Source organism: Acidaminococcus sp. AM33-14BH (genome assembly GCF_003603525.1).
GTDB lineage: Bacteria > Bacillota > Negativicutes > Acidaminococcales > Acidaminococcaceae > Acidaminococcus > Acidaminococcus intestini.
On the sequence record NZ_QTNG01000001.1, the window covers coordinates 1 to 56,884 of the forward strand.

Here is a 56,884-nt window from a genome sequence, read left to right on the forward strand (position 1 = left end):
GTTCCTAAAAGGCGATTTAGTTGTGGGGCACCCCAACATTTGACAAAGAACCATTAAATCCGGTTAATGGCCGCAACTCGCTGAGTCATAGCCTTGTGAGTATAAATCCGGTTCGTGATATCCTTGGAAGAGTAACCAAGGATAAGCTATCTTATTTTAAGGTCCACTTCGGCGTTACTGAGAAGTGTCATATTGGTATAGAGCATGCTCATATTATTTTGATAACTCAGGGGGATACTTGGAAATTTGGTCCCGAACAGAACCAAATGATGGCTATCACCATGGCAGTTTCATCTATATGTAGGAGCTGCCGAAGTATACCGATGATCTTGTGAACTGGGTGCGGCGCAGTAGGGATAATCTTTCCGATAAGGAAAAGAAAGCATTGCTGAAGGCCATCCGAAAAGTAAAGGGACAGGCCGATGGATTAAGACCCGACACAACCGTCTACAATCACTTTGGAACGTCTTTATATGAGCTCCTCGAAAAAGTAGACGGGGGAAACAAAAAAACCATTGAGAGAGCCATCCAGACGGCCGTAGAGGAAAAAAGCCGGTACGTTGCTGAAAATTGCCCGGACGGAAGCGGTGAGGGCCCGTTACGATGCATTCATAGCCCGCTACGGAGAAGATGAAGACGTGGTGGCCTACCAGTGGAAGCTAGGAAGCCGGCATCCGGCGGAAGACATTTGTGATATGTACGCTGAGGCGGACCTGTACGGCCTAGGGAAGGGCGTTTTCCCAAAGGACGCCGCTCCGGTGAATCCGGCTCATCCCCATTGCCTGTGCCACTATGCACCGGTATATGAGTCAGAGCTGGAAGGGAAGAAACGGTCCAACAACGTGGAAGCTAGCGGCAATGCCTGGCTGAAGAATCAGTCTCTCAGCGTCCAGGGAAAAATCCTAGGCGTCAAAGTGCGGGAGGAATGGAAGGCCGGCAGGGCTGGATGGAGAAGGCAAGAAACTTTGAAACCGAGGGGCTAAAAGAATCAAGATTGACCAAAGAATGATAAAAATGACCCCAAAGGTAAACGTCGCATGGCGCACGCAGATCTTTACTATCGTGAAATTATCAACAACGGGAAGGAAGCATGTAGCGGAAAAAATTCAAAGAACACGGAATTGACCATTCGTTTTATTGGGGCAGTTTATGATCATGTTTTTGTAAATAAACATGTTCTCAGTGATGGATATCGGACTTTTGGTAAAAGTTGCGATATGGCGGTCTCTTTCCAATGGTTATTGACGAATCAATCCACAAAGGCCGATTTAGTGCTTTTACGGCATGAGCATATTGAAAGCGCAATAGAAAAAAGGTACAATTAAAAAATCACAAAAGCGCATAGTATGGCTGAACGGAAGTATAGTTACAATCAGGCTTTGAAAAAGGCGGGGAAGATGATTACTTTAATTCTTGATGGGGGTTTAGGTGATGAACTGATTTATCGTTATTCTCCTGATCCTGTAAAAAGTGGCTTGGTTGCGTTCAATCGCAATAATGGAGAATGGCGATATATAAAAAAATTGAGGATTTGCCGGATGCTTATACAGAAATGCTTGCAAATGCAGCGAATAAGGTTATGAACGCCACACAAATTCTTCAGAATTTTGTGGTTGTGTTTTTTTTATGTTAGCGTGACGGAGCCCTTTGCCGTGAGCAGAGGGCTTTTCTTATGCCCGAAAAGGAGAGAAAAACATGAAAAAGGATGAACCCATTCCTGACAACAAGAGCACCGGAAGCGATGCTCCTCGAAAAGGCCAGTGCGCCTGGCATTCGGCTGCATAGGCACCGTCCTTAGGCGGGTTCGGTACTTGCCATACAAAGGCATCAGCTCTCCGCAGTGAGGACAGAGGAAATCGGTATGGCGTTTCTGGCTGGTGACTACCCATTCTGTGGAATCGGCTAAAGGATCTTCGGATGCCAGACAAGGTAATCGGGGTCTTGGCAAAACAGGTCTGCTTGAATAATCTATTGGATAGAGGATTGCTCAATTCTCCTTTATTTTGGCTTGGTTACCTTATATTTTGGGGAATTTGATGTTTTTTTCAATATCTATTTGTCTACGACCTCGCAGGTTTAAACGAAGATCCATTTGATGAAGAACACCATAGGAAAATCGAGACCTGTAAATGAAACTTGTCCTCTTCCATTGACCCAGCTCGGGTAACAATAATATAATGGTAAGTCATGGAGGTTACTATGGACCCAATTATCGAAACAAGAGCGCTCACTCATACGTATGTGGATGGGCAAAATGAAGAAATGATAGCTCTGGATGGCATCAGTTTATCTATCATGCCTGGTGAGTTTGTAGCCATCATTGGCACCAATGGGAGCGGTAAGTCAACGTTGGCTCGTCATTTCAATGCCCTTTTGACGCCGACGAAGGGAACCTGTTTGGTAGGCGGCCTTGATACGTCTGTTGAGGAAAACCTTTGGCAGGTACGTCAGACCGTAGGAATGGTTTTCCAGAATCCTGATAACCAGATTGTTGCAGCTGTCGTCGAAGAAGATGTGGCCTTTGGCCTTGAAAACATTGGCGTGCCGGGACCAGAAATCCGGCCTCGAGTGGAAAAGGCTCTTACTGATGTGGGCATGCTTTCTTACGCTAAGCACGCACCGCATCGCTTGTCGGGCGGACAAAAACAGCGCATCGCGATTGCCGGCGTTGTCGCTCTTGAACCCAAATGCATTGTCTTTGACGAGCCAACAGCCATGCTCGATCCGAAAGGACGCAAGGATATTGTCGATACGGTGCTTCGTCTTAATAAGGACAAAGGCATTACCATTGTCTATATTACGCACAAGATGGAAGAAGCCATTTTGGCGGACCGCGTCATTGCCATGAAGGACGGACATATTGAGCTTATGGGGTCACCGAAGGAAGTCTTTACCCAGGTAGACCGGATCCGTGCCTTGGGCCTTGAATGTCCCCTTGCGGCGGAAGTGGCATCGGCTCTTAAAAAAGGCGGCCGCGACTTGCCGAAAATCCTGACCCATAAGGAGCTGTGTGAAGCATTATGTCCATCGAAGTAGATCATATTTCCTATACCTATATGGCCCATACGGCTCTTGAGAACAAGGCCCTCGATGATGTGTCCTTTACGGTGGATAAGGGCGAATTCGTGGCTCTTATTGGTCATACGGGAAGCGGCAAGTCAACCTTGGCAGAGCATTTGAACGGCCTTCTTCACCCCGATACGGGCGAGGTCCGCGTCGATGGGGTGGACCTTGCAGGAAAGGATGCCGCGGCAAAAGCAGCCCGCGGCAAGGTCGGCATGGTTTTCCAGTATCCGGAACATCAGCTCTTTGCCGAAACCATCTATGAAGATATTGCCTTTGGGCCCCGCAACCAGAAAAAAAGTGAAGATGAGGTGGAAGCGTCTGTGCGGCGCGCCATGGCCTTTGTTGACCTAGATTTTGATACGTTTTCTCAGCGTTCTCCCTTTCAGCTTTCAGGCGGACAGATGCGCCGCGTCGCGATTGCTGGCGTCGTTGCCATGGAACCGGATTACCTGATCATGGATGAGCCCAGTGCCGGTCTTGATCCTGTGAGCCGGGACAACATTTTCTCCCAGCTGATGAAAATCTTCGAAAAGCGCCAAATGGGTGTCATTCTCATTACCCATTCCATGGAGGAAGCGGCCCAGTACGCCAGCCGCATCCTTGTCATGAGCGGCGGCAAACTTCATTTGGACGGGCCCAGCCGCGATATCTTTACAACGGAAGGAAAGACCCTCCAGAGACTTTCCATGGATGTGCCGGAAAGCGTCAAGCTTGCCCAGGAGCTCCGTGAGAATGGCCTTCCCCTTGAGGGAACCCCGCTTACGAAAAAAGAGCTCATCAGGGCCATTCAAAAAGCAAAGGGGTGGAAGGTATGCTGACAGAAATTACGTTGGGACAGTACTATCCCGGGTCGTCGCCCATCCATCACCTTGACCCGAGGACCAAGATCCTGGGCGTCCTGTTTTATATGGTCATGGTCTTTTTGGCATCCGATCCGCTAGGATATGGGCTCTTAATTGCCTTTTTGGTCCTTGCCGCGGGTCTTGCTAAACTGCCGCCCGGTCTTCTGCTGAAATCCATCAAACCCCTCTGGGTCATCATTCTTTTAACCCTCTTGATCCACTTTTTTACCGATCCTGGTGAAGTGCTCTGGCACTGGAAGTTCTTGAGTCTCACTAAGGAAGGCATCATCATGGGCGTCAAGATGTCTCTTCGTCTGGTCCTACTCCTTCTTGTCTCGAGCCTCATGACCTTTACGACATCGCCTATTGTCCTTACGGACGGTATTGAAAGCCTGCTGCGGCCTTTCCGCCGCATTGGCGTGCCCGCCCATGAACTTGCCATGATGATGACTATTGCCCTGCGCTTCATTCCGACCCTTCTAGAGGAAACGGACCGCATCATGAAAGCGCAGATGTCCCGCGGCGCTGATTTTTCATCAGGCAATCTCGTTCAGCGAGCAAAGAATCTGCTGCCGATCCTGATTCCTCTTTTCATTTCCTCTTTCCGACGGGCCGATGAGCTCGCCCTTGCCATGGAAGCGCGCTGCTACCATGGTGGGGAGGGACGGACCCGGATGCATGAACTTGTTTACGGGAAACGGGATGGCGCTGCCCTTGCCGTCATGCTGATTCTCTTTATCGTTCTTGTGTACCTGCGCTGGGGGATGAGCGCATGAAAAAGACCATCATGGCTGTGGTTGCCTACGATGGCACCAATTACCAAGGGTTCCAGCGCCAAAAGGACTATGGTGTCGGTGTCCAGCAAGTCCTTGAAAAGGCGCTTTCCACGGCCCTTCATGAGGACATTTCCATCAAGGCCGCAGGCCGTACGGACGCGGGGGTCCATGCCTTGGGCCAGGTCATTTCCTTTGAAACGTCGTCACCCATTCCTCCGGAGAATTATCGGCGTGCCCTGCAGCATCTCCTGCCGCCTGATATCGCCATTCGTGAAGCCTTTATAAAGCCTGACGGCTTCCATGCCCGTTTTGACGCTCTTGATAAGACGTATCGCTATACCGTCCTTTATGCGCCTCTGCCGGATCCCTGCGCGCGGCGCTATGCTTGGGAAGTGCGGTCGTCCCTGACGCTTGCTGCCATGAATGAGGCGGCTGCCCTTCTAGTGGGGACCCATGATTTTTCTTCCTTTAAGAACCAAGGCAGCGAAAAGACGTCGCCTGTAAGGACCCTTTATGAGGCCTATTGGACGCAGGAAAAGGAACGCTTCACCTTTACGATTCGGGGTGATGGCTTCCTCTACCGAATGGTGCGGAACATCGTCGGATGCCTTGTGAAAGTGGGGACGGGGGAGTGGACCGTCGCTGACTTTGCGGCTGTCATGGCGGCCAAGGACCGGAAAAAAGCCGGCGTGGCGGCGCCTGCCTGTGGATTGTCCCTGGTTCACGTATCCTACCCGGAAGAGACTGCAGAGAGATAAGAACTTTCTTTGCAGTCTTTTTTGCTATATCTTAAAGTTATGGATTCATTATCTTTTATTGTATTTTTAAACGTGGGATGCCCTTGGTATACTAGGTGGTGGGTTCTTATAGAAGGGTAAGGAGATCTATCGATATACCATCGATTGTATTTTCTGTTAGGCTTTAGTAAAATAGGAATTCAAAAAAGAAACTTGGAGGAGGCTGTTTATTTTGATTTTTGGGAAGCATCAAGTGGCCCTAGGTGTCCTGGGGATGCTTATTATGGGGCGTGCCCTGCCAGTATGGGCAGCTGAAACTGCTGATGGGAACGTGCAGGAAATTGTCATTACGGCAAACCGGATGGAAAATAAGAAGGTTGATACACCGGCCAATGTGAGCCTTGTTTCCAGTGAAGACCTGACGAACTGGAACAGCCGTTCCGTTGCCGACGCCCTTGAAAACGTACCGGGCGTACGGGTTGTACGAAACGGTCTTGGCACCAATGGAGCGAATGTATATCTTAATGGGGAAGAACGGGTCCTTTTCCTCGTGGATGGCCGCCGCGTCAATACCAGTATGGGGAATACGTCGACGCGGGAGACCTTTGATGCCAATACGCTGCCGCCTGTGGATCTGATCGATCATATTGAAATCGTCAAGGGCGGTGCTTCCACCGTATATGGGGCTGACGCCGTGGGCGGTGTCATCAATATCATCACCAAATCCCCGGAAAAGGTTTCGGGCAAGGTCCATGTGGGCTACGGCTCCTGGGGCAACCAGCAGTGGGGCTTTGATGTAGGCGGTAAGGAAGGAAAGACCGGTCTTGTTGTGGCAGGAAATAGGGAAAAAGTCTCCTACCTCAAATATAAGGACACGAACGGCGATACCAAGAAATGGCCCGGTCAGTCCAACTACACGCAGGACAGCATGTCCCTCAAACTGACCCAGGACTTCACTGACCAGGATGGCCTCACTTTTACCTATGATTATTCCGATCTCGATGGGTTCAGCCCCTATTCTGTTGTAGATTATTACAGTTCCTCTTTTGTGACGAAAAAGACCAATAACGTAAGCCTTATGTATGACTGGAACCGCAATGAAAAAAACAGCGGTTTCCTGCGGGCTTACCGGAACTACAACCACTATTATAACTACGGTCATATGTACGAAATGGACTGGGCCGTAGAAGGACAGCAGAACGTGGCCCTTTCCGATACGAACCGTCTCCTTGCTGGGGCCGAGTTCCGTCATGCCAGCGTCAACAATACGGACTTTTATGACGAGAAAAAAAGCTATGAAAATCGTTCCCTTTATCTCCAAGATCAATGGGAATTGGCACCGACGTGGCAGCTCAATACGGGCCTTCGCTATGACAACTATCACAATCTGGCAAGCCGCACAACAGGAAGCGCTGCTATCAATAAGAAGTTTGATGAAGATAGCCATGCCTATTTCGCGTGGAATCAGGTCTTCAAGGTCCCGAATATGGATGACCTCTATTACTGGTCTTCTTGGGGCAATGGCGCTGGTTATTTTGCCAATCCTAACCTTAGGCCGGAAACGGGCAATGTCTATACCTTGGGCTGGGACTTCAAATCCTCTCCGTCAACGGATTGGCATGTGAGCGCCTTCTACAGCAATCTCCATGATGCGATTCGCTGGGTCACAGATGACTATATGGCCTATCATACACTCAATGTAAGACGCGAAAAGAAACAAGGCTTTGAAGTTTCGGCAACGCATAAACTGAATGACCATTGGGACCTCAATGCATCCTATACGTATGTGAAGGTCCGTAAGGATGAAAGCGGCGACGGCTATGTCCGCGACCTTAACTATGCGCCCAACTATTATCAGTTCGGTGCCCGCTACCATGATGATGCGTGGAACGTGAACCTTGTGGGCCGTGCAGCAAATGGCCTATCTGGACAGCGCTATGGGGAAAATCGCTATCTTACGCTGGACCTCAATGCCCGCTATACCTTTGATAAGCACTGGACGGGCTTTGCCACGATCTATAACCTCAATAATGCTGCCTATGCGGAAATGGGCGGTGCCCTAAACGGTCAGGACCGCTATCCTATGCCGGGCCGCCGCGTCATCGTTGGGGCAGAATATAAGTTCTAAAATAGGCCAAATCCTCCTTACAGGAAGGGCCAACCATGATATAATAAGGGAACCGCTTACGGGCGGTTCCTTTATTGCTTACCATGAAAGGAGGCGTCTCATGAAAAGAAAGCCTGCGCTTTTATTGTGCGTCCTCTTCCTTTTTCTCTTGCTGCTGACGAGCTGCGGCAAAAGCACTACAGAAGGCGCTTATTCGGCGGTGGATGCCCGGGGAAAGACCGTTTCCCTTTCCCACGAGCCGCGACGCATCCTGACAGACTCCCTGCACCTTGACGAGACGCTCCTTACGGTTGTTCCTAAAAGCCATCTTGCAGGGGCCTATTATCTTGACGGCGAGCCCGGTCTTTCCTTTATTGCCAAGGAAACAGAAACGCTCACAAAGGTGCGGGAGTATACGCCGGAACGCATTGCTGCCTTACAGCCTGATGTCTTTGTCGTGTCAGACTGGTCAGACCCTCTGCTTGTAAAAAAAGTAGAAGAAATGGGGATTCCTGTTTTTTTCTGCCACGGACCTGTTACGGTCGCCCAGATTGAGGATAATGTGCGCCTCCTTGCCCTTTTGACGCGGCAGGAAATCGTGGGCCGTAAGGTCATTGCCAGAATGGAGCGCGAACTGGACGAGATTGAAGAGGTTACTGCAAGCCAAAAAGGCCGCAAACCGGTGGGCATCCTCCTTTCTCTCATGAGCCAGTACGGTGGGGCAGGGTCCCTTTACGATGAATTGGCCGCTCGCGGCGGCTGGGTTAACGGTCTTAGTAAGGGAGGATTGAAAAACGGGATGCCTTTATCGAAGGAAGCTATCCTTGCAGCGCGGCCTGACTTTTTTCTCGTCTCTGACCCCTATCCGTCTGAATATGAGGACTATGAGCATTTTTTGCAAGGCTTTTTCGCTGATCCCTTTTACGCATCCTTGAGGGACTCTGTACGGATGGAACGACTGGCCGATCGTTACGTCTATGATGCATCGCCTATGGCGGTTTACGGCATCAAGAAAATGAGCAATCACGCCTATGGCAAGATTCTTTTTCCTGACGAACCGGAAGAACTCCTGAAAGGATATGAACCATGATCGACCTTATCGATGTGACGGCAGGCTACAGGAATCGGCCTATAATCAAGAACTTTTCCCTTCGGTTGGAACGGGGCAATTTTGTCGTCCTCATTGGCCCCAATGGGGCGGGAAAAAGTACGCTGCTGCGGGTTATGGCAGGCCTTTTGCCGATCAACCGCGGAATGCGCCATCTTGACGGAAAGGATTATGAACGTTATTCACGGCGTCTTTTTTCCCAGCGCGTGACCTATCTTCCCCAAGACCGGAACCTGTCCCTTCCTTATACGGCCGTGGAAATCGTCCTTTTTGGTGCCTATGCCCGTCATGGGCTTTGGGAAACGCTGGGTGAATCGGAACAGCGTAGGGCTCGTGAGGCCCTCAAACAGGTCGGGGCAGCTGCCCTTTTTGATCGGCCGGTGACAGAACTATCCGGTGGAGAGCGGCAGCGCGTCCTTCTGGCCCGCTCTCTTTTTGCGGGTGGGGAGACTTACCTGCTTGACGAGCCAACGGCAGAACTTGATCCTGTTGAAGAAGAACGGGTCATGCATACCTTTCAGGGACTTTCCCGGAAAGGGGCCTGCGTCGTCATGGCCCTTCATGATCTGTCCCTTGCCGCACGTTATGGAAATCAATTGGTCCTGCTTGGAAAAACGGGAGCCATCGCAGCCGGGCGTCCTGCCGAGGTCCTTGCTGCGGGCGTACTTTCAAGGGCCTATGGCGTTCCCCTTCAGGTAGAACGCAGCGAAGGGTTCATTATTACAGAAGATAAAGGAAATCATCCTACTAAGGAAGAAGGAATTTGGGAATGATTGGTATCAAACAAGGCGTTGAATGGTTTTTGCGGGGCGGTCCTGTCATGTGGCCCCTGCTCCTATGTTCTATGGCCTCATTGGCACTCATATTAGATCGCTTTGCTTTTTTTCATCGGGCCGATACGGACCGCAGCTTTGCCCGTACTTTTTGCAAGGCTTTGCGCCGCGATGACTGGCAGGAAGCTGATCGTGTCGCCCAAGCGACCAAAGGTGGGGAGGCTCATCTTGCCGTGCGGCTCCTTGATGCACCGGAAGAAATTCGCGCCCAAGAAGCCTTTATCATGAGCGAAAGCAAACAGGTTCTTGACCGTTATAAGGAAGGCCTTTCCTATCTATCCGTCATCATTACCTTGGCACCTCTTTTGGGACTCCTTGGGACCATTACGGGAATGATGGCTTCATTTGGAAACCTAGGTTCCCGCTGGGAAAATCCCTTTGCCGTGACAAGCGGCATTGGGGAGGCCCTCATTACCACGGTCTTTGGTCTTGCCATTGCCATCGTGACTCTTTGCTGCCATGCCTATTTTGAGGAACGGGTCCACCGCATTGCCCTTGATATGGAAATGATTGCCAGTACTTTCAGCGAAGCCATCGTGCGCCAAAAGAAAGGAGACCAGTCATGATCCGTCTGACTGATGACTCGGAAAAGGAGCCAATCATCCAGCTAAGTCCTATGATTGACCTTGTGTTTCTGCTCCTTGTGGTCTTCATTGTGGCGACGATGTACCTTACCCAGACCCATGCTCTCCCTGTTAATCTTCCCAAAGGAGAGGCTCCCCTTGTTGAGCAGAAAGCAGTAACGGTTACGATTGATAAAAAAGGAACCCTCCATCTGGATGGAAAGGCACTTTCACCGAAGGAACTAGAAGAGGCTGCGCAGCAGCTTCCTAAAGCGACTCCTGTCATCGTGGAAGCAGATGAAACCGTGCCTTATGGCCGGGTTATGGGAACCCTTGAAATCCTGCGCCGCGCCCGCGTCACAGATTTTTCCCTTGCTGTAGAAGGCGGTAAAGCATCATGAAGCGTTTGCCCTTAAAAGGGTCTTTGCTGCTGTCCCTTGTCCTTCATCTTATTCTTCTTTTTGCCATAGGATTGATGGCCGGCCGGCGTACGATCCAAAAACCACGTCTTCTTATAGGCGTAAAGCTTATGGAGCCGGGCCGTGGGACAGAAGGTCACGATTCTTCTGCAGGCGGCAGCAAAGAGGCTTTGGAACATTCGCTTTCCTCCCTTACCGCTTCTATGCTGGAAGAAGGCCCTGTGAAGGATGATGCGTCGCCTGATAAACCGCGGAAAGCCTCCATGGCATCCTACACAGGGAATGGGTCCGCTGGTGGAAAAAAGGCACCCATGGAATCAGGGGCCGGTACTGGAAGCGGAACGGGAATCGGCGTAGGCAGCGGTGATGGCAACGGTGACGGCCGTGGCGGCGCTTCCGGGGAAGGCAATGATGCTTCGCGGGGGGCAACGCTGACGAGCTACCGCAAGATCTATCCCCAAAGTGCCCGTCGAGCCGGTGAAACAGGGAGTGTCGATGTTGGTGTTGCCGTCAGTGAAGAGGGCAGCGTAACAAGTGCTTGGGTGACTGCTTCAAGCGGTTACGAACGACTGGATCAAGCCGCCCTTGATTCAGCCTACACTTGGCATTTTGACCCTGCCCTTGATGCAGCCGGCCGTCCCATAGCAGGAGAAACCGTGATTCGTGTTCGTTATGAATTGAACTGATTGTGAAAGGATGGATTGCCATGAAAAAACTTATGACAGCACTTTTCATTTCAGCAGCCCTTGGTATGCCGTTTTTAGCTGCTGCAGAGGCGAAGGGAATCGACCTTGTCCAAGCCGCTCATCTGACGGTTGAGCAAAAACTTGAAGGGACCGTGCATAATCAAGTGGTCTATGCCCAGAATGGTCTTGCAATATGGGATCAGATCATTGAAAAAGAGTCCCTTGCCATCCACTATCCAAAGATTCATTTGGCAGGTCATGGGGATGAGGCCCGGCGCATGAACCGTTATTTTCGGAAACGGGCCAAGTCATCGATGAAAAATTATGAAAAAGCGACGCTCCCTGATGCGAAACTGACAAGTCATGTCAATTATCTGCTTTCCTATCATGGCGATCAGTTTCTTTCCTTCCGGGAATATGGCTATGATTACTTTGAACGGGCGGCTCATCCAACGAGCTGGGAATTGGGTGTGACTTTTTCCATAGAGACGGGCCGGCCTGTTTCTTGGCAGGAAGTGCTTGCGGCGGAAGGAAAGAAAGCTTATACGTTAAAGGAAATCAATCGCCGCCTCTTCGCGTCGTCCTATGGAAAGGCGCATGCTTTTTATTACGATTTTAAGGGCCTCACGGCACTTCCTAAAAATTATTACCTAGATGAAAAGGGAACCATCCATTTTGTTTTTGGACAATACGAAATTGCTCCTTATTCAAGCGGAATCATTGATCTTCCGATGAACTGAGGAATCGCCCCATGAGGCGAAACGGAGGCCTTCCCCAAGGAAGGCCTTTTCTTTGCAAAGTTTCGTTAACCTATATAAAATATAGTTGAACGAAAAAGAAAAAAAGAGTAGGATAACAGCGTATGAAACGAGTACTGGATTTTATCAAAGCCTTGGGGGCGTTCCAAGGAAAACGCTATGACCACAGCTATATTGGGCGAGTAAGCATTGCTTTTTGGGGCGAGGAGGATGCTTCCTGCACGTTTTCCTGCCACCGTCAGTGGCAGAAAAAAAGCGTGGAATGCCTGCGCGTGGAAGCAACGAACAAGGCAGGAATCCTTGTGGGTCTTTTGGAAGCTTGGATTTTCTTTTCTCCCAATATCGTTCCTGCAATACCCAAACAGGATCCTTTTCCAATGGGGACTCTGTGGAAGACCTATTCCCGTGAGTCGGTCATTCAGTTTGCCAAGGAAACAGGGGACATGAATCCCATCCATTTAGCGGAGCGTCCCGTTGTCCAGGGGCTCTTGCTCCTAAAGGACCTTGCTGCCTATGGGAACGATCCGGACTTTTTATCCATGACATTTTCGTCACCCCTTTACGTTGGGGAGCCTATTTATCTTGAGGAGGAACCTTGCCATGACCGAAAACTCTATGCATCAAGCTCGCGGGACTTTGTCCGCTCAATCGTCCGTCCGGAAGATGACCTTGACGGGTGTCTGTGTCGCGCTGTTAGCGGCTTCGGCGTACATTTCTTTTCCGCTGCCTTTTACTCCGGCCATGGTGACGGCACTCACCATCATGGTTAATTTCGTTGCTTTTGTCATGACCCCCAAGGAAGCGGGACTGACGCTCTTGATCTATCTTTTATTGGGAATTGTCGGAGTTCCTGTCTTTGTTGGCGGGACGAGCGGGATTGCCAAGATCATTGGACCAACGGGCGGTTTCAATATTGGATTTTTGGTGGCGGCTATGGTGATGAGTGCTGTACGCGGCAAGAGCCATGATTTCAAGAAACTCATCATGACGGGAATCTTTGTCGGCATGCCCATCATCTATATTGGCGGCTGCATCAGTATGTATGCCGTAAACCGCATCAGTGTTTGGGCTACCCTTTTGACGGCCGTCATTCCTTTCCTTTTTGGAGATGTTGTCAAAGTTGTCATTGCTGCCATGATAGCCGTTAGGGTCAGTAAATTCCGCGTAGGTGCCTGATGGAGGAGGCGGTCTATCTGTTAGGGGGACTTAGAAGTCCCATTGGCCTTACTGGCGGTGTTTTTCAAGCGATTCGTCCGGAAGAATTGGGGGCTGCCCTCTTCCGGGCGATTTTTGCTAAGCTGCCTGAGGCAAGAAAAGCAGACGAAGTGATGGGGGGCAATGCCGTTGGGAGTGGGGGAAACCTCATGCGTCTTACGGCCCTTATGGCAGGACTTGATGAAAAAGTGCCTGCCCTGACCCTTGATATGCAGTGTGCGTCTGCCGCAGCGGCGATTGTTATGGGGTATGCCAAGATTCGGAGCGGTCTTTCGGACCTGATTATCTGCGGCGGCCTGGAATCGACCAGCCTTCAGCCTCTTCGACAGTATGCCCCCAAGGATCCTCGCTATCATGAAAAAGGCTTCAAGGTGGCCCAGTTTTCCCCGGATACGATAAGTCCCCGAGCCATGCTCGAAGGCGCGGAACGGACGGCTCAGCTCTTTGACGTAACGCGGGAGGAACTTGATCCTTGGGCCGTGAGAAGCCATGCTCGAGCGGCTGCGGCTAGACCTGTTGTAGCCCCTTTTATCGCCCCCTTATTCGGTGTTTGTGAAGATGAAGGCATCCGGCCTCACTTTTCCCAAAAACTGGCACGCCGCATGCCGACACTCTTTACGGAAGAAGAAACGAGGAACCTTCTGGGGGATGCGGCACCGATTCGGAAAATCGTCCCGACCTTGACCGCGGCAACGAGCTGCCTCACTCATGATGGGGCGGCCTTTGTCGTCCTTGCGTCGCAAAGGAAAGTGGCGGACCTTGGACCCCACGTAAAACCGCTGGCACGGATCATAGGTGCTGCCGACGTTGGTGTTGATCCACGGTTAAGTCCTTTGGGGACCCTAAAGGTCGGAGAAAAGCTCTTGCAGCAGGCTGGACTTCATTTTTCTGACATGGACAGCATTGAATATAATGAAGCCTTCGCGGTGATCAGTGCTCTGTTTGCCCGGCAGCATCCGGAAGCCTTGGATGCCTATCTGCCTCTAGGAGGGGCGCTTTCCTATGGGCATCCTTACGGCGCAAGCGGGGCTATCCTGACCATTCATGCTTTGGCCCATCTCACGCGGAAAAAGGGACGCTTTGGCCTTATTGCTGTGGCTGGGGCCGGTGGAACGGGCAGCGGTCTTTTATTGGAACGGGTGTCATGATGAATTATATGGATCTATTGCTGACGCAGGCAGGAAAACTGCCGCAAAAGGTGTTTCTGGTGACGGAAACGAAACGCTTGACCTATGAGGCCGTGTGTGATGCGGCTCTTTCCTACGCAGCGCGTCTCCAGTCCCTTTCCTGCCCTAAAGGGACGCTTCTTATTGTCCGGAAAGACCCGGTGGCCCAGCTCACTGCTTTTTTAGGTGCCCAAAAAGCAGGGTTTGTGCCTATTTTAGGTCATCCGGACCTGACGCCTCTTCTAGCGGAAACACTGTCCAAAAAGCGGGGCATTGCCTATATTGATGATGGGCAGTTCCGAGTGGGGCAATCGGGGAGCATGGTGCCCCAAGGGGCCATTATGGGCGTCCTCAGTTCCGGCTCAACTGACCTGCCCAAGCTTCTTTTTCGGACTTATGAAAGCTGGGCTGATTTCTTTCCTGAGCAGTGCCGCATTTTTGGCCTCAAGAGGGATTCCGTTGCCTTTACGGAAGGAAGCATGAGCTTTACGGGAAATCTCAGCGTCTTTGCCAGTGTGCTTTATGCGGGGGCTTCGCTTGTCATGGGAGAGGGGCTTTATCCCAAAAGATGGGAAACCCTTCTTTATCGGGAAGGCGTCACCTATCTTTACCTTGTTCCTGTTAAACTAAAACTCTTTTTGCGGATCATCAGGCACCCTTTTCTTTCTGTCACTACTGTTATGGCGGGGTCCCAACTCCTTGACCGCGATACAGCAAAGGCCTTGAAGCGGGCTTTTCCCCATAGTGAGATCTATCTTTATTACGGAGCCACGGAACTCAATTATGTTACGTACCTTACCTACAAAGAACTGCTCCAGCATCCTATGAGCGTTGGTCGTCCTGTGAAAGGGGTCAGCGTCGACATTCGGGATGGCCTGATCTATATTGATACTCCGTATCATGTAGCGGGCCTTTCCCAGCCTTGTACCTTGGGGGATGAAGGCTTTTTTGATGAAGCAGGCTATCTAATCTTTTTAGGCCGAAAGGGGGATGTGGTAAGCATCGGCGGTCTGACCATCAGCTGCAGCAAAGTGGAAAACGCGCTCTTGTCATTGCCTTATGTGTCGGATGCCATTGTCCTTTCTGTAGCCGATAGAAAGCGGGATGAAACCATGGCCGCTTTTCTTGTCCTTAAAGAAGAAAAGAACCAGTCGGCCATCCGGATGGACCTTAAGACCAGGCTCATGATCCAGGAAATGCCCCGTCATCTCATCATCTGCTCTGAACTGCCTCTTACTGCAGCTGGAAAGGTTGATCGCAGAGCCCTTCTAAAAATGCTCGAAAACAAAGGAAGTCCGATCGTCTGATAGGAAAACTCGTTGCTTTACCTCTCCTCATCCCAATGAACCTTTCTGGTTGATCGGGACTTTTTTGTTGGGAAAGGTCCCTTCTATTGGAATTTTTACCTATTTTTGCCCTTTTTCTTATTCCTTTCGCAATTTTTTCACAACCCTTATTTGAGATTACCCCGTGAAAAAGGTATACTATAAAGATAGAATCTATTGTCTTGTACAAAAGGAGAGTCTTTCTATGCGGATACATCATTCATTGGTTCTTGCCGTTCTTCTGTCTTTGGGAACGACCGGTACGGTCTTTGCAGAAACAGTCCCTGCCGCGGCTGCCCAAACGGAACCTGCAGCAACCCAGACACAGCAGGCTGTGCCTTCACTGCCTGTCATTCCCTCCGATGAAAATGGGGAAGTCCTCGATCCCAGTCTCTTTAAGGCCGTAAAGACGGTTTCAGGGGAAACGCTAAGTCTTGGGGATGGCTATGCAGCTTCTCAGCAGGATCAAAATGCCTTGTACTTCCAAAATGGGGCCAACATCACGGTAACCCACAGCAATATCAGTAAGCTGGGGCATACAACGAGCATCAAGGGAAGCCGCCTGAACGGCCAAAATGCGCTTGTCCTTTCACATAACAGTACGGCCCTTTTGGAAGGCTGTGTCCTTAACAGTCAGGCTGATGGAGCGGCTGCGGTGTTTGCTGCTGGACCGGAAGCTTCCGTGAAACTCCATAACACCAATGTACGCACGTCGGGACTGTGGTCTCCTGGTCTTGCCGTTCAAAAAGAAGGCAAGGCAGAAGCCAATAATGTCAATATCGGTACGACCGGTGCTTATTCAGCGGCACTTTCCGCGGGGGGCGGCAAATCGACCGTGACCGTGACCCAGAGTACCCTTTCGACGACGGGGGTTGAAAGCCCCATCATTTATTCCGGCGGTGATATTGCTGTTTCCGAAGTGCGCGGCGGGGCTGGAGCTTCCAGTCTTGTTGTCGTTGAAGGTTCCAACGTAGCCCATCTTGAGTATGCGGACTTTACTGGCGGTGGTACAGAAGGCATCCTCCTTTACCGCCAACTCAGCAAAGTCCCCGATGCTGACCATGTGACCCGTTTTTCGGCCAAACATGCCTCCCTGCGTCACGTTGGGGCAGGCCCCATGTTCTTTGTGACGAACACCAATGCCCGCATCTATGCAGAAATGACAGGCTTTCAGTATGAAGGTAAAGAGCTCATCCGTGTTGGGGCCGGCCACTGGGGCAAGGAAGGTCAAAATGGGGCTGTCCTTGAATTCATCGGCAATAACCAGCCGATGAGCGGTGATATTACGGTTGACGACTTAAGCTCCGTCACCATGACCCTTCAAAACGAAAGTCATTGGTATGGGACCATCAATGAAAAGAAAACGGCCAAATCCGTCAAGGTTGGCCTTGACGGAAAATCAACATGGAGCCTTTCCGGAGACGCCCATGTAAACGTCCTCATCGACGGTGATACGACGCTGAAGAACATCACGGGGAACGGATACTGCATTTTCTATGATTCGGCAGATCCCTTGAATCACTGGCTTGAGGGCAAGACCTTTACGCTTACAGGTGGCGGCGCCGTGACGCCGGAACCGGCCGTCATGACGGCAAAATAAGGAGTCTTGTCTCTTCCTTCCTGTTCTAGATTGGAGGCCCATCCATGAAACGTCTGCAAAAGCTAGCTGTCTTCCTTCTTGCCCTTCTCCTTGTGACCGTGCCCGCCCTTGCGGCTGCACCGACCAAAGCCGATAAAAAAGAGGCTGAGCGCCAGGAACTTCGCACCAAAACATACCAAGCCCTAAAGCTTCTTTACGAAAAGAAACCGAAATCGAAACGGGCCATTGAGCATGCCTACGGCTACGCTGTCTTTGTCGATACAAGCTACACGGCCGGTTTCATTGGCGGCGGTCACGGAAGAGGCCGGGCTGTCAATAACAGTAATGGTACGGAAGTCTTCATGAAGATGGCCCAAGGAAAATTGGGCCTTGGCCTAGGTGTCCGCCAGACCAATACAATCTTTGTCTTTGATACGATCGATGCTTTTACCAGCTTCATCACCAAAGGCTGGACATTTGGCGGACAGGCTGCGGCAGCTGCCACGGATGATGTCCATGGTGACAGCCTTGAAGGGTCCTTCCAGGTAGCACCGGGAATGTGGATGTATCAAATGACGACCAAGGGGCTTGCGGCGGAACTGACGGCAACAGGAACGCGGTTCTATGTTGACAACGACCTGAATAAAACGCAGATTCCGGCGGTCAAGGAATAAGTTATGGAAGACCAGCTGACCCTTTCCCCCGTTGCCTATTATGAAGGCCCTTTGACGGAGAAGTTTGGCCTGCCTCGGCAGAGCGGGCTGGTGCCGGAAATTGAAGGCACCCTTGTCTTTACACCGCCGTATCGGATGCGGGAAGCGTTCCGCGGTATGGAAGGCTTTTCCCATCTGTGGCTGATCTGGGGTTTTTCAAAGAACCATACTTGGTCCCCGACGGTGCGTCCGCCCCGCCTTGGCGGCAATGAACGGCTCGGCGTTTTTGCCACCCGCGCGCCTTTTCGGCCCAATCCCTTGGGACTCTCTCTTGTAGAACTTGTAGAAATCAAGGACGGCGGAGTCAAGGGACTCCTTCTCGTTGTACGGGGAGCTGATCTGATGAGCGGCACGCCTATCTATGATATCAAGCCCTATATCCCTTACGCCGATGCTCGTCCTCAGGCACGGAGCGGCTTTGCCACAGGACCTGATGCCGAACTTTGCGTGAAGTGCGATGAGGCCCTTCTTGCTCCTTTTACGCCTACCCAGCGGCAGGCCCTCAAAAAGGTCCTTGCTCAAGATCCGCGCCCTCATTATCAGCATGATGCCCAGCGAATCTACGGGATGAGTTTTGCTGGCTTTGATGTGCACTTCCGTATCGATGATAGAACGGTTCTTGTGACAGATATCCGAAAAGGATCTTCTGATTGATTTATTTTGAAAGGAGCCTATTCCTATGAAGAAAAAAATCCTGGCTTTGACTCTTGCCCTTTGTGCCTCCCTTTCTGCAGCGGCGATTCCTGTATCTGCGGAAGTGGAGACAAAATCAGCGGCCATTGCCAATATTGATATGAGCTGGCCCTATATCAAGGCCGACAATAAGGCTGCAACAAAGGCCATCAACAGTGACCTCCGCGTCTATATGGATGATTTCCGCTACGATTATATGTATCGAAAATTTTTGAGCGGGCGGACCTGGTTTGAAACGGCCTACGAAGATAAAGATATTGCCAGTGTAGTGCTCTATGATCTGCGCAATGATGGGAAGACCAATACGACAACGGTCCATGCCATCAACTACGATTTAAAGACAGGGCAGCGCATTCCACTGGAAAAGGTCTGCCGGATGACAGTGGATGACCTCGTGAAAAAGGCAGCTACTAGCTTCTATCGCGATGGTTATATTCGCATAACGCCAAAGAAAATGCCTACCCGTGTACCCGAAGATTATGTCTTTAACCAAAATGGCGGCATTACCCTTTATTTTCAAGTCGGAGAGGTGGGGGACCTCCTTGATGGAAATGTAACGGCTCGCTTTACACCGGAAGAAATCAGGGAAATCAATGCGCAGCATCCGCTTCACTGAAAAAACGCTTACACGTGCGCTTACAGCAGGGGTCCTTATGGGATCCCTGTTTCTTCCATTTTCAGCAGGCGCAGCATCCCCCGAGCGCACTGCTGAATCTAAAAGCGTTCCTGCCGCAGCGGTTTCAGCACAGGAAAAGGTCAGCCAAGAAAAGATCGTCAAGGAAAACCTTAAGATTGCCGGTACGGCCCTTATGTGCGCCGGCACGTACAGCATGGGTGAAGGCAGCAGCGAACACAGCCTCTTTTCTGACTATGGGTGGGACGTTTCGCCTTTTCGTGCCGCTTCGGATGATACGGACGTCCATTTTGCTGTCGCTGTAAGCAAAAAGGCCTACGGCAGGACGTATCCAACTATTCTTGCTTTTCGAGGCAGCCAGACCAAGACGGATTGGAAGACCAATTTCAGGGCGTCCCTGGTCCCCTTTGACGAGAAAAACAAAACGGCCGATCCGAAAACCGTTCCCAGCGTCCATGAAGGGTTTGAACGCTATGCCGCAACGGTCCTTCGGACGCCCATGGACCTTGATGGCGATGGCAAGGAAGAAATGGTTGCCCCTTATCTCAAACAGCATCCAGACCGCAGGCTCTACCTCACCGGTCACAGTCTGGGCGGCGCGGTTGCAAGCCTTGTTGCGGAACGTCTTGTGGAAAAGGGCGTTCCTAAAGCTCAGGTCCCGGTCATTACTTTTGGTGCGCCTGCTGTTGGCAATAAAGCTTTTGCCGATGTCTATGGGAAGCGAATTGACCTGATTCGGGTAGTCACAAGCCTTGATCCCGTACCGGGCAGTCTTCAGACTTTTTTTGGAGGTGACTTTACCCAATTTGGAAAGGTGGTCAAATTTAACCTTTCGAAGAACTATTCTGGATATCAGCATCCTGTTTCCTTTTATCTTGACCTTGCCCTGCGGCGTTTTTATGATTCCTATGATGAAGCGGTCAAAATGGGCCTTCTTCAAAAGGTTCCTTTGGCGCAGGAACAAGGGAAAAAGCCGATGTCAGCCCTTGCGCTCTATACGACGGAAGATTCCTTTGATGATCGTTTTTCGCCCGATCTGGGGCGATTTGTCCTCGATGATTATCGGGCGATGTTGCCGCGGTATACAGTGCTTGACGTAAAGCACGAAAAAGAGGATAATTTTCGCATTGAGGAAGGCACGCTTATGAAAGCCGCACAAAAGGCCGGTGCCTCGTACCTTATCATCGTGACCCTCGATATAAAGCGCCTTGGACAGAGCCGGGCCTTTTATATCACGCTTTCGCAACATGTACGGAGTCTAGAAGGCCCCGGACTTTCCACGCTGACCATGGGCAGTACCCGTGTCAGCTTTGACCAAGGACTGACGCAGGCCACGCTTTCCCTTCTTGAAGACCAAAAAGCGGTCATCAGAAACCTCCTTCCCTTTATAAGGACAGAAGAAAGGCTCTGGAATCTCACCCCAGGAGATGATACGAGTGAAAATCATTGATGCTCATATGCATTTTGCCCGCTTTCCCGGATTTGATGAAGTTGCCCATCATGCTGGACATGAAAATACGGCAGCCCATTACCTTGCAGCCTGCCATGAAAATGGCATTGTCATGAGTATTGTCATGGGCAATGCCTCTGGCGGTAAGCCCCAGTTTGGCGGGATTGCACCTCAAGTGCCTGATCTGGCCGGCCCTTTTGATCTGCTTCATTACAATCAGGGAAAGGAAATCTGCTACTGTGTAGGCATCCAGAGTGAGCAGCTGACCCTTGCAAACTGTGAAGCGTCGGCTAAGGAGACGGAACGGTTCCTCAAGACGCCGCAATGTGTCGGAATCAAGATTTATACAGGCTACAATCGGGTCTATGCCAAGGATCCCCGTCACGAACCTTTTTACGCCCTTGCCGAAAAGTATGATGTGCCCGTCTGCTTTCACATGGGGGAGACGGCTGGCGGCCATGGTCTTTTGAAATATGCCCATCCTCTCACCCTTGATGAGACTGCAGCTTCCCATCCCCGTGTACGTTTTATCATTGCCCATGTGGGAAGCCCATGGATCCTTGACGCCGTAGAAGTCATGGCCAAGAATGAAAACGTCTATATCGATGTTTCGGGCCTCCTCGTTGGCCGCGCCAGTGGGGAGGAATATCTCAAAAAACAGCAGGCCTATTTTGCTTATCTGCGCATGTGGCTTGATTACGCCGAGCGCTATGACAAGGTCATGTATGGGACCGATTGGCCCCTTATCAACATCAAGAGTTATTTGGATGTCATGAAGGCGGTGATCCCGGCAGAACATCACGAAGACGTTTTTTATAACAACGCCCTGCGCTGTTACAAAAAAATCGAAGGCCTTTTATGATGCTGTGACCCAAAGGGTACTGAAAGGAGAAATGACATGATTACAGGAACGCAAAAAGAAATCGACCGCATCCTTCCCTTTATGACAGGACGCCTCCAAAAGGCCCTTGCTGCTGTACGGGACCTGGATCTTGAAACACTGCCCCTTGGAAAGACTATCATTGACGGCGAGGAAATCTTTGTCAGCACCAATGAATATGAGACGGAACCTTTTGAGGACCGACGTCCGGAAAAGCACGAATGCTATATCGACATCCAGCTCATGGCAGAAGGTACGGAAACACTGGGCTTTACGGATGTAGAACATGTTTCCGATATGACCGAAGATCGGCGTAAAACGAGTGATGTCTCTTTCTATGGCAAGACAGAACGGGAAAACGTTGTAACCCTCCAAAAAGGGGACTTTGCCATCTTCTTTCCTTGGGAAGTCCATCGGCCCAACTGTGAGGCTCAAGAAGGAAAGCCATCCCATGTGAAGAAAGCCGTTGTAAAAGTGCGCTTTGACGGGAAATGAGAGACGAAGGATCTGGAAGGACGCTTTTTTCAGATCCATTTTTTGTATTCCTTTCTTTCCTTTGTCGTTTCCTTACAATCCGGAACGGAAACTCAAAAAAAGTGGGACGGACAAGTAACATTTTGATGTTGCAAATATCTTGAAATTTTGTAAAATGGAAGCATAAGGAAAAGTCTGTGTTGCTTTTCGAGTGTTAAGGGAGGTCATCATTATGGCATGTTTTATCGTACCTGCAGCAGAAGCGATTGCTGTAACGGCAGCAACGAAGCTTTTGGGTCATAAAAAAGCAAAAAAAAACAGCGGCGTTCGGACTCTTTTCGTAACGGAAAAATTGGGCTGGCTCAACAAGATGCTCTGGGGCGGCAGCGCGCTCCTGGCCTTTGAACATCTTTGGCATGGTGAGGTCGTTCCTTTCTTCCCCTTCCTGTCGGCCATGGAATCAGCGGAAGAAACGGCTTCCATGCTTCATGAAATGGGTACCGTTGGGGCCGGTATGGCGCTCATGGTGACCGGCGTCTGGATCGGTATGGTTGCCGTCAGCCGCGTTCTTGAGAAAAAGGCGCTCCGCGAAGCAAAATCCGCCGGAAGCGAGGCCTGATCATGACCCTGCTCATCACCGTTTTTGCAGCGGTTGCGGCAACGGCGCTCTGGTATGGGTCGGACTCGCGGCATCAGATGAAATGGGGGACCCTGTGCTGGCTTTTTTGGGGTGCTTCCCTCATGTGGCTGGTGGATGCCATCTTTGAATATCGGGAACTGGGCGCGAGCTATTTCACACCCGACTTGGAATCCCTTGTGAATGATGCGTTCCTGGGCCTTTCAGTTGTGGCCCTAGCCCTTGTCATATGGATTGTCAATCTCTTGATTACAGATCCCAAGCATGTTGTCCGGAATGAACTGATCCACAAATCATAATACGCAGGGGACCATGGGATGCCATGGTCCCTTTCCTTAGGAAGGAGACAAAACCATGTTTTTGGATGAAGCCCTCAAAAAAGAACCCAAATCCCTTCAAGAGACGTTTCATACCTGGTATGACTTCATGGAAGACCGCATCACTTTTGGTCAGTTTGTGAGCCTTTTGCATACGAAGAACCACTGTGCCCGGGTGCTCCTTTATTGCCTGAAGATTGCCAACCTGGCCAAGCTTTCTGAAGAAGAACGGAGCGTTCTTGTGAAGGCTTCAGTATTCCACGATTCACGTCGGCAGGACGACACGCGTGATGTTGGACACGGTGCGCGGGCTGCGGAAAACTTCAAAGCCTTTGCTGAACGCGGCGAAGTGGCTTTTGACGAACGAACCTATCTTATCATGGCCTACCATGACAGGGATGACGAACAGGGTAAGGAGGCCTTGCGGAAAAAGGGCCTTGAAAAAGCGATCCTGCTCTATGATATTTTCAAGGATGCCGATGCCTTGGACCGCTGGCGCATTTCCCCAACCGCCCTTGATGTGCGCTATTTGCGGACGGACTGGGCCCGGGGCCTTGTGACATACGCAAAGCGCCTAGTGGCAGCAACGACCTTGCCCCACGCAAGGTAACAAAGAAGACTCTCCTGATCTTGTCGGGGGAGTCTTTTTTATGTGTGACCAACTTGTTTTTGTGCTGCCGTCCCGTCGGAAAGGTTCCATTCCGGCACGGCGTCAGCCTTTTTGAGGAGGGGGGTACATAGCTTCCCAGTTTTTGCTCGGATGGGCAGCGACGGTGAGACTCTGCAGGAGGAAAGGATAATAGGACGTTTCAAGGCAGCAGGATGGGAATCTTTCCATCCACCTTCTTTTCCGTCATCTTTAAGGGGAAAAGAGAATGCCCTGACGCGCTAAAAGGTAAGCAGAAAGGCGCCTTCTTCCTTACGATGGCAAGGCCTGAAAAGCAGCAATCAGCGTTGCCGGATGTAGGAAAGGTCCCTCTTTCAAAACAGGGGCGGCGTACTTGGGAAAATGAAAAGGCCCTGAAACGTAAGGCTTCTTTACGGGTTTTGTGAAAGAGGGGACAAGGCTTCGAAAAGAGCTAAGCAATCCTTACTCTTTTAGTGTGAGGGCGCCGAACAAAAGAAACAGGGCTGGAACGATAATGGCCGAGTCGCCCATGGCTTTTGTGATGGCAAAGCCCCAAGCAGAGCCCAGACAGAAGATGCTGTTGATGAAGATGTAGAGCAGGGCTTTTTTGAGGGATCCTGTTTCATGGTCCTTCAGGTAGGCACTAAAGGCTTCGACGGTGCGCTTCATGTTGCCCATGACCATGATGCTCGTGTATTCATGGCCTTCGACGCGGTGGAAGGTCTGCATCTGAAGCCCTGAGGACAGGCCCAGGAGACAGAGTACAAGGCGGGTTGCGGCAAAACTATCCGGCATGAGGGCTGACAGGGTCATGAGGAGGCTCTGGAAAAGGAGAATGATCTTTTCGAACGTGACGAGGTCAGCCTGTCTATCCCTGAGCTGCTGGGAAAGGAAAAGGCCCAGCATATAGGAAAGAATGGGAAAGAGAAAGGTCAGGACGCCCAGAAAATGACCGCTTGCCATGACGTGACCGGAATAGATGATGTTTCCCGTCTGGGCAAAGGCAAATACACCGCCCCGGGCAAGAAAGCTGTAGGACGCACAGAAGCCGCCTACGGAAGTCATGATGAAAAGAAGGGGATAGGAATCTCGTCGCAGTCTTATGGAAAGACTGCCTCGCCCGCTTGCTGCCTTTGAAATCGTCGATGCCATCATATCCATGCTCCTTTTTATAGGTGCCTCGTACTATGGAAACGAGGCTTACAAATTTTTACGAAAAGTACGCTCTTTTTTGTGTTATAGTATAGAGTGAAAAGAGAAATTTGTATAATATATTTTATCTCTTGTGATATAAAATAAACCTATGGAATAAGGAGCCTGTCATGAACCTCATCCAACTGCGCTATTTCCAGGCTGTCTGCGCCTGCGGAAATTTGACCCAGGCGGCGCAGCAGCTCCATATTTCCCAGCCTTCCCTGTCGAGCGCCATCCAGACCCTTGAAAAGGAATTTGGCGTGGGGCTTTTTGTTCGCCAGTATCGCGGTGTAGAACTGACGGCAGAAGGCGAGCAGCTCCTCAAGCTGTCCCGTTCCCTTACGGAAAATGCCGATAAACTTGTGCGGATCATGCAGGACCTTGGTGCCGGCCGTCATATCCTGCGTCTTGGTGTGCCCCCTGTTTTAGGAGGCTGGCTTTTGCCCCGCCTTTATACCGATTTTTTTCGCCACCATGAGGAGCTCGGTTTGGAAATCATGGAAAAGCGGCGGGCGGTCATCAAGGAAGAGTTGGAACATGAACTTCTGGATCTTGCCTTCATTATTCATACACAGCCCGTATACAGTGGATTTGAGTCCCTTTTTGTCACGGACCTTGAATCAGGAGCCCTCGTCTCCCGAGCTCATCCCCTTGCAGGGGAAAAAGTCCTGCCTCTGGCAAACCTATCTGCGGAAAAACTGGTTCTTATGCCAGAACTTTTCTTTCAGTCCGAGCTTGTAGAGGAACGCTTCCGCAAAGCCGGTCAGGAACCTCAGATCCTTTGCCGCACGTCCCAGCTGTATACCATGATCCAGCTTGTGAAAAATGGCGGGGCCATGGGTGTTGGCTATAAGGAAATGTTTCTAGACGACCCTGACCTTTGCTTCCTTCCTTTTAAGGAACCGCTCAAGATTCACCTGAGCCTCATCTGGAAGAAGCACCAGTATGCGTCGGAAGGCATGAAGCAGCTCATTGCCTTTTTGAAAAATGGCAAGGCAAGTTCCTAAGGGAGCCCTTGATTCTACAGCCTTGCAACAAACTTGGAAGATAGGATATAATATTTATTCGTAACCAAAAAGAAGAAAGGTCTGTCATTATGAGAACAAAAGAAGAACTTGCCGGTGTGACCGCTCTTGGCAGCGGCCATACGGAATATAAAAGTACCTATGATCCTTCGGTCCTGGAAGCTTTCCCCAATAAGCATGAGGAAGCGCCTTATCTGGTCAAGCTGAACTGCCCGGAATTTACAAGCCTTTGCCCGAAAACAGGCCAGCCTGATTTCGGCCGCGTTGTCATCAGCTATATCCCGGATCACAAACTGGTGGAAAGCAAATCCCTGAAACTCTATCTCTTTTCTTTCCGCAATAACGGAGACTTCCATGAAGACTGCGTCAATATCATTAAAAATGACCTAGTGGCTCTTCTTTCGCCGAAGTATCTGGAGGTTGCCGGTTATTTCAATCCTCGCGGCGGTATCAGTATCCTCCCTTTTGCCGTCTATTACCAGGACGAATATAAAGAAATGGCCCAGCGCAGAATGGAGGCCTTTGTCCATGAGTAAGAAAGCCCTTGTCCTGTCAAGTGGCGGTGTGGATTCAACGACCTGTGTATCCGTGGCGGTTCATGAATTGGGCCGGGAAAACGTTGCTACTGTTTCCATCTTTTATGGGCAGAAACATCGCAAGGAACTTGACGCAGCCCAGAAAGTGGCTGATTTTTATCATGTACCTCATTATGAACTGGATTTATCAAAGATCTTCCAGTATTCAAACTGCAGTCTCCTGTCCCATTCGACGGAAGAAATCATCCACGAAAGTTATGAGGACCAGATTGCCCAAAATGGGGAAGGCAAGGTATCGACCTATGTGCCGTTCCGTAATGGGCTGATGCTAAGTGCCGTTGCAAGCCTTGCCATGAGTCTTTTTGAAAAGGACGATGTGGATATTTACCTTGGCGCCCACGCCGATGATGCGGCAGGCAATGCTTATGCCGACTGCAGCGAGGCCTTTACGGATGCCATGGGGAAGGCCATTTCCATAGGAACCTATGAGCAGTGTCATTTGGTGGCGCCTTTTGTGGAAGTCAACAAGGCAGGCATCGTAAAAAAAGGCCTTGAATTGGGGACTCCTTATGAATTGACGTGGAGCTGCTACGAAGGCGGTGACCGTCCCTGCGGCACCTGCGGTACCTGTATCGACCGGGCGCGCGCCTTTGCGGCTAACGGTGTCCCGGATCCCGCATTGGAGGAAAAGTGATGTATACGGTAACAAAAAGGATGGAAGTGAGCGGTGCCCATGCACTCAGGCTTCCTTATGAAAGCAAATGTACCCGCCTTCACGGGCACAACTGGATCATTGAAGTGACCTGCCGCCGGGAAGAACTGGATGAAAATGGGATGGTCGTCGACTTCCATCATATCAAGGATGTGGTAAAAAAGCTCGACCATCAGAACCTCAATGCCATCCTGTCCATGAATCCGACGGCGGAAAACATTGCCAAGTGGATCCATGACCAGGTCCCATACTGTACCAAGGTCATGGTCCAGGAATCAGAAGGGAATGTGGCTGTTTATGAAGACTGAGCGATTCCCGGTTGTGGAGATTTTTGATTCCATCGATGGAGAAGGAAAGCGAACTGGCTATATGGCTACCTTTGTTCGCTTTGCTGGCTGCAACCTGCGCTGCTCCTACTGCGATACGGCCTACGCCTGGGACGCGTCACAGGCAAAGGAATGGCTGTCTGAAGACAATCTCTTCCAACAGATAACAGCCTATCCGTGGAAACGGGTGACCCTCACGGGCGGAGAACCGATGCTCCAGCCCATCGAGACCCTCTGCCGCCGTTTAGGGGATGCAGGTTATGAGGTCAATATTGAGACGAACGGCGCGGCAGCGCTCTTTTTGGATCGTCCGGACAGGCTTTTTTATACCATGGATATCAAGAGTCCCTCGTCCGGGGAAAAGGACCGCATGCGCTGGGAAAATCTTTCCCTCCTGACGGCAGACGACGTCTTGAAGTTTGTCGTCGGGTCCGTAGAGGACCTGCGCTATATGGAAACCATCCTTAGCACCTATTCCATCAAGGCCCAAATTTACGTATCCCCTGTTTTTGGTAAGATTGAGCCTGTGGCGTTGGTGGACTTTGTCAAACATCATCAGCTTTCCCGCGTCTGCGTCCAGGTTCAGCTCCACAAGGTGATCTGGGACCCCGAAGCACGGGGCGTGTAACAAGGAGAAAAGGAGACCCCAGTCATGACAGAAACGAATTCCAAATCCCGCCGTCAGTACTGGCAGGAACGGGCTGCCGCGGCCCGCAAAAAAGGCGGCGTCACGGAAGACCTTATCAAGGAATATATGATGGATCAGCAGCAGCAGTTCCTTAGCGTCCTTGAAGAAATTGGCATGCTTGGAAAAGCTGGCAATCTGCGCAAAGCCCTTCGGAAGATTCGCCGCGTTGTGGAAAGCGCCTTGCCGGAAAAAAATGACCAGCTCATTTCTAAGGCCCTTGATCATCCGCTGGAATACCTCGTCTATCCGATTTTCTTTGCCAAGGAATGTGAAGGAAAACGCTTTACGCCGGCACCGCTTCCCATTGGTCTTGGCTACCATCTGTGGGGCGGTATCCTTATGGACCTGGGAAAACCGGAAGACGCTTATAAACGCTTTGAGCAGAGCCTGATGTGGAGTCCTTTTTCCTACGCCAATTACTATCCCATGAATCGCATCCTTGAAGGGAAGGGAGACTTGTCTGGATGGCTCCAAAATATCCGCCGCGAATATGAACAGGCCATTTACCGCCGCAATCTCATGGAAGCCTATGGGGAGCTGGCCCGTTACTACCTTGTGACAAAGAAAACGGAAAAGGCGGCTGCCATTGCAGCCTATATGAAAGCCCATCCCATCCTTGATTCCCTGCCGTCTTATTGGGACAAAGCCATGGAGGACGCTATGAACGCCCTTTCCCCCGATAGCCTGCCGGCTTTTGACGAAGTGGTGAAGGACGCAGGCCTTGGTAAGGGACCTCATGAAAGCGCTGTAAAGGCCCTCGACGAAGTGGCTGAAAGAGCCCTTACCCTTCATAATGAGGATACGGCAGAACGGGTATATGCCTACCTCTATGACTTGACGCAGGACTCGAGCTACAAAGGAAAGGCAGCTCAGATCAAAAAGCACGATCACAGTCATGAAGGCTGCCACAATCACGATCACCATTATCCTCATAACAATGATGAGAAAGGAAAGAGTCATGAGTGACGATAAGCTGATTTATTTCCATAAATATGATCATCACGACGGAAAAGAGCTTCCAGAAGGACTTTTTCACGGCCATCACCATGACGGGGACTGTGACTGCGGCTGTGGTCATGATCATGATGTGGATGGATTCCATGCCCAGATCATGGGAAGCACGGAACCGGGCCTTTTCAGTGAAGACAGCTTTGACCCCGACGAAGTGGACAATGTGGTCTTGACCCTTTACAACGAATGCGTCGATGAACTGCTTGCCATTTCTGACCTTGTCGATAAAGGTAAACTGGAGAAGGCCTTGCGCCGGGTCCGCAGACTGACGGAAATGCACAGGGAATTTTATTCGGGGGAAGAAGATCTTGATGAACGGAGTCTTGCCCTTAACACGGAAGTCCCCATTTACCGCTGCCTCAAGGACCTGCGCGGCGAAAAGGATAACCTGCTCCTCATGCCTGTGCCCCTTCATGTCATGTATTTTATGTGGGGCATGATCCTTTATAAACTAGGAAAAGAGGAAGCCGCCATGAAAAAGTTCAAGTGGGCCTGCCGCCTCAATCCTTTCCATACACTCCCTTATGCCGCCATGAACCGTTACTACGAGAAACATGGCGATAGGAAAGCTTGGCTGGACAATATCCGTCGGGAAGGAAAAACCATCTATGCAGATGGGGTTACGGAAGCTTTTGCCGAATTGGGCCGCTATTTGGCTTTTGAAGGCCGGATTCCCGAAGCACGGGCTTGCTATGAGTATGTCCTTGACTGGAATGCCGAGACGGAACTTCCCGATGCCTTTACGAAGGAACTGGCCGACCTCCTTGACTCTACAGCTGAAGTGGCCGACTTTGACGATGTGTGTGCCGAGTTTGGCTTGGAACCCGGTGCCGACTCCGAAGTCCTTGAGGCCATGGAAAAGGCCATGAAGGTTGCGGAAAAACAAAATGATTACACATCATGGGAAGCTATCCAAGAAGGCCTGTTCCTACTCACTAAGGATGAATCCTATTTTGACAAGAAATGGCATGGCTCCGACGATGATTTCGATGACGATGAAATCTATGATGAGGAAACCGATGTGCCTCTTGTTCCCTTAGAAGATGAATTCGAAGACACCTGTGATGACGGTGAAAAGAAAGACAGGAAGAAAGGAAGCGGCCCTTCTGACGATGATGAAGGTCCTTTTTAAGAAAAGATAGGTGCACAATTAAAGAAGAGCTGCGAAAAAATGAAGTACTCATTTTTTCACAGCTCTTCTTTGTTATTCTCCAAAATAAAGGTGGCGGCAGATGGCATCCATGATTTTTTCTTCCCAGATGTAGTTGCCGCTGTAGGCCCCGGCACTTCGCGGGTCGTCATCTTCCGCTATGGCTTCGCCGTTCATGATGTAGAGGAAGCCGTTTTGGGTTCCTGGTACGACAAAGACGCCGGCTAGAAGGCCATAGGCTTCTCCCGTATGGCCCCATAGGTCAAGGACATGGTCCTTGACAACACGGCTTGTGCCCGTCCCTTTGATGGGGTACAGGGCAAGACCATAGCCTTCAATGGAACCGTTATAGGTGTCGCCATTTTTATGGGCCGCGGTATAGGTCCATTGAGGGGTCATCATTTCACGGACAAGGGAGGAAGAAAGGATGCGTTTGCCATTGAAGGTTCCCTTGTTGATGAGAAGGCGCAGGACATGGGAGAGCTCTTCGTAGGAAATACGCAGACCGCCTTGGGGCGCAAAGATGGTCCCGTTGGTTCCGACTTTGTAGCTAGAAAGGCTGTAGCCGCTTGGTGCAAGGGCAGGGCTCGGCTGGCGGCCCCTGAAATCATCGACTTGGGGAATCCAAGGTCCAAATTCGTTCCAGCTGCTTCCCCTGTTTTTTCGATAGACAGTTCCTAATTCCTTGAAAGCTGCTGGTGAAAGCGTGGCAGGAAAGAAGCTGGCTTCTGTTTCAAGGTCCGTGAGGATATGGCGCTTCATATAACGGTCGAAGCGTTCTCCCGTTACTTTTTCGATGATGGTTCCAAGGACACCGTAGTTGATGTTGGCATAGGTGAAATATGTTCCTGGCTGCTGCCATTTTGACGCAAAGTGGGAGGGATGGTAGTAGCTCGTGCCCGGTTTGAAATAATCCCGAATGGGAACCGATGGCGGCAGACTATAGGTCCTGCCATCACGCAGGCTCGACGTGTGGGAAAGGAGCATACGCACCGTTATGGGAACCGTGGGCGCGTTAGGATTGCGCAGGCTGTAGCCTAGATAGTGGCTGATATCCTCGTCGAGCTGAATCTTTCCTTCCTGGACAAGCTGCATGACGGCGAGGCCTGTCACGGTCTTTGATACGGAGGCAACGCGGAAGCGGGTGTTTCTTGTTACGGGTTCATCCTTTCCCCCGGAACTTGCCCCAATATGGCGGCGTCCAGCAAAATGGGAGTAGACCTCACGGCCATCTTTGAAGACAATGACGCCAAGGCCAGGGACTTTCGTTCCAGAATCTCCAATCATGCTGTCAAGTTCCTTGGTCAGGGCCGCTTTTGATTGGGCAGAAGGCATTCCTTTTTTAAGGCCTGCCGGTACTTTTTGCCCTGCCGTCTGATAGGAAGCTACTTTCTTTACCGTTTTTTTGGATGCTGCAGTGGTCTGTGCCGTGCCCAAGGGAGAAAAGGATAGGCTGACAAGGCCTAAAAGGCCGAGAACGAAGAGTTTTTTTGGATACCATGGGTTCTTCAATGAAAAACGGGCACCTTGCTGGAAAAGGGCCCGGACACCACCTTTCTTTTTTATCGGGAAAAATGCTTTTCCTTCATTATAACGAAGGCGGACGGCAAGGACAAGGAAAGGACAGGGAATTTTCCTTTTTTGACGCATATTTTTTATAAAAAAAGATACAAAAAATATGTATAAAATGATTGAAAAGGAGAAAATAAAAGGCATCAGGGTGTTTTTATTGACGGAATAAAGAGAAAGAATTATGCTTGATTTATCAAAATAAAGTGGGAGGCGTGTATTTTTATGAAGATAACAGCCATCAAATTGGGCAGAATTTCTGTGCCGCTGCGCGTTCCCTTCAAAACGGCTCTGCGTCGTGTTGATTCCGTAGAAGATATCATCGTTGAAGTGCATACGGACACGGGGGAAATTGGCTATGGAGAAGCGCCTCCAACCGGTGCCATTACGGGTGATACGACAGGAGCCATCATTGGCGCCATCACCGACCACATCCGTAAGGCCCTTGTGGGGCGTGATATCGATGATTTTGAGGACCTGACAACAGCTTTGGACGGTGCTGTTGTCAAAAACAGCAGTGCCAAAGCGGCTGTCGATATGGCCTTGTGGGATCTGTACGGACAAAAATATCAGATTCCCGTCTATAAACTGCTCGGTGGAGCTCGGAAAAAGATTATCACGGATATTACGATCAGCGTCAATCCACCGGAAGAGATGGCCCGTGATGCGGTAAATGCCATCAAGCGGGGTTATGATACCTTAAAGGTAAAGGTAGGGGTCGATCCAACTCTTGACGTAGCCAGGCTCAAAGCCATTCGTGACGCTGTAGGAAGCGCACCCCGCATTCGCATTGATGCCAATCAGGCTTGGGCTCCAAAAGAGGCTGTCCGTCTCCTGAACGAAATGCAGGAATCCGGATTAGCCATTGAACTTGTGGAGCAGCCGGTCAAGGCCCATGACCTAGAGGGACTGACGTATGTGACGGAACGCTCCTATGTGCCGGTCCTTGCCGATGAAAGCGTCTTCAGCGCTGAAGATGCCCTGAAAATCGTGGAAATGCGGGCAGCGGACCTCATCAATATCAAGCTCATGAAATGTGGTGGTTTGACAAGTGCCCTCAAGATTGCTGCCTTGGCGGAGATCTCTGGCATGGAATGCATGATTGGCTGTATGTTGGAGGCCAAAGTGAGTGTCAACGCGGCTGTGCATCTAGCCTGTGCCAAAAAAGTCATTACCCGCGTTGATCTTGATGGACCCGTCCTTTGCAGTGAAGATCCCATCGATGGCGGTGCCGTCTTCAACGAAAAGGAAATTACCGTTTCTGACGCACCGGGCCTCGGGATCAAGGGCATCCGCGGTTTGACTTATCTTGATGTGTGACGGCGCCTGGTTTTCCTGAAGGGAAGTGGATATAATGGTCATTACGAATGGTTTTATGTATATTGCTTTTCTTATGTGTTTGGCAGGGATTCTTCTTGCCCTTGAAAAATACACAAAATGGAAGATTTTCAATGTCGTGCCGCCCCTTGTCTGGATCTATGTCCTCAATATGATTTTCTGCACCTTGGGTCTCTACCATTCCAAAGAAGTTTCCGCTGCCTATAAAGCGCTGAAGAACAATCTCCTGTATGCTATGATTTTTGTCATGCTCCTGCGCTGCGATTTCCGGAAACTTGCCAAGTTAGGCGGGCGCATGGTGGCCATCTTTCTTGGCTGCTCCCTCACGCTTTTTGTCGGGTTTATTGTTGGGTACCCCATTTTCAAGGGCTCTCTTGGCAGTGACACGTGGGGTGCTGTAGCTGCCCTGTATGCCTCTTGGGTTGGCGGTTCTGCCAATATGGCAGCCATGCAGGCTGCCCTTCCCGTAGACGCCGGCGCTTACAGCTGCGCACTCGCCCTTGATACGGTCTGCTATTCCGTTTGGATTGCCTTGCTGCTGCTCATGGTCCGCTATGCTTCCAAGTGGAACAATGCTGTAAAGGCCGATACGTCAAAGCTTCAGGCTGTAGCCGATGCCGCTGCGGCGGAAGTGGCAAAGGAAAAGAAACAGGCTGGCGGTGCGGACTGGATCTTCCTCATTGGACTTTCCCTTATTGTCTCTGCCATTTCCCAATATGTAGGGGCTTCCCTCAACGGGGCACTTAGGGATGTTGGTCTTGCGATGTTCGATAAAGGGTCCATGACGACCCTTTTTGTAACGGTCCTGGGCCTTGTCTGCGCCATGACGCCTCTTGGCAAGGTGCCGGCTGTAGAGGAACTTTCCAGCGTTTATCTGTATGCAGTTGTTTCCCTTCTTGCTTCGACGGCTTCTGTAACGGATCTTCTGGCAGCTCCTATGTGGGTGGTCTATGGGTTCTTTATCCTAGCCGTTCATGTGATCCTTATGTTCTTTTTGTCAAAACTTTTTCATTGGGATCTGTGCATGGTCTCTACAGCATCCCTTGCTAATATTGGCGGGGCGGCTTCTGCTCCGATTGTGGCTTCTGCCTATGATGCCTCCTATGCAGGCATTGGGGTCCTTATGGGCGTCTTAGGGGCTGCTGTTGGGAATTTTGCCGGCATGATCTGCGGCGCTATCCTTAAGATGATGTAATTCATTTCAAACGGGGCTGTCTATTAGGCAGCCCTCTCTTTTTGTGAAAGGAGGAATTGTTGTGGAAACATGGGATGCATTGCAAAAGGATGTGGAGATGTATCTTGCAAAGCGCCCGGGCAAGACCGCAGTCAGTTGCTGGCTCCTTACGGAGAAGCAGGGGTTTTCCATCGGAGGAAAAAATGAACTGCCTTCGGCAAGTCTCATCAAGCTTCTTGTTCTTGTGGAACTTTGTGAAGAAGTCAGGCGAGGCAGGGCAAACCTTAAGGAAGCAATCTCCATTTTAGGGTCAGCCATAACTGGCGGTGATGGAATCATAAAGGAATTGAAAATTGGGCACACTTTCACGCTGGAGGAACTGGCCACGCTCATGATCATTGTCAGTGACAACGAAGCGGCCAATCAGCTGATAGATAGACTGGGCATGAAGGCCATCAATGAAAGAGCAAAAAAGTTGGGCCTTGCACAGACTCACTTGGGACGCTTGATGATGGCTGATGCGTCAGGGGAAAAAGAAAGGGACAATTGGACAAGCGCTGATGACACAGTTCATCTGCTGCGTGTAATCTGCGAGACTGCTAAAACAGGCAGCCCCCTCGGCCGCTGGATGATTTCCCTTCTTGCCCGTCAGCAGCAGGAGGGAGGCCTTAGACGCAATCTTCCTGACTTTGTGCAGGTTGCCCATAAATGTGGAAATCTTGCTGGCGTGGAACATGATGCAGGCATCTTCTTTGGAAAACGGCCTTACTTATTGGCCGTCCTTACGACAGAACAGCCTGCATCTTATGTGGGACGGGAAACCATCGGTATGGTCAGTCTCCTTTGTGCCAGAGCCTTTGGCTTGTTAGGATAATCTAATTTACTAAAGTTCGGGAAAATAAAGGAAATGCGCGAAAAAAGAGAAGAAAAATAGATGAAAATGAAAAAAATATGATAAAAACTCAAACTTTAAGATTATAAAAATATAAAACGTTCGTAAAATTTGCAAAAAAGACTAGGCAATCTTTTTTTCGTATGCTATAATAAGCCATGTAATTCAAGAGGAGATTCAATTCTCTCGGATTGCTTCCTTGTTGAAGGGTGTACATTGTGGACGGATGGCTGTCCGCGGTGCAGACCAAATGTGTAAGTCGATAGATAGGCGAGATAGGAAAGGGGTAATGAAACTATGTATCAGAAAGATCTTCTTTATGTGATCAAACCGAGCCAGCTCACACCGGATACGTTGAGAGCCATCCTCCTGCAGCATCCGGAAGTCCAGTTCGTTTCTTTCATGGGCATTGATTTTGCTGGCAACGATACGGATGAAAAAGTTCCTATCAGCGCTTTGCTCGATGATATGGAAACCATGCTCTATGAACACACGGCCCAGACGGATGGTTCTTCCGTTGTCCTGCCTGGCGTGGCTTCTCTTGATGACGCCCGTGTTGACATGGTGGCCGATCTCAGCGTCAACTGGTTTGTTGACTACAACACGGAAAACTTTGATGCTGATAACGGGAAGATGATTGGGACGCTCCGCATCCCTTGCTTCTTGAAGCACAACAACGAATTCGTTGATTCCCGCTATATCCTTAAGAGCACCCTTGATTATGTGGGAAAGGAACTGCTCGCGGAAATGAAGAAGGAAGGCAGCGTCCCGGGCCTTGCCTGCGATCCCAAGGAAATCGAGGAAATTGTTTTCACCAGCGCAACGGAACTTGAGTTCTGGACCAAGACTCCTCGTGAAAATGTTTCAACAACGGATCTTTCCTCTTCCCAGGTCATGCAGGAACAGTATTGGCAGCGTACGCGCGGCAATGTTCGGACTTCCTTGGAACAAGCCGTCCAGACCTTGAATCTCTATGGTCTTAACCCTGAAATGGGGCATAAGGAAGTGGGCGGTGTCCGCGGCCAACTCGATGAAAATGGCAATATGACCCACGTCAATGAACAGCTGGAAATTGATTGGCGTTTTTCGACCCCGCTCCAGGCTGCGGATAATGAAATCCTGGTCCGCAGCGTTGTGAAGGAAATCTTCCGCTCCAATGGACTTGAAGTTTCTTTCCAAGCCAAACCAATCTTCGGGGTGGCCGGAAGCGGTGAACATACTCACGTCGGGATTGCCGCCCGCCTGAAAGACGGTAAGATCATCAATCTCATGAGCCCTGCTGATATGAAGAAAGATTTTCTTTCTGCCGTAGGCTATGGTGTGCTCATGGGCATTCTCAAGAACTATGAAGTCGTAAACCCCATCGTTTCGGCTACGACCGATGCTTTTAACCGTCTGAGACCTGGATTTGAAGCCCCTATCTGTATCGTAACGAGTCTTGGCCGCAGCTATGATGTGCCGACCCGTAATCGGACCATCCTTGCTGGTCTCATTCGTGATGTTGATAACCCGAAGGCAACGCGTATCGAAATGCGGGCTCCCAACCCTTTTACCAACACTTATATGGTTACGGCGGCTTTCTACCTGTCCGCCCTTGATGGAATTGTTGCCGTCTTGCGTTCGGGCAAGGATACAAAAGCCCTTGAAAAAGAAATCTCCAAGAAACCGGGAGAAGAAGGATTCTACCTTGAAAAAGATCGGGCCTATCGCGCTGAAGATAACGTCTTTGAGGACTATACGGAAGACGAACGGAACAAGTACTTTGGCAAACCGCCGGCAACGGTTTGGGAAAACATGAAAGCCTTTGATGCCTATCCGGAAAAGGTGGAAGTCCTGACCCGCGGCAACACATTAAAGAAGCTGTACCTTGAATCCTTCAAGGAAGGTGCCTTGATTCGCTGGCAGACGGAACTGCTCCAGCATCTTATCCCCAATGACCGCAATAAGGTCAAGGCCATGAAACCCGTGAAGACGGCTTCGTCAACGGCTTGGGATGATGGACTGTGGCAGCGTGTAGAGGACCTGCGTGTTGAAATTGCCAAGGATACGGACACGAATACGAGCCTTTTCAGTCAAATCAAAAAAGCGTTTGCTGACGGAGATTTTGACAAAGCCTCCAATCTTCAAGTACAATTAAATCGTAAGATGGAAGAATTGGAAGCGTTGTATACGGATTACCTAGACAACATGATCTGATCCTTCCCGTAAGGGAGGTTGAGAAGCTGTGCGTGTAAGGAAATTAGGTTTCCTCCTGGCACTCCTTCTTCTTTTGACAGCGCCCCTTAGTCGCGTACAGGCCGCCAAGCTAGTGGCCCAGTACGGTGCTAAGGGGCGTCGTGTCGAAGAAGTCCAATCGATGCTCCATGAGCTGAAACTCTATCGGGGCGAAATTGATGGAGAGTTTGGTAAAGGAACCAAGGAAGCTGTCCTATCATTTCAGAAAAAACAAGGCAAAAAATTAACCGGTTCCGTAGATTGGCCCCTTTATAACCTGATGAGTAAAAAAAGCGGCCTTTCTTTTGGTCGGTACCGTAAGATCTGGACCATGGAAGCCTCGGCCTACAGCCCTCAGGATCCCGGTGTAGGAAGAATGACTTCGACCGGGCGCGTCCTGCGCAAGGGGATTGTGGCCACCGATCCTTATATCATCCCCATGGGAACCAAGCTCTATATCATGGGCTATGGGGAAGCGGTCGCGGCTGACGTGGGCAGCGCCATCAAAGGAAACCGGATCGACCTTGCGTTCATGAGCCGGCGGGAAGCCCTTGAGTGGGGCAGACGACGCGTCACCGTCTATATTTTGTAGAGGAGGATTTTCCATGGCAAATGTAATGAATGCCCAAGAAATCAAGGAATGGATGTACCACAAATTCGAAGAAAATGCTTTTATGAAACTGGCTGATATCAGCATCCTGGAAGTGACCTGCGGCGCTTGTAAGATGGCTATGGACGTCGACCCGAAAAAACATGGGAACCGCTACGGCGTGGTTCATGGCGGGGCTCTTTTTACGCTGGCCGATACGGCCATGGGAGCTGCCTGCTACAGCATTGGAGCTAAGGTTGTCACCCTTTCAAGCTCCGTCAATTTCATCCGCAATACCGCAGAAAAATGCCGCGTCATCGCCACGGCAACCCTCATTCACGTGGGGCATTCCACCATTGTCTGCCGTGTTGATATTGAAGGACCGGATGGACGCAAAATGGTTGATGTGACGGGCACCATGTTTGTTGTCGGCCATTTTGACGAGATTCCCCAAAAGTGGTAAAATAAAAACTACCTATGAGTCATTTGTCAATACTTGCCTGACTGGCGGGTCCGCTAGGCTAGACCAAGAGGGAGCCCGTTAGGGAAAACAAATCATAATCAGGAGGATCACATGGATTTCGCATTAACGGAAGAACAGTTGGAACTTCAGGCCATGGTTCGGGAGTTCGTCGAAAAGGAAATCGTTCCTTACACGGATGAAATGGATAAAAACAATGCCTGCCGTCCGGAAATTATCAAAAAAGCAGGGGACATGGGGCTGCTGAACCTAGTTGTCCCGGAAGAATATGGCGGACCGGGCCTTGACAGTGTGACCATTGCCATGATTTACGAAGAACTGGGTAAGGGCTGTGTTGGCGTGGCTACGTCCATTGCTGCAAATGCTCTTGCTTCCTATCCTATCTTGATTGCTGGCAATGATGAACAGAAGAAATATCAGTGTGATCTACTCAATAACGGCGGCTTGGCTGCTTTTGCCCTCACTGAACCGGACGCTGGTTCCGACGCGGGCGGTGTTTCGACGAAAGCCGTCAAGGAAGGCGACCATTATGTCCTTAACGGGAGCAAGGTCTTTATTACTAATGGCGGGATTGCTGACAGTTTCCTTGTCTTTGCCAATACGCGTAAAACAGGCGGGATCCGCGGCTTGACCTGCTTTATCGTCCCGAAGGGGACACCGGGCTTTTCTGTTGGCCGTAAGGAAGATAAGATGGGGATCCGTCCTTCCAATACGTGTGAGCTCATCCTGGAAGATGTTGTTGTTCCTGAATCCATGCGCGTAGGCCGGGAAGGCCAGGGCTTCCGCATTGCGATGCAGACGCTTGATTCTGCCCGTCCCTTCGTTGCTTCCGTAGCTGTAGGTGTGGCTCAGTCGGCGCTTGATATTGCAGCTCATTACGCACGGGAAAGAAGACAGTTTGGCCAGCCCATTTCTTCCTTCCAGCTCATCCAGGGCATGGTGGCAGATATGGCCATGAAAGTCCATGGCGCCCGCCTGATGGTCCAGCAGGCCTGCTGGATGCGTGACCAGGGCCTTGAATTTGGCATGGAAGCAGCCATGAGCAAGTGCTTTGCTTCTGATGTGGCGATGGAAGTCACGACAGATGCAGTCCAGATTATGGGCGGTTATGGCTATATGAAGGACTATCCTATGGAAAAGAAGATGCGTGATGCCAAGATTCTCCAGATCTACGAAGGAACCAACCAGATCCAGCGTCTTGTCATTGCCAATAAAATCCTGTACTGATGATGCTGAGGGGGGCTGCTTGGGCAGTGCCCCCCCTTTTTTTTGCTGAAAAGGAGACAGTCATGAAATCTTTTACCATGTTTGGCAGCCATGTCTGCCCTGATACGATTGCCGCTATGTGCATCTTGGACAAAAAAGGACTTTCTTATACGTACAAGGATATTACGGGCACCATGATCTTCCTGAAGGAATTTCTTCATCTCCGTGACAGCCGTGAAGACTTTCAGGCCGTCAAGGAGGGCGGATATGTAGGCATTCCCTGTTTTCTTTTTGAAGACGGGAGCCTTACGTTTTCCGTAGAAGAAGCCATTGTGTGGAGTGGGAAGGCAAAATGATTATCAATCTGACACCGGAAGAAATAAAATGTTGCTGATGTCTTTTGTGAGTGGACAGAATACTCCATTTGCGGGGTGCCTGTCCGCTTTTTTCTAAGGGATGATCTCAAAAAAAATACGTAAAAGTGGGATAAAATGCGGCCCGGTGGGCCATAAGCGCCAAAGTGCATTTTCCGTCAATGCAGGCAATTTTCAGATACTTAGAGTTGCCAAGGCGGACAATCTGTCATATAATGAGTGTTATGAATGAAACGGTTTTTCTTCAATAATTAACCATAGGAAGAGGTAACGACATGAATAGTGAAAAGCTGCTGGCCGAAGCCAAAGAAGTCGTTCGGGACCTGAGTGTCCGCGAACTGATCGAAGCATCCATCCGCAATGGGGAAGGAACGTTCTCCGATCGGGGAGCCCTGCGTGTTACGACGGGTACCCATACGGGACGGTCCCCGAAAGATAAGTTCATTGTCGATACGCCCTTGACCCACGATATCGTAAATTGGGACAATAACCAAGCCTGCACGGAAGAGACCTTCAACCGGCTTTATGCCAAGTGTGAAAAGTTCATCAAGACTCATCGTATCTATGTAAAGAACGTCAAGGCCGGAGCCGATCCCAGTTATCAAATCCGCGTCAAGTTCATTAATGAAATGGCCTGGCAGACGGTCTTCATCAGCCAGTTATTCATCAAGACGGATGAGCCAAGTACGGTGCCGGAAGACTTTACGGTCATTTCCCTGCCCGATGTCATGGCAGATCCTGCTGTTGACGGAACGAACTCTGAAACCTTCATCATTTTGAACTTTGACAAGAAAGTTGTCCTCATTGGCGGTGGTCTTTATGCTGGGGAACTCAAAAAATCCATTTTCTCCGTCATGAACTTCCTCCTGCCCCAGCAGGATGTTCTTTCCATGCACTGCTCCTGTAATGAAGGCAGCAAGGGTGATGTGGCCCTTTTCTTTGGGCTTTCCGGTACGGGGAAGACGACCCTTTCCGCAGATCCCCATCGTGCTCTTATCGGTGATGATGAACATGGCTGGGGGGATAACGGCGTCTTCAACGTTGAAGGCGGCTGCTATGCCAAGTGCATTGACCTGACCGAAGACAGTCAGCCTGAAATCTATCGCGCGGTCCGTTTTGGCGCCGTCATGGAAAATGTTGTCGTCGACCCTAAGACGGGAGCGCCTGATTTCAGTGATAATACCATCACGGAAAATACCCGCGTGGCTTATCCTTTGAATTATATCCCCAATGCTAAGATTCCAAGCCGTGCCGGCCATCCCAAGAACATCATTCTCCTCACGGCCGATGCTTTCGGCGTTCTGCCTCCGATTTCAAAGCTTACGAAGGAACAGGCCATGTACCATTATCTGACGGGGTATACGAGCAAGGTCGCTGGGACGGAACGGGGCATTACGGAACCGCAGGCAACGTTCTCCACTGCCTTTGGCGCACCTTTTCTGCCCCTGCAGCCCCTTGTCTATGCAAAACTCTTGGGTGAACGGATTGCTCGTCACGAAACCAATGTGTACTTGGTCAATACGGGGTGGAGCGGCGGTCCTTACGGCGTTGGCAAGCGGATGAAGCTTGCCTATACGCGGGCCATGATCCATGCAGCCCTTGATGATGAACTGGGGGAAGAAGGTTGGACGACCATGCCCATGTTTGACATTGCCATTCCTAAGTCCTGTCCCAACGTGCCGAGCACGATCCTCAATCCGCGGAATACGTGGACGGATAAGAATGCCTACGATCAGATGGCAAAGAAACTGGCCGGCCTCTTCATTGATAACTTTAAGAAACTCTTTGAAGGCAAGGTCACGGATGATATTGCCTCTGCCGGTCCACATATTGATGATTGACTGCCCGTCCAGGGAGTGCTGCCATCAAGCAGCACTCCTTTTGTTTTCTTGTGAAGTCCCTTCCTTTTCTGGGAGACTTTGGCAAAGGGCAGGGGGAAGTGTGGTATAATAGACGCCGTAAAGGAAGGTGGAAGCCATGATCATCGCGTGTCCCACGCTTAACGAAACAAAAAAATTGGGCCGTGCCCTGGGAACCGTCCTTGGTGACGGTGATGTGGTCCTTCTTGACGGGGACCTCGGTGCCGGCAAGACGACCCTTGTTACGGAAATTGCAGAAACACTGGGCGTGGACAGACGGGACGTATCAAGTCCCACGTTTTCTCTCATGAATGTCTATCGGGGGAAGAAGCTGACTCTCCAGCATTTTGACCTCTATCGTCTGACTTCCAGTGAAGAATTGGATGATATCGGGTTTTATGAATATGTCGGTGCTCCCGGTGTGACCTTCATTGAATGGGCAGAACTTTTCCCTTGTGAGATGCCGGAAGACCATTTGTCCATTACCCTCCGTCAGGAGGGGGCTGGGCGAGTGGCCGAACTGGTGCCCCATGGTGCCCATTATGAAGCGCTTGTACGAAAGGTGGAAGAATTGTGCTGACCCTTGGAATCGATACATCGACCCGGGTCTCCTCCGTTGCTCTTTGTGATGGGGAAAAGATCCTAGGAGAAGTGGATATCAATGTTGGAATGACCCATTCTGAAGGACTCGTGCCCCAACTGGAGGTCCTATTGGAACGGACCCATATTCAAAAAAGCGAGCTGGAACTGATTGCCGTAAGCCGCGGTCCCGGCTCCTTTACAGGACTGCGTATCGGTATGGCGACGGCGGAAGCCCTGGCTTACAGCCTAAAGATTCCGCTGCGTGCCGTCGACACTTTGGAAGCCATCAGCTATAACCTGCCTGTGGCAGGAGTACTCCTTGTCCCCGTCCTTGATGCCCAGAAAGGAAACCTTTATGTAGGGCAATATCTTTGGGACCAGGGACGCCTGGAAGAAGTGGAACCGGTTTCTATCCTTTCCCAGAAGGAAATCATTCCCCTTATGGAACAAAAGGACCGGCCTGTGATCCTTTTGGGAGAATGTCATCGCATCCCCAAAAAAGAGGGGTTCCTGGTTGCTATGGCACCGGAAAGTGCCCGCATGCCCAGAGCCAGTTCTGTTGCAATCCTTGCCCAGGAAAACTATGAACCGGGGGACCTTTACGATTATTTTGGAATGGAGCCTTTTTACATCCGGCGCTCTGAGGCGGAGGAACTATGGGAAAAGCGGCATCCATCGAAGTAAGAGAGCTGACGGAAGGGGATCTTTCCTGGGTCCTTCCCATGGATGAAGGGGCCTTTTCCTTAGCGTGGAAAAGGGAAACCTTTTTGGAAGAACTGACAGGGCGGCTTGCCCATTACTATGGCGTGTTTGAAGACGGCACGCCTATTGCTTACGGCGGTTTTTGGCTTGTTGCCGGCGAAGCACAGATTATGCGTCTTGCTGTCGATCCAGGCCGACGGGGTGAGAAAAAAGGGCTCTTTTTGGTGGCTTCCCTGATTGAAAAGGCACGGGATCTTGGTGCGGAGGAAGTGACCCTTGAAGTGAGGGAACACAACCTGCCGGCCCGTAAAACCTATGAACATTTGGGCTTTTTTTCCTGCGGAAAACGGCCCCATTATTATGCAGACAGTGGGGAAGACGCCGTGCTCATGCGCCTTCTCCTTACTGATATGTAAGAAAGGAACATGATGGAAAAAGATCTTACCATCCTAGGCATTGAAAGCAGTTGTGATGAAACCGCAGCATCCGTCGTCCGGAACGGGCGGGAAGTGCTCTCCAGTGTTGTATCGACACAAATCTTGGTACACCGTAAATTTGGCGGTGTCGTTCCGGAAATTGCGTCCCGGAAACATATCGAACATGTCATGCCCGTCATTGACGAGGCGCTCAAGAAGGCCCATCTTGGGTTAACGGAGATTGACGCCATTGCTGTCACCTACGGACCGGGCCTTGTAGGGGCCCTGCTTGTCGGCCTCAGTGCAGCAAAAGGGCTTGCGCTTGGAACAGGAAAACCCTTGATTGGAGTCAATCACTTGGAAGGGCATGTTTTTGCCAATTTTCTTTCCGATCCGGATCTAAAACCGCCTTTTTTGGCCTTGGTTGTGTCTGGCGGTCATACCTCCCTGCTTGTTGTGGAAGACTATAACACGTTCCGCCTTTTAGGTCAGACCCGTGATGACGCAGCCGGTGAAGCCTTTGATAAGATTGCCCGCTTTATGGGCCTGCCCTATCCTGGCGGTCCGGAAATCGAAAAACTCGCCCTTTCCGGCAAGGCGGAGGCCATTGATTTTCCGCGTCCGCTTCTGCCCAACAGCTATGACTTTAGCTTCAGCGGCCTGAAATCTGCCGTCATCAACTATCTTCATGCACAAGCACAGCGCGGTCTTGAGGTCAAGCGGGAAGACGTGGCTGCTTCTTTCCAGGAAGCCATTGTGGACGTTCTTGTAACCAAATGCAAGGAAGCTCTTATTGCGACAGGACTTAAGAAAGTTGTCCTGGCCGGCGGGGTGTCTGCTAACCGCCATCTGCAGGAAGCCCTTGCCCAAGGCGCTGATTCCGTGGGGGCGGAACTTGTCCATCCAACGCCCATCCTCTGTACGGATAATGCTGTCATGATTGCTGTACGGGGATATTATCAGTATCTTGCTCACGACTTTGCCACCCTTGATCTTAATGCCAATCCTTCGCTCAAATTGGGGGAGGCGTAAGAACGCAGTCTTAATGAGGAGCGCAGGCGGATATTGTAACCGCCTGTTTTTTTCGATATAATATAAGATATGTAAAATACCCGGTTTTCCGGTTCTATGATGGGAGTGTGTGCTTGTGCGTCCTGAGTCTAAGCAGGAGGGATCCCGGGGGACCCATAAACGCTTCATTGAGCATCATTTGAGTTATTTCTTGCCCACGTTCTATATGCTGAGCGACTGGATCTTTATCCTTTTGGCGGAACATCTGGCCGTCAGTGCCCGCAATGGTCTAATGGGCAGTTCCGTGCTGCACATTGCTTGGCTCAATAAGTGGATTGTATTCCCCCTCTTTTTTATTTTATTTTTACGGGCCGGGCGGGTCTATCAGAAACCGATGGGAATCTGGCGCCTGCTGGAGCGTATTTTTTACGGCTGTGCCTATGCCATTTGCCTCATTATCCTCTTGGTCTACTTGACCCACATTGGCAATTCCACGAGCCGGCTCTTCATTGCTTTCTTGGGAATCTTTTCCTTCCTTTTCCTCAGCCTTTCGCGCCTTGTTATGACAAAAATCCTTGACTGGGCCGGTATTGGGCGCTATCCAGTCCTTCTTGTTGGGGCCGGCAAGACGGCACAGCTGCTCCTGCGCGGCATCAAGGACGACGTCGGGCTGAATTATCATGTCATTGGCTATGTCGATGACGCTGGGGAGCGAAAGGAAAATGTTGGCAATCTTCCCTATCTGGGAACCTTGGACGAGATTGAGCCGATCTTGACAAAAACGCAGGTCAATGATGTTTTCATTGCCGCTCCCGGGCTTTCTCCAAAGAAGCTTGACAGCCTGATTTACCGCATCCAGCCCCTTGTCAGGAATCTCTCCTTCATCCCTGATCTCATTGGGCTTCCCGTCAATGGGGTCACTGTGGAAAGTCTCTTTAATGAGCGGCTGCTTGTCATGGGCCTGCGCAACAATTTGGCTAGAAGTTACAATAAGATTCTGAAATACCTTTTTGACATGGTCCTGACCCTCATTGGCATCCTTGTGATCAGTCCAATCCTGCTTCTCTTGGCTCTTTTGGTACGGCTTGATTCACCAGGCCCCATTCTTTTTGCCCACAGGCGGATCGGACAGGGCGGTAAGGAATTCCCTTGCTATAAATTCCGTACCATGTGCGTTGATGCCGATGTGAAATTAAAGGAGTACTTGGCTTCCCATCCGGAGGCCCGGGAAGAATGGGAACGGGACTTCAAGCTTAAGGATGATCCCCGCATTACGCGGATTGGGCACATCCTGCGCCGGACGAGCCTTGATGAACTGCCCCAGCTCTTTAACGTCCTTAAAGGAGAAATGAGTCTTGTTGGGCCGCGCCCCATTGTTCGGGCTGAAATCCCTAAATATGGCAGCTATATCTCTGACTTTTATATGGTTCGTCCCGGCATTACGGGGATGTGGCAGGTGAACGGACGCAGTGATACGACCTATGAGGAGCGGGTCCAAATGGATTCCTGGTATGTCCGCAATTGGTCGATTTGGCTTGACCTGTCCCTGCTTTGGAAAACATTCAGTGTTGTATTACATCATAAAGGGGCCTACTGATGAGGAGGCCCTCTTTGTTTAGGAGGAACACTCATGCAAAAAGTGCGTAAAGCCGTAATTCCGGCTGCTGGTTTCGGAACCCGTTTCCTGCCAGCTACAAAAGCGATGCCCAAGGAAATGCTTCCCGTTGTTGATATTCCGACCATCCAATACATTGTAGAGGAAATCCGTGCAAGCGGGATTGAACAGATCCTTATCATCAGCGGCCATGCAAAGCGAGCCATTGAGGACCATTTTGATTCATCTCCCGAATTGGAAAATCATCTCTATCAAGCAGGAAAATTGGAACAACTGCGGCAAATCCGTGATATCTCAAGCATTGATATCCATTATATCCGTCAAAAGCACATGCGCGGCCTGGGAGATGCCATTTACTGTGCCAAGGACTTTGTTGACGGTGAACCTTTTGCCGTCATTTTAGGGGATGATATTGTCTATACGGAGGGAAAGCCGGCCCTGCGTCAGCTCATGGACCAATACGAGGCGACAGGAGCAACAATCCTGGGCTGTCAGACCGTGCCCCGCGAAGATGTCTCCAGTTATGGCATTGTAAAGGGCAAGGAAGTCGATGGTGTAGATGGCCTCATGAAAGTCGAGGATATGGTGGAAAAACCGGCTGTCAAGGACGCACCAAGCCGTATGGCGATTTTAGGTCGGTATGTGATTACGCCGGATGTATTTGATGTCCTTTCTGAAACAAAGCCAGGAAAGGGCGGCGAAATCCAGCTGACTGATGCCCTTCGGGTCATGAGCCATCGTGAGCCCCTTTATGCTTACCGTTTTTCCGGTCGTCGCTACGATGTGGGCAATAAACAAGGTTATCTCCAGGCCATGGTGGAATATGCCCTGCGTCGGGATGACCTAAAAGACGAATTTGCTTCCTATTTGAAGAACATCGTCAAAGGTCTGTAGCTGATTCGAAGGTGAAAGAATGGAAAAAGAAAAACGGGATCTTGTCCTTGCTGTGGCAGGTCTGGGCTATGTTGGACTATCCCTTGCGGTCCTGTTATCCCAGCATCACAAGGTTTATGCAGTTGATGTGGATCCACGGCGTGTAGAAGAGTTGGCACAGGGCCACTCCCCGATTTCAGATCGGGAACTGGAACATTACTTGAAAGATCGGCCGCTCCAGCTTCAGGCAACACTGGATGCGCGGCAGGCCTATGAACAGGCTGATGTTGTGATTGTTGCGGTCCCAACAGACTATGATGAGACTCATCATCAGTTTGATACATCCCATGTAGACGAAGTCCTGACCCTGATTGAACAGGTTCATCCAGAGGCTCTGGTTGTCATCAAATCCACGATTCCTGTAGGGTATACAAAAGCGGCTGCTCAGCGTTATCAGAAGCTGCGCCTGCTTTTCAGTCCTGAATTCCTGAGGGAGGGAAGGGCCCTTTATGATAACCTTTACCCTTCCCGCATCATCGTGGGGATTGGCTCCCAAGGGCCGGACATGGAAACCGAGGCCCAGCTGTTTGCACAGCTTCTTAAAGAGGGTGCGGAAAAAGAAGACGTTCCTATCAAGATAATGGATTCTTCAGAGGCGGAAGCGGTCAAACTTTTTGCCAATACCTACCTTGCCCTGCGTGTGGCCTATTTCAATGAACTTGATACCTATGCCTGTGTAAAGGGCATGGATACAAAATCCATCATCGATGGCGTCTGCCTTGATCCGCGGATTGGCGGGCATTACAATAATCCCTCCTTTGGATATGGCGGGTATTGCCTGCCCAAGGACACGAAAGAACTTAAGGCGGATTATGGCGGCGTCCCAGAAGCCCTGATGGATGCGGTCATCCGTTCCAACGAGATTCGCAAAGCGTTCATTGCGCAGCAAGTCTTGGAAACGGCCCGATCGGCTGCAAATAGCGATGCTGCCCGTCCTGTCATCGGTATCTATCGCCTCATCATGAAATCCGGCAGTGATAATTTTCGGCAAAGTGCCATCCAGACAATCATGGACTTACTCAAAAAGGAAGGGGCACAGCTTCTCATCTACGAGCCAACCCTTGAAGAAGGCAGTTTATTTGGGGGCGGCCGTGTAACCCGTGACTTGCCCTACTTTAAGGAAACAAGTCAGGTCATTGTTGCAAATCGTATGGACAGCGCACTTAAAGATGCTGCCCACAAGGTCTATACACGTGATCTTTTTGGCCGTGATTGATAATGGGATGCTAAAAACCAATGACGCCTGCAGAAATGCAGGCTTTTTTTGAAAAGCAGGAAAGGAGGGGGCTTATTATGATTTGTGATTTCACCTATTATTCCCCGACTAAGGTTGTCTTTGGGAAGGGAAGGGAAAGAGAAACCGGTGTCCTTGTAAAAGAACGGGGCGCCCAAAAGGTTCTTATTCTTTATGGAGGGAAAAGTGCCCAAAAAAGCGGGCTTCTTTTCCGCGTCACGGACTCCCTTGAACAGGCGGGCATCGCTTATGCTGCCTTAGGCGGTGTTACCCCCAATCCCCGTTTGTCCTTTGTCCGGATGGGCACCCAAAAAGCCAGGGAAGAGGGCATTGACCTGATTCTTGCCGTAGGCGGCGGCAGCGTAATCGATGCGGCAAAGGCCATTTCCTACGCACTTTGCTATGAAGGCGATGTGTGGGACTTCTATGCGGGAAAGGCCCAGGCCCAAAAAGCCCTTCCTGTCGGTGTGGTCCTTACCCTTGCTGCTTCGGGAAGTGAACTTTCCAATTCATCGGTCATTACAAACGACAGGACCCATGAAAAAAGGGGCTATAACAGCGATCTGGCCCGCCCGGTTTTTGCTGTCATGAACCCGGAACTTACCATGACCCTGCCGGCTTACCAGACGGCCTGCGGCTGCTGTGATATCATCATGCATACGCTGGAACGCTATTTTGTCCAAGGCCCCAGTATGGAACTTACTGATGCCCTCGCAGAAGGCCTGCTGCGGACCGTTATGGCTCAGAGCCTCATCCTGCGGGATCACCCTGATGATTATGATGCACGGGCTGAAATCATGTGGGCGGGCAGTCTTTCTCATAATGACCTGACAGGCCTTGGTCATTGTGCCAGGGATTTTGCTACCCATCGCCTGGAACATGAAGTGAGCGGTCTTTATGATGTTGCCCACGGGGCAGGTCTAACGGCCCTATGGGGAAGCTGGGCCCGGTATGTCTATAAGGACTGCCTTCCCCGCTTCTGTCGTTTTGCCCTTCATGTCATGAATGTGCCGGAAATCGGAAGTGATGAAGCCATTGCCCTCAAGGGCATTGAGGCCCTGGAGGCCTTCTTTGCTTCCCTTTCCATGCCGATTTCCCTTAAGGAGCTGGGCCTTATCCTTTCAGATGAGGATCTTCGCACACTGGCACGCATGTGCAGCCATACCGCAAAGGATGCCCTGGGATCGGCAAAAGTGCTTCATGAAAAAGATATGTACACAATTTATAAAGCGGCCTATGAACGCACCTAAGGCACGGTAAATGGAACAATGACCATCTGGCAGGGAAAGTGTCCAGATGGTCATTGTTCGGCTTTTTGGGAGGACCGCTAAAGGCACTGGTGCTATTTTATAAAAAAGCGGAATGAACGAAGAGACTCGAAGGAGGCAGCACCCAAAGACGAAGGACCCGACTGGGAACATGCCTAGTCGGGTCCTTTTAACGGCACTATGAGAGAGAGGGTAACGGATGCATGCATCAAAGATGCAAAAGATAGGAGGTCGGCCCGCCCATCATAGGAGGATGCGCCCGTGATGGGCGGAGCGTTCTTACGTGAGAGTTATTTCTTTTCTTCCTTCATGGAATCCAGAAGGGCATCGACCATGTCGTCCATGGAGCGGTTCTGGCCCTTGGTCATGCTGGAGTTGATGGTGACGCTGTCTTGAAGGATCGTCATTCCCTTCATTTCGTCTTCCAGGTAATCATGCATCAAGGTACCAACTGTGCAGGCCCAGGACCCATTTTCGATGATGCCGACATAGCGGTTCTGGACATTGAGCATTCTCATATGATCCAGGAAGGTCATCATCTTCGGATAGATGTTGAGGTTGTACGTCACAGAAGCCAGGACGATGTGGCTGTACTTGAACGCATCGGAAATGAGATAGCTCGTATCAGTCTTGGAGACGTCGTACATATGGATGTTGGACATGCCTTTTTCTGCAAGGCGGGCGGCAAAGACCGACGCGGCACTTTCCGTGTTGCCGTACATGGAGGCATAAACGAGGAGCACTCCTTTTTCTTCTGGTTCATAAGAGGCCCAATGGACATACTTATCAAGGAACCAAGGAATGTTCTTTCTCCAGACAGGTCCATGGAGAGGGCAGATCATCTTGATCTCGAGGGCGGAAGCCTTTTTCAGGAGGTCCATGACATGAGCACCGTATTTACCAACGATGTTGGTATAGTAGCGGCGGGCATCATCAAGCCAATCCCGTTCAAAATTCACTTCATCCGCGAAGATGCGGCCGCCCAAGGCACCAAAGGTACCAAAGGCATCGGCCGAGAAGAGGGTGCCAGTGGTCGTATCAAAGGAGACCATGGCTTCCGGCCAGTGGACCATCGGCGCGGCGACAAAGGCAATGGTGTGCTTTCCGAATTTGCGGGTATCGCCTTCGGCAACCACTTCGGCGCGGTCATCCACGCTGAACCCGAATTGACGCATGAGATCAAAGGCTTTCTCATTACTGATGACCTTGGTCTCAGGGTGACGGATGAGGACTTCCTGAAGGCTTGCCGCGTGGTCCGGTTCCACATGGTTGACAATCAGGTAATCCAAGGGACGGCCAGCAAGGACGGCTTCGACATTTTCCAGGAACTGACGGCAGACAGACCAGTCAGCTGTATCGAAAAGAACCGTTTTTTCGTCCAAAAGGACGTAGGCATTGTAGGATACGCCCCGAGGAATGGGATGAATATTTTCAAAAAGTTCCAAGCGGCGATCGTCAGCGCCAACCCAGTACAAATCTTTCGTTAATTTTCTTACGCATTCCATATTGTTATCTCCTTCTTTGGTGTGGGGAGAAGGGCCCTTCTCCCCCTTGAATCTCGCTATCAGAGTGGATTGAACCAGTTAGGATTCCTGTACGAAGTGGGCTTTTTCTTCGCCGCATTCAGGGCAGGTCCAATCTTCCGGCAGGTTCTCAAACTTCGTTCCTGGTTTGATTTCACCAGCAGGATCGCCCTTATCCGGATCGTATTCATATCCGCAGCCGTTGCAGACAAACAGTCCAGGAGGCAGTTCCTTCTTGATGAGCGGTCTCTTCATTTTCACCATGGGAGGAGCCGGTTTCTTTTCGCCCGTTCCGAAGGCTTTGGCTAAGAGCGGCAGGATGACTTTGACATCACCGACGATCCCGTAGTCGCAGTTTTTGAAGATCGGAGCACCGGCATTGGTGTTGATGGCCACAATGGTGGTTGCATCCTTGATGCCCTTGAGGTGCTGGATGGCGCCGGAAATCCCGCAGGCGATGTAGAGGTTGCCCTTGAATTTCTGTCCGCTCATGCCGACATAGCGTTCAATAGGAACATACTGCAGGGTTTCAGCAACCGGGCGGGAGGAGCCAACTGCCGCGCCAGCAGCGTGAGCCAGTTCCTCAATGAGTTTCATGTTTTCTTTTTCTCCAATGCCCTTACCGGCACTGACAACGCGTTCAGCGTCAACAATCGGCGTATCCATCGGGATGCCGACCGTGAAGTCATAGCCATCCCCTTTCAGGGCTTCAACAAGGGAAGCCACTTGTTCTTCCGGAGAGCCATCTTTGAAGATCATCTTCTTGCGGGAGCCTGTAATGGCCTTTTCCTTGCGGGACCCACCGCCGCCATGTTTGGCGTTGGACAGACGGTCCGTAATATGGGCTGCAATAACGACACGCTGGATCTCGTTGGTGCCTTCGTAAATCGTAGTGATCTTCGCGTCGCGGTACATCCGTTCGATATCCATCCCCTTGAGGTAGCCCGTACCGCCAAAGATCTGAAGGGCATCGTTTGTGATTTCAACAGCAAGGTCAGAAGCATAGAGCTTTGCCATGGCGGACTGCATGCCATAATCCATATGTTCCGTCTTCATTTCAGCCGCACTGTAAACGAGGAAACGGGCAGCTCTCAGTCTTGTTGCCATATCAGCCAGCTTGAAGGAAACACCTTGGTTCTGGCAGATCGGCGCACCAAATTGGATTCTTTCCTTGGAATAGTTTAGGGCTGCTTCGTACGCGCCTTGGGCAATCCCCAGAGCCTGGGCAGCAATCCCGATACGGCCGCCGTCAAGGGTTGCCATGGCAATCTTGAAGCCTTGGCCCAGTCTGCCCAGGAGGTTTTCCTGAGGAACCTTGACGTTGTTGAAGATCAGTTCAGCCGTAGCGGAGGAACGGATCCCCAGTTTGTCGTAATGATCGCCGAAGGTAAAACCGGGCATGCCTTTTTCGAGGATAAAGGCACTGATGCCGCGCGTACCTGCGTCGGGATCGGTGACAGCAAAGACAACGTACGTATCAGCTTCGCCGCCGTTGGTAATGAAAATCTTGTTGCCGTTGAGAATCCAGTTCTTGCCATCAAAGACAGCCGTTGTTTCTGTGCCGCCTGCGTCAGAACCGGCATTGGGTTCTGTAAGGCCAAAGGCACCGATCTTCTCACCTTTGGCAAGGGGAACGAGGTATTTTTGCTTTTGTTCTTCTGTCCCAAAGGCAAAGATAGGATAGGAACCCAGGGATACGTGAGCCGAAAGGATAACGCCAACACCGCCGTCAACACGGGCCAGTTCCTCTACGGCAATGGCATAGGCAATGTAATCCATGCCGGCCCCGCCGTATTCTTTCGGATAGGGAAGTCCCATCCAGCCATTTTCGCCCATTTCCTTGACGATTTCAGTGGGGAACTTGCTTTCCTTATCGAGGGAGAATGCAATCGGCTTGACTTTCGTTTCAGCGAATCCGCGTATTGCAGCGCGTAATTCTTCATGGTCATTGGTAGTGGTAAATAACATCTGTTTCCGACCTCCTCTGTACAGAAAATCCTTCTTCTCGGTGATAGAATAATTCCTATCACTTAATAACAATCCTTGATGAGTTAATTGTAACCCGAATGATTACACATGTCAAGAAGTTTATGGAGTTATCTGAAAAAAACTTTCTTTTAGGGAAAGGCCCTGACCGTTCAAAGATATATCCATAAAAAGGGACTGCAACGGGCTTCTCTGTCTATTCTATCTTGTTTGGACCCCGAATACCAATGAAATGGGAATTTCCCTGAAAATAGGAAATTCCGTGGTGCTTATTGTAATTTTTGGTACAAATTAATAGAAAAGAGAGGTTAATATAATCAAATGCGCATTTGATCGAATAAAGGTCGCGGGAAAAAGGGACGGAGAATAATGTCTCGTTTTTCCCTATTGCAGGACCGGGATGGGGGAGAAAAACGCAAAAAAAAAGGGGGCTGCTTACGCAGCACCCTTTTTGTACCCAACATGCAGGTTATTTCTTTTCAGGAGCCGAATGGAAGGCACAGCCGCCACAGGAGGCGCAGTTGCCGCCACACGTTCCAATCCCACTTTTATGGTCATGCACGATGGTGTACACCGAAACAAGGACGAACAAGAGGATAACAAGTCCTACAATGAGCGTTCCCATAAGGATCAACTCCTTTGCTCTACATTGCAATTCCTATCGGATTGCTTTACTTATTATACTCCAAATTGACTTCAACTGCACCCTCATATTTTTTTGCGGGACGCAGCAGGAGATAAAGGAGAATGGCAAAGATCACAGCGGCAAAGGCTGTACCGATGGTAAAGACCCCTGTCGTAAGGAACATGCCAAACTGATAGAAAATCAAGGAAACGGCATAGGCAAAACCACATTGATAACCGATGGCAAAGAGCGTCCATTTGCCGTTGTTCATTTCGCGGCGGATGGCTCCCATGGCAGCAACGCAGGGCGCGCACAGAAGGTTGAAGATGAGGAAGGAATAGGCACTGAGGGTACTGAAGTCCTTGGCAAAGGTACCCCAGAATTCTTCACCGTCCTCGGCGGCTTCTGCAAGACCGTAGAGGATACCGAAGGTTCCTACGAGGTTTTCCTTGGCAATAAGGCCCGTAAAGGCGGCGACAGCGGCTTTCCAATCACCCCAGCCGAGGGGGGCAAAGATCCAGGCGACTTTTTCACCGATGTAGGAAAGGAACCCGTCGTTCAGGTCTTCGACCATGGCAATCTCACCATCAACATAGCCGAATCCGGAAAGGAACCATACGAGGATGGTGGAAAGGAGGATGACCGTGCCGGCCTTCTTAATGAAACTGGAAGCTCGTTCCCAAACACTGCGGGCAATGTTGGAAAGGGTCGGCATGTGGTAAGCTGGCAGTTCCATGATGAAAGGCGCGGGATCTCCGGCAAACAGCTTGGTCTTTTTGAGGATGATCCCAGAAATGATGATGGCTGCAATCCCGACAAAATAAGCTGAGGGAGCGACCCACCATTCACCGCCGAAATAGGCCCCTGCGACAAGGGCGATGATCGGCATTTTGGCAGAGCAAGGAATCATGGTCGTTGTCATGATGGTCATGCGGCGGTCAGGCGCATTTTCAATGGTCCGGGAGGCCATGATGGCAGGAACTCCGCAGCCGGAACCAATCAGCATAGGAATGAAAGATTTTCCGGACAGCCCAAATTTACGGAAGGCGCGGTCCAGGATGAAGGCGATCCGGGCCATATACCCGCAGGCTTCGAGGAATGCCAGGAAGATAAAGAAGACCACCATCTGCGGCACGAAGCCAAGGACGGCACCGACGCCGGAGATGATCCCATCAACGACGAGGCCTTCCAGCCATTCCGCCACTCCCCAGGAAGCCATGAGCTCGTGGGCACCGGGAATGACCCATTCTCCAAAAAAGGTATCATTGACCCAGTCCGTTGCTTCTGTTCCGATGGTCGTGACACTGATATAGTAGACAAGGAACATGATGACGGCAAAAATGGGGAGTGCCAGGAAACGGTTTGTGACAATGCGGTCGATTTTATCAGAAACAGTCAGACGATGCTTGTCTTTTTTGACGAAGCATTTTTCGATGACTTTTGAAACATAGTTGTAGCGTTCGTTGGTAATGATGCTTTCCGCGTCATCATCCATTTCCTTTTCGACGGAGATGATATCATCCTCAATGTGGGAAATGAGCTCCGGAGAAAGCTTTAGGGCATCGAGCACATTGGCATCCCGTTCAAAGAGCTTGATGGAGTACCAGCGGCTCTGGGATTGGGGAAGGGCGCCCTGCGTGGCTTCTTCGATGTGGGCCAGGGCGTGTTCAACCGGACCGGCAAAGGTATGGATTGGCTCAGCTGGAACCTTGGCCTGAACCATTTGCGCAGCTTTTTGGACGAGGGTCTTGATGCCTTCGCCTGTCCGAGCGGAAATTTCCACAACCGGGCAGCCAATGGATTTAGCAAGGACTTCCGTATAGAGGATATCTCCGTTAGCCCGCGTGACGTCCATCATATTGACGGCCATGAGGACGGGAATCCCCAGTTCCATGAGCTGTGTCGTCAGGTAGAGGTTGCGTTCAAGGTTGCTGCCATCAACGATATTCAAGATGGCATCAGGCCGTTCCTTTACGAGGTAGGTGCGGGAAACGACTTCTTCCAAGGTGTAAGGGGAAAGGGAATAGATCCCAGGCAGGTCCTGGATGAGGATCTCGGGATGACCAATCAGGGTCCCTTCCTTTTTTTCAACTGTAACGCCAGGCCAGTTGCCAACGAACTGATTGGATCCAGTGAGGGCATTGAACAGGGTCGTTTTGCCCGTATTCGGGTTCCCTGCAAGAGCAATCTTATATTGCATAATAAAACCTTCCTTTCAAAAAGTTGCAATAGACTAATCGATTGGGAAATTGATTACACTTCTTTGATTTCAACGATTTCGGCATCGCCTTTGCGCAGGGACAGTTCATAACCCCGAACGGTCATTTCAACCGGATCCCCTAAAGGCGCGACACGGCGGATATGCAGGGCCGTTCCTTTGGTCAGGCCCATATCCATGATGTGGCGCTTCATGGCGCCGCTGCCGTGGATCTTGATGACTTCGTAGTTATGACCGGTTTCAGCATCTTTTAAGGTAAGCATCGCAAGTTCTCCTTTACTGCACAAATATTTTATTGGCCATCTCCATACTGATGGCGACACGGGAATCGCGGATGTTCACAATGATTCCTGAGGGGGTGTTCTGGACAACCGTAATGGGGGCGCCTAGGGTGATTCCAAGATTTTCCAGGTGGCTCCTGACCTTGGGGGAACCGCCAATCCGGATGACCGTTAGGACGTCGCCTGACTTTGCAAACGCTAAGGGCATGATGGCCTCCTTTGAGATTTTTAGGAAGAGTTTCTTTTAACGTCACAATGTTAGCACAGACTAACATAATATGCAAGGAGTTTTCCCGTAACAAAGAAACTTTTGAAGTAAAAAAAAAAGCACTGCCGAAGCAGTGCACAAAGGATTACCCTTCTGGATGCAATTTCTTTTCCGAGAATTTTCTGAGCTTGTCAAGGGCGTAAAGGAAAATGCCTCCCAGGAGAAAACATAGGGGACTGAAAGTTTCAAAAGTCATGGCTGGCTGGGGAATCTTAAGGGTGGTGGGGCCCGTAACGATGGTGTAGAGGGAACCGACCATGAGTCCCAAGATAAAGTAA

General features: G+C 50.6%; 61 protein-coding genes (1 of these 61 cut by a window edge). 52 read left to right on the forward strand and 9 right to left on the reverse strand.

The window, feature by feature from the left end:
- The first annotated feature begins 560 nt into the window (after positions 1-560).
- The 28 genes from DW817_RS00005 (at position 561) to DW817_RS00140 (ending at position 23,588) form a co-directional block, all read left to right on the forward strand.
- Positions 561-983, forward strand: a complete 423-nt coding sequence (locus tag DW817_RS00005) for a hypothetical protein (protein WP_243634016.1) — start codon at positions 561-563, stop codon at positions 981-983.
- A 54-nt stretch (positions 984-1,037) separates the two neighbouring features.
- A complete protein-coding gene (locus DW817_RS00010) occupies positions 1,038-1,325 on the forward strand; it encodes a hypothetical protein (RefSeq protein WP_120110233.1) in 288 nt (95 codons plus the stop codon).
- A 21-nt stretch (positions 1,326-1,346) separates the two neighbouring features.
- Positions 1,347-1,583 (forward strand): hypothetical protein, encoded by a 237-nt coding sequence (locus DW817_RS00015; RefSeq protein WP_035224381.1) that lies wholly within the window; start codon positions 1,347-1,349, stop codon positions 1,581-1,583.
- 616 nt (positions 1,584-2,199) lie between these two features.
- The gene (locus DW817_RS00020; protein ID WP_021736906.1) at positions 2,200-3,036 is read left to right on the forward strand and encodes an energy-coupling factor transporter ATPase; all 837 of its coding nucleotides are present in this window, start codon (positions 2,200-2,202) and stop codon (positions 3,034-3,036) included.
- The gene (locus DW817_RS00025; RefSeq protein WP_021736889.1) at positions 3,021-3,884 is read left to right on the forward strand and encodes an energy-coupling factor transporter ATPase; all 864 of its coding nucleotides are present in this window, start codon (positions 3,021-3,023) and stop codon (positions 3,882-3,884) included. The genes DW817_RS00020 and DW817_RS00025 overlap by 16 nt, the downstream gene beginning before the upstream one ends.
- Entirely contained in the window at positions 3,878-4,684 is an 807-nt protein-coding gene (locus DW817_RS00030; RefSeq protein ID WP_014128147.1) for an energy-coupling factor transporter transmembrane protein EcfT, read from the forward strand. Before DW817_RS00025 ends, DW817_RS00030 begins: the two co-directional genes overlap by 7 nt.
- Positions 4,681-5,442, forward strand: a complete 762-nt coding sequence (gene truA, locus DW817_RS00035) for a tRNA pseudouridine(38-40) synthase TruA (protein WP_009015552.1) — start codon at positions 4,681-4,683, stop codon at positions 5,440-5,442. The genes DW817_RS00030 and truA overlap by 4 nt, the downstream gene beginning before the upstream one ends.
- A 211-nt stretch (positions 5,443-5,653) precedes the next feature.
- Entirely contained in the window at positions 5,654-7,549 is a 1,896-nt protein-coding gene (locus DW817_RS00040) for a TonB-dependent siderophore receptor (protein WP_120110237.1), read from the forward strand.
- A gap of 100 nt (positions 7,550-7,649) precedes the next feature.
- Positions 7,650-8,618 carry an ABC transporter substrate-binding protein gene (locus DW817_RS00045; RefSeq protein ID WP_009015550.1) on the forward strand — a complete coding sequence of 323 codons (969 nt, stop codon included), beginning with the start codon at positions 7,650-7,652 and terminating at the stop codon, positions 8,616-8,618.
- Positions 8,615-9,409 (forward strand): ABC transporter ATP-binding protein, encoded by a 795-nt coding sequence (locus DW817_RS00050; protein ID WP_120110241.1) that lies wholly within the window; start codon positions 8,615-8,617, stop codon positions 9,407-9,409. The genes DW817_RS00045 and DW817_RS00050 overlap by 4 nt, the downstream gene beginning before the upstream one ends.
- A complete protein-coding gene (locus tag DW817_RS00055; RefSeq protein ID WP_120110245.1) occupies positions 9,406-10,035 on the forward strand; it encodes a MotA/TolQ/ExbB proton channel family protein in 630 nt (209 codons plus the stop codon). The genes DW817_RS00050 and DW817_RS00055 overlap by 4 nt, the downstream gene beginning before the upstream one ends.
- On the forward strand, positions 10,032-10,433 hold the full coding sequence (locus tag DW817_RS00060) for a biopolymer transporter ExbD (RefSeq protein WP_009015547.1): 402 nt from the start codon (positions 10,032-10,034) through the stop codon (positions 10,431-10,433). The genes DW817_RS00055 and DW817_RS00060 overlap by 4 nt, the downstream gene beginning before the upstream one ends.
- Positions 10,430-11,137, forward strand: a complete 708-nt coding sequence (locus DW817_RS00065; protein ID WP_120110249.1) for an energy transducer TonB — start codon at positions 10,430-10,432, stop codon at positions 11,135-11,137. Before DW817_RS00060 ends, DW817_RS00065 begins: the two co-directional genes overlap by 4 nt.
- Positions 11,138-11,157: 20 nt before the next feature.
- Positions 11,158-11,877, forward strand: coding sequence for an RsiV family protein (locus DW817_RS00070; protein ID WP_016459734.1), 720 nt, complete (start codon positions 11,158-11,160; stop codon positions 11,875-11,877).
- A 122-nt stretch (positions 11,878-11,999) separates the two neighbouring features.
- The gene (locus DW817_RS00075; protein ID WP_009015544.1) at positions 12,000-12,665 is read left to right on the forward strand and encodes a MaoC family dehydratase; all 666 of its coding nucleotides are present in this window, start codon (positions 12,000-12,002) and stop codon (positions 12,663-12,665) included.
- Positions 12,658-13,071: a biotin transporter BioY gene (locus DW817_RS00080; protein ID WP_243634017.1), complete on the forward strand. Its 414-nt coding sequence runs from the start codon at positions 12,658-12,660 to the stop codon at positions 13,069-13,071. The genes DW817_RS00075 and DW817_RS00080 overlap by 8 nt, the downstream gene beginning before the upstream one ends.
- Positions 13,071-14,258 (forward strand): thiolase family protein, encoded by a 1,188-nt coding sequence (locus tag DW817_RS00085; RefSeq protein WP_120110257.1) that lies wholly within the window; start codon positions 13,071-13,073, stop codon positions 14,256-14,258. The genes DW817_RS00080 and DW817_RS00085 overlap by 1 nt, the downstream gene beginning before the upstream one ends.
- Positions 14,255-15,583, forward strand: coding sequence for an AMP-binding protein (locus DW817_RS00090; RefSeq protein ID WP_120110261.1), 1,329 nt, complete (start codon positions 14,255-14,257; stop codon positions 15,581-15,583). The genes DW817_RS00085 and DW817_RS00090 overlap by 4 nt, the downstream gene beginning before the upstream one ends.
- 223 nt (positions 15,584-15,806) lie before the next feature.
- Positions 15,807-17,201 (forward strand): hypothetical protein, encoded by a 1,395-nt coding sequence (locus DW817_RS00095; protein WP_120110265.1) that lies wholly within the window; start codon positions 15,807-15,809, stop codon positions 17,199-17,201.
- A 44-nt stretch (positions 17,202-17,245) separates the two neighbouring features.
- The gene (locus DW817_RS00100; RefSeq protein WP_014128152.1) at positions 17,246-17,854 is read left to right on the forward strand and encodes a YSC84-related protein; all 609 of its coding nucleotides are present in this window, start codon (positions 17,246-17,248) and stop codon (positions 17,852-17,854) included.
- 3 nt (positions 17,855-17,857) lie between these two features.
- Positions 17,858-18,547, forward strand: coding sequence for a tRNA (N6-threonylcarbamoyladenosine(37)-N6)-methyltransferase TrmO (gene tsaA / locus DW817_RS00105; RefSeq protein ID WP_009015538.1), 690 nt, complete (start codon positions 17,858-17,860; stop codon positions 18,545-18,547).
- Between the two features lie 25 nt (positions 18,548-18,572).
- The gene (locus tag DW817_RS00110; RefSeq protein ID WP_009015537.1) at positions 18,573-19,202 is read left to right on the forward strand and encodes a hypothetical protein; all 630 of its coding nucleotides are present in this window, start codon (positions 18,573-18,575) and stop codon (positions 19,200-19,202) included.
- Between the two features lie 37 nt (positions 19,203-19,239).
- Positions 19,240-20,670 carry a lipase family protein gene (locus tag DW817_RS00115; RefSeq protein WP_231368242.1) on the forward strand — a complete coding sequence of 477 codons (1,431 nt, stop codon included), beginning with the start codon at positions 19,240-19,242 and terminating at the stop codon, positions 20,668-20,670.
- Entirely contained in the window at positions 20,648-21,532 is an 885-nt protein-coding gene (locus DW817_RS00120; RefSeq protein ID WP_243634018.1) for an amidohydrolase family protein, read from the forward strand. The genes DW817_RS00115 and DW817_RS00120 overlap by 23 nt, the downstream gene beginning before the upstream one ends.
- A gap of 36 nt (positions 21,533-21,568) precedes the next feature.
- Positions 21,569-22,045, forward strand: a complete 477-nt coding sequence (locus tag DW817_RS00125) for a YhcH/YjgK/YiaL family protein (RefSeq protein ID WP_009015534.1) — start codon at positions 21,569-21,571, stop codon at positions 22,043-22,045.
- Between the two features lie 211 nt (positions 22,046-22,256).
- A complete protein-coding gene (locus DW817_RS00130) occupies positions 22,257-22,643 on the forward strand; it encodes a hypothetical protein (protein ID WP_120110272.1) in 387 nt (128 codons plus the stop codon).
- Positions 22,644-22,645: 2 nt separating this feature from the next.
- Positions 22,646-22,960 carry a hypothetical protein gene (locus tag DW817_RS00135; RefSeq protein ID WP_009015532.1) on the forward strand — a complete coding sequence of 105 codons (315 nt, stop codon included), beginning with the start codon at positions 22,646-22,648 and terminating at the stop codon, positions 22,958-22,960.
- A 55-nt stretch (positions 22,961-23,015) separates the two neighbouring features.
- A complete protein-coding gene (locus tag DW817_RS00140; protein WP_120110276.1) occupies positions 23,016-23,588 on the forward strand; it encodes an HD domain-containing protein in 573 nt (190 codons plus the stop codon).
- Between the two features lie 480 nt (positions 23,589-24,068).
- Here the strand turns inward: DW817_RS00140 and DW817_RS00150 are convergent, their stop codons facing one another.
- Positions 24,069-24,761, reverse strand: a complete 693-nt coding sequence (locus tag DW817_RS00150; protein ID WP_009014911.1) for a YoaK family protein — start codon at positions 24,759-24,761, stop codon at positions 24,069-24,071.
- 167 nt (positions 24,762-24,928) lie between these two features.
- Here DW817_RS00150 and DW817_RS00155 point away from each other — a divergent pair, with 167 nt between their 5' ends.
- From DW817_RS00155 to DW817_RS00185, 7 genes are all read left to right on the forward strand, one after another.
- Positions 24,929-25,807 carry a LysR family transcriptional regulator gene (locus DW817_RS00155; RefSeq protein ID WP_009014910.1) on the forward strand — a complete coding sequence of 293 codons (879 nt, stop codon included), beginning with the start codon at positions 24,929-24,931 and terminating at the stop codon, positions 25,805-25,807.
- An 89-nt stretch (positions 25,808-25,896) separates the two neighbouring features.
- Positions 25,897-26,361, forward strand: a complete 465-nt coding sequence (gene queF / locus DW817_RS00160; RefSeq protein ID WP_009014909.1) for a preQ(1) synthase — start codon at positions 25,897-25,899, stop codon at positions 26,359-26,361.
- Positions 26,354-27,055, forward strand: coding sequence for a 7-cyano-7-deazaguanine synthase QueC (gene queC / locus DW817_RS00165; RefSeq protein ID WP_009014908.1), 702 nt, complete (start codon positions 26,354-26,356; stop codon positions 27,053-27,055). The genes queF and queC overlap by 8 nt, the downstream gene beginning before the upstream one ends.
- Positions 27,055-27,381, forward strand: a complete 327-nt coding sequence (gene queD, locus DW817_RS00170; RefSeq protein WP_014128161.1) for a 6-carboxytetrahydropterin synthase QueD — start codon at positions 27,055-27,057, stop codon at positions 27,379-27,381. The genes queC and queD overlap by 1 nt, the downstream gene beginning before the upstream one ends.
- Positions 27,359-28,027: a putative 7-carboxy-7-deazaguanine synthase QueE gene (gene queE, locus DW817_RS00175; RefSeq protein ID WP_021736920.1), complete on the forward strand. Its 669-nt coding sequence runs from the start codon at positions 27,359-27,361 to the stop codon at positions 28,025-28,027. The genes queD and queE overlap by 23 nt, the downstream gene beginning before the upstream one ends.
- Before the next feature lie 24 nt (positions 28,028-28,051).
- Positions 28,052-29,053, forward strand: a complete 1,002-nt coding sequence (locus DW817_RS00180; protein WP_016459727.1) for a hypothetical protein — start codon at positions 28,052-28,054, stop codon at positions 29,051-29,053.
- Positions 29,046-30,230, forward strand: a complete 1,185-nt coding sequence (locus DW817_RS00185) for a hypothetical protein (protein ID WP_021736918.1) — start codon at positions 29,046-29,048, stop codon at positions 30,228-30,230. Before DW817_RS00180 ends, DW817_RS00185 begins: the two co-directional genes overlap by 8 nt.
- 72 nt (positions 30,231-30,302) lie before the next feature.
- Here DW817_RS00185 and DW817_RS00190 read toward each other — a convergent pair whose 3' ends face one another.
- Positions 30,303-31,760, reverse strand: a complete 1,458-nt coding sequence (locus DW817_RS00190; protein ID WP_243634020.1) for a serine hydrolase — start codon at positions 31,758-31,760, stop codon at positions 30,303-30,305.
- A 282-nt stretch (positions 31,761-32,042) separates the two neighbouring features.
- Here DW817_RS00190 and DW817_RS00195 point away from each other — a divergent pair, with 282 nt between their 5' ends.
- The 17 genes from DW817_RS00195 (at position 32,043) to DW817_RS00275 (ending at position 49,687) form a co-directional block, all read left to right on the forward strand.
- Positions 32,043-33,137 (forward strand): dipeptide epimerase, encoded by a 1,095-nt coding sequence (locus tag DW817_RS00195; protein ID WP_021736915.1) that lies wholly within the window; start codon positions 32,043-32,045, stop codon positions 33,135-33,137.
- Positions 33,138-33,171: 34 nt separating this feature from the next.
- On the forward strand, positions 33,172-34,350 hold the full coding sequence (locus tag DW817_RS00200; RefSeq protein ID WP_009014901.1) for a DUF819 family protein: 1,179 nt from the start codon (positions 33,172-33,174) through the stop codon (positions 34,348-34,350).
- A gap of 61 nt (positions 34,351-34,411) precedes the next feature.
- A complete protein-coding gene (locus tag DW817_RS00205; RefSeq protein WP_021737010.1) occupies positions 34,412-35,203 on the forward strand; it encodes a serine hydrolase in 792 nt (263 codons plus the stop codon).
- Positions 35,204-35,518: 315 nt separating this feature from the next.
- Positions 35,519-37,417 (forward strand): glutamine synthetase, encoded by a 1,899-nt coding sequence (locus tag DW817_RS00210; protein ID WP_009014899.1) that lies wholly within the window; start codon positions 35,519-35,521, stop codon positions 37,415-37,417.
- A 28-nt stretch (positions 37,418-37,445) separates the two neighbouring features.
- On the forward strand, positions 37,446-38,027 hold the full coding sequence (locus DW817_RS00215; RefSeq protein ID WP_009014898.1) for a 3D domain-containing protein: 582 nt from the start codon (positions 37,446-37,448) through the stop codon (positions 38,025-38,027).
- 13 nt (positions 38,028-38,040) lie between these two features.
- Positions 38,041-38,487, forward strand: a complete 447-nt coding sequence (locus tag DW817_RS00220; protein WP_009014897.1) for a PaaI family thioesterase — start codon at positions 38,041-38,043, stop codon at positions 38,485-38,487.
- 111 nt (positions 38,488-38,598) lie between these two features.
- Entirely contained in the window at positions 38,599-39,732 is a 1,134-nt protein-coding gene (locus DW817_RS00225) for an acyl-CoA dehydrogenase family protein (protein WP_009014896.1), read from the forward strand.
- A 62-nt stretch (positions 39,733-39,794) separates the two neighbouring features.
- Positions 39,795-40,067: a hypothetical protein gene (locus DW817_RS00230; RefSeq protein ID WP_016459725.1), complete on the forward strand. Its 273-nt coding sequence runs from the start codon at positions 39,795-39,797 to the stop codon at positions 40,065-40,067.
- 293 nt (positions 40,068-40,360) lie between these two features.
- Positions 40,361-41,926 (forward strand): phosphoenolpyruvate carboxykinase (ATP), encoded by a 1,566-nt coding sequence (gene pckA / locus DW817_RS00235; RefSeq protein ID WP_120110284.1) that lies wholly within the window; start codon positions 40,361-40,363, stop codon positions 41,924-41,926.
- 136 nt (positions 41,927-42,062) lie between these two features.
- Entirely contained in the window at positions 42,063-42,524 is a 462-nt protein-coding gene (gene tsaE / locus DW817_RS00240) for a tRNA (adenosine(37)-N6)-threonylcarbamoyltransferase complex ATPase subunit type 1 TsaE (protein WP_009014893.1), read from the forward strand.
- Entirely contained in the window at positions 42,518-43,210 is a 693-nt protein-coding gene (tsaB, locus tag DW817_RS00245; protein WP_009014892.1) for a tRNA (adenosine(37)-N6)-threonylcarbamoyltransferase complex dimerization subunit type 1 TsaB, read from the forward strand. Before tsaE ends, tsaB begins: the two co-directional genes overlap by 7 nt.
- Positions 43,183-43,644 (forward strand): ribosomal protein S18-alanine N-acetyltransferase, encoded by a 462-nt coding sequence (gene rimI, locus DW817_RS00250; RefSeq protein WP_009014891.1) that lies wholly within the window; start codon positions 43,183-43,185, stop codon positions 43,642-43,644. Before tsaB ends, rimI begins: the two co-directional genes overlap by 28 nt.
- A gap of 9 nt (positions 43,645-43,653) precedes the next feature.
- Positions 43,654-44,676 carry a tRNA (adenosine(37)-N6)-threonylcarbamoyltransferase complex transferase subunit TsaD gene (gene tsaD / locus DW817_RS00255; RefSeq protein WP_021737046.1) on the forward strand — a complete coding sequence of 341 codons (1,023 nt, stop codon included), beginning with the start codon at positions 43,654-43,656 and terminating at the stop codon, positions 44,674-44,676.
- Positions 44,677-44,791: 115 nt separating this feature from the next.
- The gene (gene wbaP, locus DW817_RS00260) at positions 44,792-46,252 is read left to right on the forward strand and encodes an undecaprenyl-phosphate galactose phosphotransferase WbaP (protein WP_016459721.1); all 1,461 of its coding nucleotides are present in this window, start codon (positions 44,792-44,794) and stop codon (positions 46,250-46,252) included.
- A 33-nt stretch (positions 46,253-46,285) separates the two neighbouring features.
- The gene (galU, locus tag DW817_RS00265) at positions 46,286-47,164 is read left to right on the forward strand and encodes a UTP--glucose-1-phosphate uridylyltransferase GalU (RefSeq protein ID WP_009014888.1); all 879 of its coding nucleotides are present in this window, start codon (positions 46,286-46,288) and stop codon (positions 47,162-47,164) included.
- Between the two features lie 19 nt (positions 47,165-47,183).
- Positions 47,184-48,419 carry a nucleotide sugar dehydrogenase gene (locus DW817_RS00270; protein ID WP_120110288.1) on the forward strand — a complete coding sequence of 412 codons (1,236 nt, stop codon included), beginning with the start codon at positions 47,184-47,186 and terminating at the stop codon, positions 48,417-48,419.
- A gap of 77 nt (positions 48,420-48,496) precedes the next feature.
- Positions 48,497-49,687, forward strand: a complete 1,191-nt coding sequence (locus DW817_RS00275; protein ID WP_231368254.1) for an iron-containing alcohol dehydrogenase — start codon at positions 48,497-48,499, stop codon at positions 49,685-49,687.
- Positions 49,688-49,995: 308 nt separating this feature from the next.
- Here DW817_RS00275 and DW817_RS00280 read toward each other — a convergent pair whose 3' ends face one another.
- The 7 genes from DW817_RS00280 to DW817_RS00310 all read right to left on the reverse strand — a co-directional run.
- Positions 49,996-51,210 (reverse strand): FprA family A-type flavoprotein, encoded by a 1,215-nt coding sequence (locus tag DW817_RS00280; RefSeq protein ID WP_009014885.1) that lies wholly within the window; start codon positions 51,208-51,210, stop codon positions 49,996-49,998.
- Between the two features lie 78 nt (positions 51,211-51,288).
- Positions 51,289-53,196: an acyl-CoA dehydrogenase family protein gene (locus DW817_RS10740; protein ID WP_009014884.1), complete on the reverse strand. Its 1,908-nt coding sequence runs from the start codon at positions 53,194-53,196 to the stop codon at positions 51,289-51,291.
- Between the two features lie 487 nt (positions 53,197-53,683).
- Positions 53,684-53,839 carry a FeoB-associated Cys-rich membrane protein gene (locus tag DW817_RS00290; RefSeq protein WP_016459719.1) on the reverse strand — a complete coding sequence of 52 codons (156 nt, stop codon included), beginning with the start codon at positions 53,837-53,839 and terminating at the stop codon, positions 53,684-53,686.
- A 46-nt stretch (positions 53,840-53,885) separates the two neighbouring features.
- The gene (feoB, locus tag DW817_RS00295; RefSeq protein WP_009014883.1) at positions 53,886-56,039 is read right to left on the reverse strand and encodes a ferrous iron transport protein B; all 2,154 of its coding nucleotides are present in this window, start codon (positions 56,037-56,039) and stop codon (positions 53,886-53,888) included.
- Positions 56,040-56,092: 53 nt separating this feature from the next.
- Positions 56,093-56,320 carry a ferrous iron transport protein A gene (locus tag DW817_RS00300; RefSeq protein WP_014128177.1) on the reverse strand — a complete coding sequence of 76 codons (228 nt, stop codon included), beginning with the start codon at positions 56,318-56,320 and terminating at the stop codon, positions 56,093-56,095.
- Between the two features lie 13 nt (positions 56,321-56,333).
- Positions 56,334-56,546 carry a FeoA family protein gene (locus DW817_RS00305; protein WP_009014881.1) on the reverse strand — a complete coding sequence of 71 codons (213 nt, stop codon included), beginning with the start codon at positions 56,544-56,546 and terminating at the stop codon, positions 56,334-56,336.
- Between the two features lie 145 nt (positions 56,547-56,691).
- Positions 56,692-56,884: the 3' end of a DUF368 domain-containing protein gene (locus DW817_RS00310; RefSeq protein WP_009014880.1), read on the reverse strand. It continues 704 nt past the right edge of the window; 193 of the gene's 897 nt are visible here — the last part of the coding sequence; its start codon lies beyond the right edge, outside the window; it ends in the stop codon at positions 56,692-56,694.

Coding starts and splice junctions, on each gene's coding strand:
- DW817_RS00010 (WP_120110233.1), top strand. CDS start 1,038: ATGGCGCACGCAGATCTTTACTATCGTGAAATTATCAACAACGGGAAG.
- DW817_RS00015 (WP_035224381.1), top strand. CDS start 1,347: ATGGCTGAACGGAAGTATAGTTACAATCAGGCTTTGAAAAAGGCGGGG.
- DW817_RS00020 (WP_021736906.1), top strand. CDS start 2,200: ATGGACCCAATTATCGAAACAAGAGCGCTCACTCATACGTATGTGGAT.
- DW817_RS00025 (WP_021736889.1), top strand. CDS start 3,021: ATGTCCATCGAAGTAGATCATATTTCCTATACCTATATGGCCCATACG.
- DW817_RS00030 (WP_014128147.1), top strand. CDS start 3,878: ATGCTGACAGAAATTACGTTGGGACAGTACTATCCCGGGTCGTCGCCC.
- truA (WP_009015552.1), top strand. CDS start 4,681: ATGAAAAAGACCATCATGGCTGTGGTTGCCTACGATGGCACCAATTAC.
- DW817_RS00045 (WP_009015550.1), top strand. CDS start 7,650: ATGAAAAGAAAGCCTGCGCTTTTATTGTGCGTCCTCTTCCTTTTTCTC.
- DW817_RS00050 (WP_120110241.1), top strand. CDS start 8,615: ATGATCGACCTTATCGATGTGACGGCAGGCTACAGGAATCGGCCTATA.
- DW817_RS00055 (WP_120110245.1), top strand. CDS start 9,406: ATGATTGGTATCAAACAAGGCGTTGAATGGTTTTTGCGGGGCGGTCCT.
- DW817_RS00060 (WP_009015547.1), top strand. CDS start 10,032: ATGATCCGTCTGACTGATGACTCGGAAAAGGAGCCAATCATCCAGCTA.
- DW817_RS00065 (WP_120110249.1), top strand. CDS start 10,430: ATGAAGCGTTTGCCCTTAAAAGGGTCTTTGCTGCTGTCCCTTGTCCTT.
- DW817_RS00070 (WP_016459734.1), top strand. CDS start 11,158: ATGAAAAAACTTATGACAGCACTTTTCATTTCAGCAGCCCTTGGTATG.
- DW817_RS00075 (WP_009015544.1), top strand. CDS start 12,000: ATGAAACGAGTACTGGATTTTATCAAAGCCTTGGGGGCGTTCCAAGGA.
- DW817_RS00080 (WP_243634017.1), top strand. CDS start 12,658: ATGGTTAATTTCGTTGCTTTTGTCATGACCCCCAAGGAAGCGGGACTG.
- DW817_RS00085 (WP_120110257.1), top strand. CDS start 13,071: ATGGAGGAGGCGGTCTATCTGTTAGGGGGACTTAGAAGTCCCATTGGC.
- DW817_RS00090 (WP_120110261.1), top strand. CDS start 14,255: ATGATGAATTATATGGATCTATTGCTGACGCAGGCAGGAAAACTGCCG.
- DW817_RS00095 (WP_120110265.1), top strand. CDS start 15,807: ATGCGGATACATCATTCATTGGTTCTTGCCGTTCTTCTGTCTTTGGGA.
- DW817_RS00100 (WP_014128152.1), top strand. CDS start 17,246: ATGAAACGTCTGCAAAAGCTAGCTGTCTTCCTTCTTGCCCTTCTCCTT.
- tsaA (WP_009015538.1), top strand. CDS start 17,858: ATGGAAGACCAGCTGACCCTTTCCCCCGTTGCCTATTATGAAGGCCCT.
- DW817_RS00110 (WP_009015537.1), top strand. CDS start 18,573: ATGAAGAAAAAAATCCTGGCTTTGACTCTTGCCCTTTGTGCCTCCCTT.
- DW817_RS00115 (WP_231368242.1), top strand. CDS start 19,240: ATGGGATCCCTGTTTCTTCCATTTTCAGCAGGCGCAGCATCCCCCGAG.
- DW817_RS00120 (WP_243634018.1), top strand. CDS start 20,648: ATGATACGAGTGAAAATCATTGATGCTCATATGCATTTTGCCCGCTTT.
- DW817_RS00125 (WP_009015534.1), top strand. CDS start 21,569: ATGATTACAGGAACGCAAAAAGAAATCGACCGCATCCTTCCCTTTATG.
- DW817_RS00130 (WP_120110272.1), top strand. CDS start 22,257: ATGGCATGTTTTATCGTACCTGCAGCAGAAGCGATTGCTGTAACGGCA.
- DW817_RS00135 (WP_009015532.1), top strand. CDS start 22,646: ATGACCCTGCTCATCACCGTTTTTGCAGCGGTTGCGGCAACGGCGCTC.
- DW817_RS00140 (WP_120110276.1), top strand. CDS start 23,016: ATGTTTTTGGATGAAGCCCTCAAAAAAGAACCCAAATCCCTTCAAGAG.
- DW817_RS00150 (WP_009014911.1), bottom strand. CDS start 24,761: ATGATGGCATCGACGATTTCAAAGGCAGCAAGCGGGCGAGGCAGTCTT.
- DW817_RS00155 (WP_009014910.1), top strand. CDS start 24,929: ATGAACCTCATCCAACTGCGCTATTTCCAGGCTGTCTGCGCCTGCGGA.
- queF (WP_009014909.1), top strand. CDS start 25,897: ATGAGAACAAAAGAAGAACTTGCCGGTGTGACCGCTCTTGGCAGCGGC.
- queC (WP_009014908.1), top strand. CDS start 26,354: ATGAGTAAGAAAGCCCTTGTCCTGTCAAGTGGCGGTGTGGATTCAACG.
- queD (WP_014128161.1), top strand. CDS start 27,055: ATGTATACGGTAACAAAAAGGATGGAAGTGAGCGGTGCCCATGCACTC.
- queE (WP_021736920.1), top strand. CDS start 27,359: ATGTGGCTGTTTATGAAGACTGAGCGATTCCCGGTTGTGGAGATTTTT.
- DW817_RS00180 (WP_016459727.1), top strand. CDS start 28,052: ATGACAGAAACGAATTCCAAATCCCGCCGTCAGTACTGGCAGGAACGG.
- DW817_RS00185 (WP_021736918.1), top strand. CDS start 29,046: ATGAGTGACGATAAGCTGATTTATTTCCATAAATATGATCATCACGAC.
- DW817_RS00195 (WP_021736915.1), top strand. CDS start 32,043: ATGAAGATAACAGCCATCAAATTGGGCAGAATTTCTGTGCCGCTGCGC.
- DW817_RS00200 (WP_009014901.1), top strand. CDS start 33,172: ATGGTCATTACGAATGGTTTTATGTATATTGCTTTTCTTATGTGTTTG.
- DW817_RS00210 (WP_009014899.1), top strand. CDS start 35,519: ATGTATCAGAAAGATCTTCTTTATGTGATCAAACCGAGCCAGCTCACA.
- DW817_RS00220 (WP_009014897.1), top strand. CDS start 38,041: ATGGCAAATGTAATGAATGCCCAAGAAATCAAGGAATGGATGTACCAC.
- DW817_RS00225 (WP_009014896.1), top strand. CDS start 38,599: ATGGATTTCGCATTAACGGAAGAACAGTTGGAACTTCAGGCCATGGTT.
- DW817_RS00230 (WP_016459725.1), top strand. CDS start 39,795: ATGAAATCTTTTACCATGTTTGGCAGCCATGTCTGCCCTGATACGATT.
- pckA (WP_120110284.1), top strand. CDS start 40,361: ATGAATAGTGAAAAGCTGCTGGCCGAAGCCAAAGAAGTCGTTCGGGAC.
- tsaE (WP_009014893.1), top strand. CDS start 42,063: ATGATCATCGCGTGTCCCACGCTTAACGAAACAAAAAAATTGGGCCGT.
- rimI (WP_009014891.1), top strand. CDS start 43,183: ATGGGAAAAGCGGCATCCATCGAAGTAAGAGAGCTGACGGAAGGGGAT.
- tsaD (WP_021737046.1), top strand. CDS start 43,654: ATGATGGAAAAAGATCTTACCATCCTAGGCATTGAAAGCAGTTGTGAT.
- galU (WP_009014888.1), top strand. CDS start 46,286: ATGCAAAAAGTGCGTAAAGCCGTAATTCCGGCTGCTGGTTTCGGAACC.
- DW817_RS00270 (WP_120110288.1), top strand. CDS start 47,184: ATGGAAAAAGAAAAACGGGATCTTGTCCTTGCTGTGGCAGGTCTGGGC.
- DW817_RS00275 (WP_231368254.1), top strand. CDS start 48,497: ATGATTTGTGATTTCACCTATTATTCCCCGACTAAGGTTGTCTTTGGG.
- DW817_RS00280 (WP_009014885.1), bottom strand. CDS start 51,210: ATGGAATGCGTAAGAAAATTAACGAAAGATTTGTACTGGGTTGGCGCT.
- DW817_RS10740 (WP_009014884.1), bottom strand. CDS start 53,196: ATGTTATTTACCACTACCAATGACCATGAAGAATTACGCGCTGCAATA.
- DW817_RS00290 (WP_016459719.1), bottom strand. CDS start 53,839: ATGGGAACGCTCATTGTAGGACTTGTTATCCTCTTGTTCGTCCTTGTT.
- feoB (WP_009014883.1), bottom strand. CDS start 56,039: ATGCAATATAAGATTGCTCTTGCAGGGAACCCGAATACGGGCAAAACG.
- DW817_RS00300 (WP_014128177.1), bottom strand. CDS start 56,320: ATGCTTACCTTAAAAGATGCTGAAACCGGTCATAACTACGAAGTCATC.
- DW817_RS00305 (WP_009014881.1), bottom strand. CDS start 56,546: ATGCCCTTAGCGTTTGCAAAGTCAGGCGACGTCCTAACGGTCATCCGG.